Annotated in this window: 48 protein-coding genes, 1 tRNA gene and 3 pseudogenes (2 of these 52 cut by a window edge); 33 read left to right on the top strand and 19 right to left on the bottom strand. The window is 64.1% G+C overall.

Annotation, left to right across the window (positions count from 1 at the left end; all coding sequences use genetic code 11):
- From GKC70_RS02295 to GKC70_RS02275, 5 genes are all read right to left on the bottom strand, one after another.
- A protein-coding gene (locus GKC70_RS02295; RefSeq protein WP_039581125.1) for an ABC transporter permease crosses the window boundary here: on the bottom strand, window positions 1-628 show its 5' portion. Its footprint begins 620 nt before the window's first position; 628 of the gene's 1,248 nt are visible here — the first part of the coding sequence; the start codon lies at window positions 626-628; its stop codon lies beyond the left edge, outside the window.
- A gap of 66 nt (window positions 629-694) precedes the next feature.
- The gene (locus GKC70_RS02290) at window positions 695-1,729 is read right to left on the bottom strand and encodes an ABC transporter substrate-binding protein (protein ID WP_029615072.1); all 1,035 of its coding nucleotides are present in this window, start codon (window positions 1,727-1,729) and stop codon (window positions 695-697) included.
- A 40-nt stretch (window positions 1,730-1,769) separates the two neighbouring features.
- Window positions 1,770-2,882 (bottom strand): ABC transporter ATP-binding protein, encoded by a 1,113-nt coding sequence (locus GKC70_RS02285; RefSeq protein WP_342650335.1) that lies wholly within the window; start codon window positions 2,880-2,882, stop codon window positions 1,770-1,772.
- Between the two features lie 260 nt (window positions 2,883-3,142).
- Entirely contained in the window at window positions 3,143-3,772 is a 630-nt protein-coding gene (locus GKC70_RS02280) for a response regulator transcription factor (RefSeq protein WP_039581131.1), read from the bottom strand.
- A 13-nt stretch (window positions 3,773-3,785) separates the two neighbouring features.
- A complete protein-coding gene (locus tag GKC70_RS02275; protein ID WP_342650334.1) occupies window positions 3,786-6,170 on the bottom strand; it encodes a transporter substrate-binding domain-containing protein in 2,385 nt (794 codons plus the stop codon).
- Window positions 6,171-6,262: 92 nt separating this feature from the next.
- Between GKC70_RS02275 and GKC70_RS02270 the strand changes: the two genes are divergently transcribed.
- Window positions 6,263-7,270 carry an alpha/beta hydrolase family protein gene (locus GKC70_RS02270; RefSeq protein ID WP_342650333.1) on the top strand — a complete coding sequence of 336 codons (1,008 nt, stop codon included), beginning with the start codon at window positions 6,263-6,265 and terminating at the stop codon, window positions 7,268-7,270.
- A gap of 28 nt (window positions 7,271-7,298) precedes the next feature.
- On the opposite strand, the gene GKC70_RS02265 is transcribed toward GKC70_RS02270, so the two are convergent.
- The 3 genes from GKC70_RS02265 to GKC70_RS02255 are packed head-to-tail and all read right to left on the bottom strand — an operon-like array spanning window position 7,299 to window position 9,752.
- The gene (locus GKC70_RS02265) at window positions 7,299-8,063 is read right to left on the bottom strand and encodes a TerB family tellurite resistance protein (protein WP_342651580.1); all 765 of its coding nucleotides are present in this window, start codon (window positions 8,061-8,063) and stop codon (window positions 7,299-7,301) included.
- A 1-nt stretch (window position 8,064) separates the two neighbouring features.
- The gene (gene murU / locus GKC70_RS02260; protein ID WP_342650332.1) at window positions 8,065-8,736 is read right to left on the bottom strand and encodes an N-acetylmuramate alpha-1-phosphate uridylyltransferase MurU; all 672 of its coding nucleotides are present in this window, start codon (window positions 8,734-8,736) and stop codon (window positions 8,065-8,067) included.
- Entirely contained in the window at window positions 8,733-9,752 is a 1,020-nt protein-coding gene (locus GKC70_RS02255) for a phosphotransferase (RefSeq protein ID WP_342650331.1), read from the bottom strand. Before GKC70_RS02255 ends, murU begins: the two co-directional genes overlap by 4 nt.
- Window positions 9,753-9,884: 132 nt before the next feature.
- On the opposite strand from GKC70_RS02255, the gene GKC70_RS02250 reads away from it, so the two are divergent.
- From GKC70_RS02250 to GKC70_RS02200, 11 genes and pseudogenes are all read left to right on the top strand, one after another.
- Window positions 9,885-12,698, top strand: a complete 2,814-nt coding sequence (locus GKC70_RS02250; protein WP_342650330.1) for an LPS-assembly protein LptD — start codon at window positions 9,885-9,887, stop codon at window positions 12,696-12,698.
- Window positions 12,679-13,998, top strand: coding sequence for a peptidylprolyl isomerase SurA (gene surA, locus GKC70_RS02245; protein ID WP_039581146.1), 1,320 nt, complete (start codon window positions 12,679-12,681; stop codon window positions 13,996-13,998). The genes GKC70_RS02250 and surA overlap by 20 nt, the downstream gene beginning before the upstream one ends.
- Window positions 13,995-14,984, top strand: coding sequence for a 4-hydroxythreonine-4-phosphate dehydrogenase PdxA (gene pdxA, locus GKC70_RS02240; RefSeq protein ID WP_342650329.1), 990 nt, complete (start codon window positions 13,995-13,997; stop codon window positions 14,982-14,984). Before surA ends, pdxA begins: the two co-directional genes overlap by 4 nt.
- A complete protein-coding gene (rsmA, locus tag GKC70_RS02235) occupies window positions 14,981-15,781 on the top strand; it encodes a 16S rRNA (adenine(1518)-N(6)/adenine(1519)-N(6))-dimethyltransferase RsmA (RefSeq protein ID WP_342650328.1) in 801 nt (266 codons plus the stop codon). The genes pdxA and rsmA overlap by 4 nt, the downstream gene beginning before the upstream one ends.
- A gap of 142 nt (window positions 15,782-15,923) precedes the next feature.
- Complete coding sequence (gene apaG, locus GKC70_RS02230) at window positions 15,924-16,304, top strand: Co2+/Mg2+ efflux protein ApaG (RefSeq protein WP_029614044.1); 381 nt, start codon at window positions 15,924-15,926, stop codon at window positions 16,302-16,304.
- A pseudogene (locus GKC70_RS02225) lies at window positions 16,304-17,169 on the top strand (symmetrical bis(5'-nucleosyl)-tetraphosphatase). Before apaG ends, GKC70_RS02225 begins: the two are co-directional and overlap by 1 nt.
- Window positions 17,170-17,242: 73 nt before the next feature.
- The gene (glpE, locus tag GKC70_RS02220; RefSeq protein ID WP_342650327.1) at window positions 17,243-17,512 is read left to right on the top strand and encodes a thiosulfate sulfurtransferase GlpE; all 270 of its coding nucleotides are present in this window, start codon (window positions 17,243-17,245) and stop codon (window positions 17,510-17,512) included.
- A 283-nt stretch (window positions 17,513-17,795) separates the two neighbouring features.
- A complete protein-coding gene (locus GKC70_RS02215; protein WP_039581151.1) occupies window positions 17,796-19,718 on the top strand; it encodes a PrkA family serine protein kinase in 1,923 nt (640 codons plus the stop codon).
- A gap of 136 nt (window positions 19,719-19,854) precedes the next feature.
- Window positions 19,855-21,126 carry a YeaH/YhbH family protein gene (locus tag GKC70_RS02210; protein ID WP_116889510.1) on the top strand — a complete coding sequence of 424 codons (1,272 nt, stop codon included), beginning with the start codon at window positions 19,855-19,857 and terminating at the stop codon, window positions 21,124-21,126.
- Entirely contained in the window at window positions 21,123-22,691 is a 1,569-nt protein-coding gene (locus GKC70_RS02205) for a SpoVR family protein (RefSeq protein WP_342650326.1), read from the top strand. Before GKC70_RS02210 ends, GKC70_RS02205 begins: the two co-directional genes overlap by 4 nt.
- A 51-nt stretch (window positions 22,692-22,742) precedes the next feature.
- Window positions 22,743-23,864, top strand: a complete 1,122-nt coding sequence (locus GKC70_RS02200; RefSeq protein ID WP_342650325.1) for a multifunctional CCA addition/repair protein — start codon at window positions 22,743-22,745, stop codon at window positions 23,862-23,864.
- Between the two features lie 3 nt (window positions 23,865-23,867).
- Here the strand turns inward: GKC70_RS02200 and folK are convergent, their stop codons facing one another.
- Window positions 23,868-24,383, bottom strand: coding sequence for a 2-amino-4-hydroxy-6-hydroxymethyldihydropteridine diphosphokinase (gene folK / locus GKC70_RS02195; protein ID WP_029614038.1), 516 nt, complete (start codon window positions 24,381-24,383; stop codon window positions 23,868-23,870).
- Window positions 24,374-24,730, bottom strand: a complete 357-nt coding sequence (gene folB, locus GKC70_RS02190) for a dihydroneopterin aldolase (protein ID WP_317871014.1) — start codon at window positions 24,728-24,730, stop codon at window positions 24,374-24,376. Before folB ends, folK begins: the two co-directional genes overlap by 10 nt.
- A 74-nt stretch (window positions 24,731-24,804) precedes the next feature.
- On the opposite strand from folB, the gene plsY reads away from it, so the two are divergent.
- Complete coding sequence (gene plsY, locus GKC70_RS02185) at window positions 24,805-25,374, top strand: glycerol-3-phosphate 1-O-acyltransferase PlsY (protein ID WP_039581162.1); 570 nt, start codon at window positions 24,805-24,807, stop codon at window positions 25,372-25,374.
- A gap of 9 nt (window positions 25,375-25,383) precedes the next feature.
- Here plsY and tsaD read toward each other — a convergent pair whose 3' ends face one another.
- A complete protein-coding gene (gene tsaD, locus GKC70_RS02180; RefSeq protein WP_039581164.1) occupies window positions 25,384-26,409 on the bottom strand; it encodes a tRNA (adenosine(37)-N6)-threonylcarbamoyltransferase complex transferase subunit TsaD in 1,026 nt (341 codons plus the stop codon).
- 204 nt (window positions 26,410-26,613) lie between these two features.
- Between tsaD and rpsU the strand changes: the two genes are divergently transcribed.
- The 15 genes and pseudogenes from rpsU (at window position 26,614) to GKC70_RS02105 (ending at window position 44,855) form a co-directional block, all read left to right on the top strand.
- Window positions 26,614-26,829 carry a 30S ribosomal protein S21 gene (gene rpsU / locus GKC70_RS02175; protein WP_003255575.1) on the top strand — a complete coding sequence of 72 codons (216 nt, stop codon included), beginning with the start codon at window positions 26,614-26,616 and terminating at the stop codon, window positions 26,827-26,829.
- Between the two features lie 229 nt (window positions 26,830-27,058).
- Window positions 27,059-29,041: a DNA primase gene (gene dnaG / locus GKC70_RS02170; RefSeq protein WP_342650324.1), complete on the top strand. Its 1,983-nt coding sequence runs from the start codon at window positions 27,059-27,061 to the stop codon at window positions 29,039-29,041.
- A 67-nt stretch (window positions 29,042-29,108) separates the two neighbouring features.
- Window positions 29,109-30,959, top strand: coding sequence for an RNA polymerase sigma factor RpoD (gene rpoD / locus GKC70_RS02165; protein WP_342650323.1), 1,851 nt, complete (start codon window positions 29,109-29,111; stop codon window positions 30,957-30,959).
- Between the two features lie 334 nt (window positions 30,960-31,293).
- Window positions 31,294-33,876 (top strand): annotated as a pseudogene (locus GKC70_RS02160) (EAL domain-containing protein); the annotation flags it as partial.
- Window positions 33,877-33,890: 14 nt separating this feature from the next.
- Window positions 33,891-33,967: transfer RNA gene (locus tag GKC70_RS02155), tRNA-Ile, on the top strand.
- Window positions 33,968-34,222: 255 nt separating this feature from the next.
- Window positions 34,223-34,660 (top strand): Lrp/AsnC family transcriptional regulator, encoded by a 438-nt coding sequence (locus GKC70_RS02150; RefSeq protein ID WP_342651579.1) that lies wholly within the window; start codon window positions 34,223-34,225, stop codon window positions 34,658-34,660.
- Window positions 34,661-34,825: 165 nt separating this feature from the next.
- Complete coding sequence (locus tag GKC70_RS02145) at window positions 34,826-36,508, top strand: NAD(P)/FAD-dependent oxidoreductase (protein ID WP_304485363.1); 1,683 nt, start codon at window positions 34,826-34,828, stop codon at window positions 36,506-36,508.
- 18 nt (window positions 36,509-36,526) lie between these two features.
- Complete coding sequence (locus GKC70_RS02140; protein ID WP_342650322.1) at window positions 36,527-37,321, top strand: carbon-nitrogen hydrolase family protein; 795 nt, start codon at window positions 36,527-36,529, stop codon at window positions 37,319-37,321.
- A 33-nt stretch (window positions 37,322-37,354) separates the two neighbouring features.
- Window positions 37,355-39,673 carry a pyrroloquinoline quinone biosynthesis protein PqqF gene (gene pqqF, locus GKC70_RS02135; protein WP_342650321.1) on the top strand — a complete coding sequence of 773 codons (2,319 nt, stop codon included), beginning with the start codon at window positions 37,355-37,357 and terminating at the stop codon, window positions 39,671-39,673.
- A gap of 177 nt (window positions 39,674-39,850) precedes the next feature.
- Window positions 39,851-39,928, top strand: a complete 78-nt coding sequence (gene pqqA, locus GKC70_RS02130) for a pyrroloquinoline quinone precursor peptide PqqA (protein WP_080754815.1) — start codon at window positions 39,851-39,853, stop codon at window positions 39,926-39,928.
- Window positions 39,929-40,006: 78 nt separating this feature from the next.
- Window positions 40,007-40,918 carry a pyrroloquinoline quinone biosynthesis protein PqqB gene (pqqB, locus tag GKC70_RS02125; protein WP_029614026.1) on the top strand — a complete coding sequence of 304 codons (912 nt, stop codon included), beginning with the start codon at window positions 40,007-40,009 and terminating at the stop codon, window positions 40,916-40,918.
- Between the two features lie 9 nt (window positions 40,919-40,927).
- Complete coding sequence (gene pqqC / locus GKC70_RS02120; RefSeq protein ID WP_342650320.1) at window positions 40,928-41,683, top strand: pyrroloquinoline-quinone synthase PqqC; 756 nt, start codon at window positions 40,928-40,930, stop codon at window positions 41,681-41,683.
- The gene (gene pqqD, locus GKC70_RS02115; protein WP_029614024.1) at window positions 41,680-41,955 is read left to right on the top strand and encodes a pyrroloquinoline quinone biosynthesis peptide chaperone PqqD; all 276 of its coding nucleotides are present in this window, start codon (window positions 41,680-41,682) and stop codon (window positions 41,953-41,955) included. The genes pqqC and pqqD overlap by 4 nt, the downstream gene beginning before the upstream one ends.
- On the top strand, window positions 41,927-43,075 hold the full coding sequence (gene pqqE / locus GKC70_RS02110) for a pyrroloquinoline quinone biosynthesis protein PqqE (protein WP_295488324.1): 1,149 nt from the start codon (window positions 41,927-41,929) through the stop codon (window positions 43,073-43,075). Before pqqD ends, pqqE begins: the two co-directional genes overlap by 29 nt.
- Window positions 43,068-44,855, top strand: a complete 1,788-nt coding sequence (locus GKC70_RS02105; protein ID WP_342650319.1) for a S9 family peptidase — start codon at window positions 43,068-43,070, stop codon at window positions 44,853-44,855. Before pqqE ends, GKC70_RS02105 begins: the two co-directional genes overlap by 8 nt.
- Window positions 44,856-44,897: 42 nt before the next feature.
- Here GKC70_RS02105 and GKC70_RS02100 read toward each other — a convergent pair whose 3' ends face one another.
- The 8 genes from GKC70_RS02100 to bioB all read right to left on the bottom strand — a co-directional run bounded on the left by GKC70_RS02100 (window position 44,898) and on the right by bioB (window position 52,098).
- Complete coding sequence (locus GKC70_RS02100) at window positions 44,898-45,056, bottom strand: YqaE/Pmp3 family membrane protein (RefSeq protein ID WP_033727371.1); 159 nt, start codon at window positions 45,054-45,056, stop codon at window positions 44,898-44,900.
- A 150-nt stretch (window positions 45,057-45,206) separates the two neighbouring features.
- Window positions 45,207-47,012, bottom strand: coding sequence for a phenylacyl-CoA dehydrogenase (locus tag GKC70_RS02095; RefSeq protein ID WP_342650318.1), 1,806 nt, complete (start codon window positions 47,010-47,012; stop codon window positions 45,207-45,209).
- A 208-nt stretch (window positions 47,013-47,220) separates the two neighbouring features.
- Window positions 47,221-47,517, bottom strand: coding sequence for a pyrroloquinoline quinone biosynthesis protein PqqE (locus GKC70_RS02090; protein ID WP_116889589.1), 297 nt, complete (start codon window positions 47,515-47,517; stop codon window positions 47,221-47,223).
- A gap of 130 nt (window positions 47,518-47,647) precedes the next feature.
- Window positions 47,648-48,328: a dethiobiotin synthase gene (bioD, locus tag GKC70_RS02085; RefSeq protein WP_342650317.1), complete on the bottom strand. Its 681-nt coding sequence runs from the start codon at window positions 48,326-48,328 to the stop codon at window positions 47,648-47,650.
- A 1-nt stretch (window position 48,329) separates the two neighbouring features.
- Window positions 48,330-49,148, bottom strand: coding sequence for a malonyl-ACP O-methyltransferase BioC (gene bioC / locus GKC70_RS02080; RefSeq protein WP_342650316.1), 819 nt, complete (start codon window positions 49,146-49,148; stop codon window positions 48,330-48,332).
- Window positions 49,141-49,872, bottom strand: coding sequence for an alpha/beta fold hydrolase (locus GKC70_RS02075; RefSeq protein ID WP_342650315.1), 732 nt, complete (start codon window positions 49,870-49,872; stop codon window positions 49,141-49,143). The genes bioC and GKC70_RS02075 overlap by 8 nt, the downstream gene beginning before the upstream one ends.
- A complete protein-coding gene (bioF, locus tag GKC70_RS02070) occupies window positions 49,865-51,037 on the bottom strand; it encodes an 8-amino-7-oxononanoate synthase (RefSeq protein ID WP_342650314.1) in 1,173 nt (390 codons plus the stop codon). Before bioF ends, GKC70_RS02075 begins: the two co-directional genes overlap by 8 nt.
- A gap of 2 nt (window positions 51,038-51,039) precedes the next feature.
- Window positions 51,040-52,098: a biotin synthase BioB gene (gene bioB / locus GKC70_RS02065; protein ID WP_029614016.1), complete on the bottom strand. Its 1,059-nt coding sequence runs from the start codon at window positions 52,096-52,098 to the stop codon at window positions 51,040-51,042.
- 90 nt (window positions 52,099-52,188) lie between these two features.
- Between bioB and GKC70_RS02060 the strand changes: the two genes are divergently transcribed.
- The 5 genes and pseudogenes from GKC70_RS02060 to GKC70_RS02040 form a co-directional block, all read left to right on the top strand.
- Complete coding sequence (locus tag GKC70_RS02060; protein ID WP_342650313.1) at window positions 52,189-52,926, top strand: ComF family protein; 738 nt, start codon at window positions 52,189-52,191, stop codon at window positions 52,924-52,926.
- Window positions 52,927-52,983: 57 nt separating this feature from the next.
- Window positions 52,984-53,747 (top strand): annotated as a pseudogene (locus GKC70_RS02055) (TOBE domain-containing protein).
- A 72-nt stretch (window positions 53,748-53,819) separates the two neighbouring features.
- A complete protein-coding gene (locus GKC70_RS02050; protein WP_342650312.1) occupies window positions 53,820-54,794 on the top strand; it encodes a serine/threonine protein kinase in 975 nt (324 codons plus the stop codon).
- Between the two features lie 39 nt (window positions 54,795-54,833).
- The gene (gene rarD, locus GKC70_RS02045) at window positions 54,834-55,721 is read left to right on the top strand and encodes an EamA family transporter RarD (protein ID WP_342650311.1); all 888 of its coding nucleotides are present in this window, start codon (window positions 54,834-54,836) and stop codon (window positions 55,719-55,721) included.
- 360 nt (window positions 55,722-56,081) lie between these two features.
- A protein-coding gene (locus GKC70_RS02040; protein WP_342650310.1) for a malate synthase G crosses the window boundary here: on the top strand, window positions 56,082-57,671 show its 5' portion. It continues 588 nt past the right edge of the window; the window shows 1,590 of its 2,178 coding nt (coding positions 1-1,590); the start codon lies at window positions 56,082-56,084; the stop codon falls past the right edge of the window.

The following is a 57,671-nucleotide window of genomic DNA, read 5'->3' as shown; positions in this document are numbered from 1 at the left end:
TCGCGGTGATCACCACGCCCATCCACAGGGTGCGGGCGAAGATGTCCAGGTAGATGGCCTGGTCGGGCGTGGTCTTGGCCAACTCGCCCAGGTCGTCGATGCGGTGGTCCAGCGCGGCCAGCAGGTAGAACGGCGTCACCGAGCTGGTATTGCGGCGGATCGCTTGCCAGTAGGCCGGGTCACCCCAGCGCTCGTCGAGGCTCTGCAGCGCCTCTTTATAGGAAGCCGGCTCGGTCTTGAACGGCAAGGCGCGGGCCGTCTTCGACAGCAGGCTGCGGTAGCCGGCCAGTTCCATGTTCAGGCGCTTGGAGAGCTCGCCCAAGGTCTGGTTCTTGCGCGACTGCGCCAGGTCGTCGCTCAGGGCGCGGTACACCGCTTCGCCGGGCAGGCTCTTGCCATCCCACTGCGCCACCGCCTCGACGGTGCGCGGCAGGCCGGCCACCACTTCGGGGTTACCGACGCTCTTGAACAGCAACGCGGCGATCGGCACCAGAAATACCAGCAGCAGAAACGCCACCAGCGGTGCGATCAGCGCCTGCGCCTTCCAGCGGTTGACCCGCTCGGCACGCTTGAGGCGCTGCTTGAGACTTGGACCTGCGCCTTCATTGAGGGGCACTGCAGTGGCCATGACGAACTCCGCAAACAGGAAAACGGGGGAGCGCCGGCCAACGGCCCGGCGCTCCAGCGACACGCGTTACTTCTTCGCCGCCCAGGCGTTGAAGCGTTGCTCCAGTTGCTCGCTGTTGTCAGCCCAGAAGGCCACGTCGATCTGCACCTGGTTGGCGATGTTCTCCGGCGTGGTCGGCATGTTCTGCTTGACCTCGTCGCTGAGCAGGGCGACGGCCTTGGCGTTGGCCGGGCCGTAGGCGATGTTCTCGGAGTAGATCTTCTGCTGCTCAGGCTGGACGCTGTAGGCGATGAACTTCTTGGCCTCCTCGACGTTCTTCGCACCCCGCGGAATGGCCCAGGCATCGAAGTCGTAGATGCCGCCGTTCCACACCACCTTCAGGTTGCTCTCCTTCTGCACTGCCGCGATACGCCCGTTGTACGCCGAGCTCATGACCACGTCGCCGGAGGCCAGGTACTGCGGCGGCTGGGCGCCGGCTTCCCACCACTGGATGCTCGGCTTGAGCTCGTCGAGTTTCTTGAAGGCGCGGTCTACACCGGCCTTGGTGGACAGCACCGAGTAGACATCCTTGGGCGCCACGCCGTCGGCCATCAGGGCGAATTCCAGCGTGTACTTGGCGCCCTTGCGCAGGCCGCGTTTGCCGGGGAATTTCTTCGTGTCCCAGAAATCGGCCCAGCTGGTGGGGGCGGACTTGAGCTTGTCGGCGTTGTAGGCCAGCACCGTGGACCACACGAAGAAGCCCACGCCGCACGGCTGGATGGCGCCTTTGACGTAGTCGGACTCGTTGCCGAACAACGCGGGATCGAGCGGCTCGAACATATCCTCGTCACAGCCACGGGCCAACTCTGGGGACTCGACCTCCACCAGATCCCAGGACACGCTCTTGGTGTCGACCATGGCCTTCACCTTGGCCATTTCACCGTTGTATTCCCCGGCGACGATCTTGCCCTTGCCTGCCTGTTCCCACGGCTCATAGAACGCCTTGACCTGGGCGGCCTTGTTGGCACCACCGAAGGACACCACGGTGAGGTCCGCGGCCAGCACCTGGCCGGCGGTGAACAACCCCAGGGCCAGGGCGGTCAGTTTCAACTGCTTGCGCATTATTATTCTCTCCACAGTACAGGGTTGGTGAAACGAACCATCAGTGGGCTTCGACGACCGGGTCGAGCGCGCGTGCGTGCTCCACCGCCCAGCCCAGCGGCACTACGTCGCCCACGGCCAGCGCCGGGTCGAGCTCGGCAATCGGCTGCTTGACGAAGAAATCGCTCTTGCCGCACACCTCCAGGCGAACCCGTACGTGGTCGCCCAGGTAGATAAACTCGGCCACCCGGCCGGAAAACCGATTGGCGCAATGTGCGCTGTGGCCGTTGAGGCGCACCCGCTCGGGGCGCACCGACAAGGTCACCGGCTCGCCGGGCGCACCGACGTTCACCGCCAGCGCCTCGACCTGCTCGCCACGCGCCAGTTGCACCTGGCAGCGCTCACCCTGACGCGACAGCAGGGTGCCATTGAGGCGGTTGTTCTCGCCGATGAAGTTGGCCACGAAGGTGTTGGCCGGGGCTTCGTAGAGCGTGCGCGGATCGGCGATCTGCTGGATCTGCCCCTGGTGGAACACGGCCACGCGATCGGACATGGTCAGCGCTTCGCCCTGGTCGTGGGTCACGTACACCACGGTCACGCCCAGGCGCTGGTGAATGTGCTTGATCTCCATCTGCATGTGCTCGCGCAACTGCTTGTCGAGTGCACCGAGCGGCTCGTCCATCAGCACCAGTTGCGGCTCGAACACCAGGGCGCGGGCCAGCGCCACGCGCTGCTGCTGGCCCCCGGAGAGCTGGCCGGGGTAGCGCTTGGCGAAGCTGTCGAGCTGGACCATGTTGAGCACGCGCTTGACCCGTTCGCTGATGTCGGTCTTGCTCAGGTTGCGTACGGTCAGGGGGAAGGCCAGGTTCTCGGCCACGGTCATGTGCGGGAACAGGGCGTAGTTCTGGAACACCATGCCGATGTCGCGCTTGTGCGGCGGCACATTGTTGATCGAGCGGCCTGCCAGTTGGATCTCGCCAGCGGTGGGGGTCTCGAAGCCGGCCAGCATCATCAGGCTGGTGGTCTTGCCGGAGCCCGAGGGGCCGAGCAGGGTCAGAAACTCGCCTTTGCGGATGTCCAGGTTGAGGTCTTTGACGATCAGCGATTCGCCGTCATAGCTCTTCTGCACGCCCCGAAAGCTGACCAGCGTCTCGTTCGATTTCGCCTCGCTCATGCCCTGCACCTTCTTGTTGGAATGACTGCGTGGGCGAAAGACTAGAAGAACGGTTACCTCGCCGAAATCGGCGGTGCTGAGAGAATGCCATCATCCAGATGGAAGATTCGTTGTAGGGATCCCCCTACATGAATGACGCAAATGGAATGCTCATTCACTCGGGGCATCGGCCGCTACTCGCACGCTTGCAGGGCGAGCCTTGTGCCGCGATGGCCCCGGTGCAGGACGAGAAACCGCAGTCAGGCCGATAGCTGTCGCAATCAGATCAGCTTGTGCGCCATGGCGTACTTCACCAGCTCAGCCAGCGAGTGGACTTGGAGCTTCTGCATCAGCCGCGCCTTGTGCGTGCTGATGGTCTTGCTCGACAGCGCCAGTTGCTGGGCGATGTCGTTGACGTTGGCGCCCTGGGCCAGGCGCTCGAACACGGAAAACTCCCGCTCGGACAACAGCGTGTGCAACGGCCGGGTTTCGGTCAGCCCCACTTCGAAGACCATGCGGTCGGCCAGCGCCGGGTCGATATAACGACCGCCACCGGCCACCCGGCGAATGGCGGTGAGCAGCAGCGCCGGGTCGCTGTCCTTGGTGGCATAGCCCGCCGCTCCAGCCTTGAGCGCGCGTGCGGCCATCTGCGCTTCGTCGTGCATCGACAGCACCAGGATCGCCGGTGCGTTGGCCAGTGCACGGATACGCGGGATCGCTTCCAGACCGCTGATACCCGGCATCGAGATGTCCACCAGCACCACGTCGCAGGGCGTGTGGCGCAAGGCATCGAGCAACTGCTCGCCATTGCCCGCCTCGCCCACCACCTGCAGGTCCTTGGCCAGGCCGATCAATTGCTTGATGCCTTCGCGCACGATGGTGTGGTCTTCGGCTACCAGCACTCGGATCACGCTGCTTCTCCTGTCATGAAAGGGGGACGGCCACGCTCAGGCTGGTGCCCTCACCCGGCTCACTGTCCACGGTCACGCTGCCGCCGAGTATCAACACCCGCTCGCGCAGACCGACCAGACCGAACGAGGTAGGACGCGACTGTTCGGGCTCGAAACCGACGCCATCGTCGATCACCGTCATGCGCAGCAAGTCGCCGTCGCGCCTGAGCTCGATCTGCACGGTGTGCGCCTGGGCATGGCGCATGACGTTGGTCAGGGCTTCCTGAAGGATACGGAACAGGCCGGTGGCCTTGGCATCGCTCAAGGGTGGCAGATTATCCGGCACCTGCACCAGACAGGGAATCTGCGTACGTGCCTCGAAGCGTCGGGCCTGCCACTCGACGGCCGAGGCGATGCCAGCATCGAGAATGGGCGGGCGCAACGCCGTGGCCACATCGCGCACCAGTTGGAACAGCTGGGCGATCGAGCGCTTCATGCTGGCCAGACGCTCGTGCAGGGCCGGATCGAGATCGGCGAAGGCCAACTCGCACATCGACACTTCGAGCTTGAGCACGGTGAGCATCTGCCCCAGCTCGTCGTGGACCTCACGGGCGATGCGCGCTTTCTCTTCCTCGCGCACGCTCTCCAGGTGCGCCGCCAATTCACGCAGTTGCTCCTGGGAACTGGCCAGTGCCAGCTCGGCGCGCTTGCTCTGGGTGATGTCCCAGACGATACCGTCCCACACCACCCGTCCGTCGGCCTGGCGCCGGGCGCGGGCCTTGATGTCGGCCCAGCGCTCGGCGCCCTGGCGGGTGACCATGCGACCCTGCCAGGACCAGTCACGGTCGCTGGCCAATGCCAGGTTTTGCACGCGGTGATAGTCGGCGCGGTCATCGGGATGCACCAGCGAACGCAGCCCCATGTCCGGCTGCTGGATTTCGACCGGCGCGTAGCCGACCAGCGCCTGGCTGCCTTCGCTGATATAGGGAAACTCCGGCTCACCCTCGGCGGGATCGCGCTCCAGACGAAATACCAGTCCCGGCACGTTGCCGGCGATGCCCTTGAGCCGCGCCTCGCGCTCGCGCAGCTCGGCCAGGGCGCGACGGCGATCGGTGATGTCGGTGAGGAACACCACCAGGTACTCGGCGTCGCGAAAGCGCAGAAAGCTCAACGACAACTCGACCGGCAGCAGGCGGCCATCGGCGCAACGGCACAGGCTCTCGAACGCCTGGGCGCCGCTGTCGCCGGTGCGCACGCGGTTCCACAGCACGCGCCAGCGGTCCATATCGAGGCTCGGTTCGATGTCGCCCAATGGCCGCTCCAGCAACTGCCCTTCATCATGCCCAAGCATGTGTTCGGCCGCATGGTTGGCGTAGCGCACGTGGCTGTCCCAATGCACCCAGAGAATGCCCACGGTGCTCTGATCGATGGAGAACTGGCTCAGGCGCAGCGCCTCCTCACGGCCTTGGCGCTCCACCAGCGCCTCGCGCGCGGCCAGCAGTCCGCGCTCCAGACGTCGTTGCTGACGCCGTTGCAGGGCCAACGTCGCCAAGGCGCCCAGCAACAGCAAGCCCAACAGCAGCGCCAGGTTCTGCCAGAGACCTGCCGACTCGCCACCGCGTGGATACTGCGGCTGCAGCCAGCGCTGATGCAGTTGCTCCAGGGTCTTGGCCGGCAGCGCCTGCAGGCCGCGTTGCAACACCTCGGCCAGCAGTGGCCAGTCACGCCGCGAGCCGATGCGCAGCAACTGCGGCAGGCCGATATCGGCCACCACGGCCAGGTCGCTGAACTCGCTTTCGCGCGACAACCGGCTCAGTTGCGCTTCGTCCAGCACGGCAAAGCGCGCCTGGCCGCTGAGCACCCGTTGCAGCGCCTCGCGGTCGTTGGCCGCACCTTGCAGGTCGAGCCGCGGGTAAGTGCTGCGCAGGTAATCGGCCAGCACACCGGGCAAGCGCACCGCAACGCCGTCAGCGGCCCCGAGCTTCTCCAGGTCAACCGCCCGCGTGCTGCCGCGCAGGCCCACCACAAGCTGCGGCACCCGCATGTAGGGATCACTGAACAACCACAGGCGCAGGCTCGCCGGGGTCTGGGTGAGGCCAGGCGCGAAGTCGATCTCGCCGATTTGCAGCGCATGCTCCAGGCCGGCCTGGTCCGGGTAGTTGCGCCAGGTGAGGTCCAGGTCCAGGGCACGTGCCAGCTCGCTGACCAACTCGACGTTGGCCCCGTACAGTTGCTGCAATCGACGGTCGAACTGCGCGTAGGGCGCCTGCAACACCAGGCCTACGCGCAGGTTGCGATGGCCATCGAGCCACTGCTGCTGTGCCGGCTCCAGTTGCGCCAGCGGCGTCGCCTCCTTGGCCAGCGCGATCAAGGGCAGGCACAACCAGCCGATAACCAACAGGCAACGCAATCGCTTCATCGGGGGCTCGTCCTGGCAATGATGGCCAACTGCGTGGCCGTCGCGGGCATTTACTATTAGGCTGCCGGTATATTCTGGCCTTGGGTTGATCCATGTTCACACTTTATCGCACGTCGCTGGCCCTGTTCTGCCTGGCCGCAGCCCTTCCCCTGAGCGCCCACGCCGCTGAGGCCGAGACTCCGGCCGCCCCCGCCGAGGCCGCTGCGGTGCGTGCGCCGCTGCTCGAGCGCAGCCAGGAAGATGCCCTGGCGCTGGAGCGCTTGGTGCCCAAGGCGCAGCAGCAGACCTTGCAGGCCGATGGCGAGAGCTTCCTGGCCCTGTGGAAACCCGCCAATGACAGCAACCCCAAAGGCGCGGTGATCATCGTGCCGGGTGCCGGCGAAAGCGCCGACTGGCCTGTCACCGTCGCCCCGCTGCGCAATCGCTTTCCCGATGTCGGCTGGCACAGCCTGAGCGTCAGCCTGCCCGACCTGCTGGCCGACAGCCCGCAGCCGCGCGCGGCTGATACCCCCGCACCCACGGCCAAGGACAAGGGCGAAGGCACCAGCGCCCCCGCCAAGGACACCCCGGACGACGCCAACGCCAATGTGGCCCAGGCGACCGCGCCGGATCCGGATACCGCCCAGGGCACCGACGCGGCGCAGGCCAGCGAACACAACGACCAGGCCGATGCCGCGCGCATCTTCGCCCGCCTGGACGCTGCCGTGGCGTTCGCTCAACAGCAGAATGCCCACAGCATCGTGCTGATCGGTCACGGCAGCGGCGCGTACTGGGCGGCGCGCTATGTCAGCGAAAAGCAGCCACCGCAGGTGCAGAAGCTGGCGCTGATTTCCGCGCAGACACCGGCGCGGGTCGAGCACGACCTGGAAAGCCTGGTGCCAACGCTCAAGGTGCCGACTGCCGATATCTATTTCGTCACCCGTACCCGCGACCAGAACGCCGCCCAATTGCGCTTGCAGGCCAGCAAGCGCGAGAAGGACAGCCAGTACCGGCAACTCTCGCTGATCGCCATGCCGGGCGACCGCTCGGCCGAGCAGGAGCAATTGTTCCGTCGGGTGCGGGGCTGGATGATGCCGCAAGATCCGCTAGAGGCACCTTGAGACGCCACGGCGGCCGGGGACCGATCGCTCAGATCCCCCGCCGCGTGCGAATCAGCGCATAGGCCTGGTGCAGTTCGCGGGTCCGCTCGGTGGCTTCGCGCACCCGCGCCTCGCTCGCGCCGCTGCCCACCAGCTTGTCCGGGTGATGACGACTGACCAACCGTCGATAGGCCTGCTTGACCTGGTCCGCGTCGGTGTCGGGCTCGACCCCCAGTACGCGCAGGGCGGCGGCATAGGTCATCGCCCCGCTCGCCACCGCCGCACGGCTCGGCTCGTACTCCTGCGACAGCGCCTGCACCTGGGTGCGGGTCATGCCCAACTGCCGGCCCCAGTTGAGCAGCAGTTCGCGCTCATGATGCCCTGCCTTGCCATCGGCCCAGACCATGCGCCAGCAGGCGCGCAGTGCGCCTTCCGCACCGTGCGGCTGATGACCGATGCGGCGCAGGTAACGGTCAAGACGACCCTTGCCCGCCTTGCCACGATTGAAGGCCGAAATGGCCCGCAGGCGGGCGGGTTCGCCAAGGTCCAGACGGGTCATTTCCTGCCGCGCCTGGTGAATGTGCCCCTCGGCGACGCGCCCATCGCTCTTGGCCAACCGTCCCAGCAGCAGGAACAGCAACTCCTCGTCGCGCAGCGCCGGACGTCCACCCAAACGCTCGCGCGCATCCTCCCACCCTTGTATACGCAGACGCCGATCCATGGCCTGGCCCAGCAAGGCGCCCAACAGCGCACCCGGAATACTGGCCACGACAAAACCGGCCCCGGCACCGATCACTGTGCTCGGCCACCACATCTCAGGCACGCTCGCCGATCAGGCGCTCGACCTCGGCCAGGCGCTCGAGCGTACCGACATCCACCCACTGCCCCCGATAGTGCTCACCGGTCACCTGCCCGTCCGCCATCGCCCGACGCAGCAGCGGTGCTAGCTTGAAGGCGCCGGGCTGGCAGCCGTCGAACAGGTGCGGGTGCAGCAGCGACAGCCCGCTGAAGGTCAGGGTGCCGGGGCTGTCATCACCGTCGAGCACATGCACGCCGTCGAGGCGGAAGTCGCCACGACCGTGATGCGCGGGGTTATCCACCAGCACCAGGTGTGCCAGGCCCTGCAGCGGTTGGCGCAGGCGGGTGAAGTCGTAGTCGGTCCAGACATCGCCGTTGACCAGCAGGAACGGCGCCTCGCCCAGCAGCGGCAACGCCTTGAAGATACCGCCACCGGTCTCCAGCGGCTCGCCTTCGGGGGAGTAATGGATGTGCAGGCCGAAGCGGCTGCCATCCCCCAAATGATCTTCGATCTGCTGGCCCAGCCAGGCGTGATTGATCACCACCTCGGTGATGCCCGCGCTGGCCAGGGCCTGGAGGTGATACTCGATCAGCGGTTTGCCGGCGGCCGGCACCAGGGGCTTGGGGGTATGCAGGGTCAGCGGGCGCATGCGCTCGCCTTTGCCGGCCGCCAGGATCATCGCCTTCATGGGCGCGCTCCGCTGTCGAGTTCGGCCAGCAGTTCACCCAACTCCGCCAGCTCCGGACGGCGAGCGATCACCTCGTGCAGGTAGGCGAAGAACCGTGGCACGTCGGCGAGGTAGCGCGGTTTGCCATCGCGGTGGCAGATGCGGGCGAAGATGCCGATCACTTTCAGGTGACGCTGAACGCCCATCAGATCGCTGGCGCGCTGGAAGTCAGCGAAGTCTGCCTGTACCGGGATGCCGGCCGCACGCGCCTGGTCCCAGTAGCGGCGCAACCAGGCGTCGACGCGGGCCTGGGGCCAACTGAGGAAAGCGTCCTTGAACAGGCAGGTGATGTCGTAGGTCACCGGGCCGTAGACCGCATCCTGGAAGTCCAGCACGCCGGGATTGGGGGTGCTGAGCATCAGGTTGCGCGGCATGTAGTCGCGGTGCACCAGCACCTTGGGCTGCGCCAGGGCACTGTCGATCAGCAATTGGCTGATGCGTTGCCAGCGGGCCTGCTGAGCGTCATCGAAGGCAGTGTTCAGCGCGTGGCCGACGTACCACTCGGGGAACAACGCCAGCTCGCGGCGCAGCAGCGTCGTGTCATAGCTGGGAAGCGGTGCCTGCATCGGCAGGCGCTGCAAGGCCAGCAGCGTCTCGATGGCCGCCTCGAACAGCGCATCCGCGTTGTCGCCGTCGATCACCTCCAGATACGTCTGACGTCCCAGGTCGCTCAGCAGCAGGAAACCCCGTTCCAGGTCCTGGGCATGGATGACCGGCACGTTGACCTGGGCGCTGGCCAGCAAGTGATCGATGGCGACGAACGGTGCGCAATTTTCCTGGGGCGGCGGCGCATCCATGATCACCAGACTGCGGCCGCCACCTTCCCAGCGGAAGTAGCGGCGAAAGCTCGCGTCGCTGCTGGCGGCGGTCAGGCTGCCGGTCGGCACCTCGCCCCAGGCGTTGTCGCGAAAAAGATTCTGTAACTGTCGTTCGAGCCACACAGTCAGCTGTTGCAGGCGTACATCATGATCGGGCATTACAAGGGTCTCCGACGGCCCCTAGCCGTCAAGCGGGTCATGCTTTATTATCCAGCATCTTTTTCAGACCATCGAGAGGCGTGCGGCCCCCACACGCGGGCAGATGGCACGCAGGAAGCCCGGACTAATAAGATGGCATTGAAATCCCCCGCGTTTCGTAGAAAGTTTCCGTTGCTGGTCACTGGCGGTCTGCTGGCCCTGCAACCTCTGGCCACCTCGTACGTGGTGGCTGCCGAGCAGTTCGACTGCCAAGTGTCCGCCGCCGGTGGTTGGGACTGCAAGCCCAAGACTGCAGCCAACACGTTGCCGCCGCGCCCTGTGCACGATGGTGCCGCGCTCAGTGGCGGCACCGAGGCCCAGACCGCCGAGGCGGCTGGCAGTAGTGCCGAAGCCAAGCCGGTGCTGGTCACCGAGAGTAAAGGCCGTGGCCTGAAGTCGCGCAGCGAAGACTACAGTCACTTGGACTGGGTGCCGCGTGACAAGCTCACGGCCGCCCAGTTGGCCGAGACTGGCCCCTATTGCGGCGGTGCCTACATCGAGCCGATCCGTCCTGGCATGAACGACTCCACGCCCAAGGATGAATCGCCTACCTACCTCAACGCCAAGGTCTCCAAGTACCAGCAGGAGCAGCAGGTCGCGACCCTGGCCGGTGACGTGGTCATGCGCCAGGGCAGCATGCAGGCCCAGGCCGACGAGGCCAATCTGTACCAGGCCGAGAACCGAGGCGAGCTCAAGGGTAACGTGCGCATCCGCGACAACGGCACCCTGGTCGTCGGCGATCAGGCCGAGGTCCAGCTCGACACCGGCGCAGCCAAGATCGACAACGCCGAATACGTGATGCACAAGTCGCACATCCGCGGCAATGCGCTCTACGCCAAACGTGCCGAGAACGCCATCATCCGCCTCAAGGACGGTACCTACACCACCTGTGAGCCGGGCAGCAACGCATGGCAGCTCAAGGGCAACAACATCACGCTCAACCCGGCCACCGGCTTTGGTACCGCGACCAACGCGACGCTGCGGATCAAGGACATTCCGGTCTTCTACACGCCGTACATCTATTTCCCGATCGACGACCGTCGCCAGTCCGGCTTCCTGCCGCCGTCGTTCAGCACCAGCAGCGACACTGGCTTCATGCTGGTCACGCCGTACTACTTCAACCTGGCGCCTAACTACGACGCCACCTTGTACCCGCGCTACATGGCCAAGCGCGGCTTGCTGATGGAAGGCGAGTTCCGCTACCTCACCAAGTCCAGCGAAGGCCAGTTCGGCGGCGCCTACCTCAACGACGAGGACGACGACCGCAAGCTGCAGACGGACTACAAGAAAGAACGCTGGATGGTCAACTGGCAGCACAAAGGTGGTCTCGACGATCGCATCATGACCGAGGTGGACTACACCGACATCAGTGATCCGTTCTACTTCCAGGACCTGGAGTCGGATCAGATCGGTGTCGAAAAGCGCGACTTCGTCAATCAGCAGGGCGCTATCAACTACCGCGGCGACAGCTATACCGCACGGTTGAACGTGCAAGCCTACGAGATGGCGACCATCTCGCAGATCACGCCGTACGACCGCCTGCCGCAGATCACCGTGAACGGCATGCTGCCGTATCATCCGGCCGGGATGGACTTCACTTACGATACCGAGGCTGTTCGGTTTGATCGTGATTTGAAGAATGACTTCGTGCGAAACAAGGATGGTTTTCCGGACATCAGCACCGGTATTGCAGGCCGGCGCCTGGACGAGAGCGTCTCCGGCATCGCCCGCGCCAACGGCACTCGCTTGAACCTCGCGCCCGCGATAAGCCTGCCGATGGAAGCCAGTTATGGCTACGTCACGCCGAAACTCAAATATGTCTACACCAGCTATGACCTGGATCTGGACGGTCAGGGCAAGGCACAAGCCCTCGCCCAGTCGAGCAACCCTGCCTACGGCAGCTACAGCAGCTCGATCAACCGCGATATCCCGGTCTTCAGCGTCGACAGCGGCCTGTACTTTGATCGTAATACCTCGATGTTCGGCACCAACTTCCGCCAGACCCTCGAGCCGCGTCTGTTCTATCTGTATGTTCCGAACAAGGACCAGAAGGACATCCCGCTGTTCGACACGAGCGAAAATCTCTTCAGCTATGACTCACTGTTCCGCGACAACCGCTTCAGCGGCACGGACCGGATCGGTGACGAGAACAAGCTGTCGCTGGGTGTGACCACCCGCTGGATCGAAGACAATGGCTTCGAGCGTCAGCGCTTCAGCATCGGCCAGGCTTATTACTTCGAGGACCGTCGGGTCCAGTTGCCAGGCATCAACTATCGCGATCGCGACGACGCCAAGTCGACTGTCTCGCCCTACGCGCTGGTTTATCAGTATGCCTTCAACCGCGACTGGCGCTTCAATTCGGACTTCAACTGGGACCCGGACAGCCGCAGCACCCGCTCGGGTAGCGCGATGTTCCACTACCAGCCGGAAGACAACCCGAACAAGATCGTCAACCTCGGCTATCGCTACCGTAACGACACCATTGCCTACGATTCGCTCACTGGCACCTGGAAAGTCGGCGGTGGTGACTATGGCACGCCAGGCCAGGCGAACTACATCAAGGACTACTACAAGATCCAGCAGCACGACTTCTCGGTCATCTGGCCTCTTGTTCCGCAGTGGAGCGTCATCGCTCGCTGGCAGCACGACTACAACCGCAACCGCACCCTCGAAGCGATGGGTGGTTTCGAGTACGACAGTTGCTGCTGGAAAGTGCGTCTGATCAACCGTTACTGGCTCGACACCGACGACTTCAGCCAAGCCACGCCGCAGAACGAAAAAGGCGACCATGGCGTATTCCTGCAGATCGTCCTCAAAGGCCTCGGCGGCGTCGTCGGCAACAAGGTCGAATCGTTCCTGGACCAAGGCATTCAAGGTTACCGTACCCGTGAAGAGCAAGCTTATTGATCGTCTGCGCCCACTGATGCTGGGCGCTGTAATGCTGAGCGGTGCGGTGTATGCCGCACCCCAGCCACTGGACCGTGTGGTGGCCATCGTCGACAACGACGTGGTCATGCAGAGCCAACTGGACCAGCGCGTCCACGAAGTGCAGCAGACCATCGCCAAACGCGGCGGTGGTGTGCCACCGGCGAGCGCGCTGCAGCAGCAGGTGCTCGAGCGCCTGATCGTCGAAAACCTGCAACTGCAGATCGGCGAACGCTCCGGCATTCGTATCACCGACGAGGAACTCAACCAGGCCATCGGCACCATCGCCCAGCGCAATGGCATGTCGCTGGATCAATTCCGTGCAGCCCTGGCCCACGACGGTCTGTCGTTCGATGACGCCCGCGAGCAGGTCAAGCGCGAGATGATCATCAGCCGCGTTCGCCAGCGCCGCGTGGCCGAGCGCATCCAGGTTTCCGAGCAGGAAGTGAAGAACTTCCTCAACTCCGACCTGGGCAAGATGCAGATGTCGGAAGAGTACCGCTTGGCCAACATCCTCATTCCAACCCCGGAAAGCGCCAACTCCGACGCGATCCAGGCCGCTGCGCGCCAGGCTGGCGACGTTTACCAGCAACTGCGCAAGGGCGCGGACTTCGGCCAGTTGGCCATCGCCCGCTCGGCCAGCGAGAACGCCCTGGAAGGCGGCGAAATGGGCTGGCGTAAAGCCGGTCAATTGCCACCTGACTTCGCCAAGATGCTCAGCAGCATGTCGATTGGCGACATCACCCAGCCGATTCGTATCCCCAATGGCTTCATCATCCTCAAGCTCGAGGAAAAGCGTGGCGGTAGCGAAAGCGTGCTGCGTGACGAAGTCCATGTGCGCCATATCCTGATCAAGCCGAGCGAAATCCGTAGCGACGCCGCGACCGAGCAACTGGCTCAGCGCATCTATGATCGCATCCAGAATGGCGAAGACTTCGCCGAGCTGGCGAAGAGCTTCTCGGAAGATCCGGGCTCCGCGCTCAATGGCGGTGACCTCAACTGGGTCGATCCGAACAGCCTGGTGCCGGAATTCCGCGAGCAGATGGCCAATGCCCAGCAAGGTGTGGTCACCAAGCCGTTCAAGACCCAGTACGGCTGGCACGTGCTGGAAGTGCTGGGCCGCCGCGCCACAGACAGCACCGAGCAGGCACGTGAGCAGCAAGCGCTGAGCGTGCTGCGCAACCGCAAGTATGACGAAGAGCTGCAAAGCTGGTTGCGTCAGATCCGCGACGAAGCCTACGTTGAGATCAAGCTGCCTGGCGCCGAACAGGCCGCGCAGTGAAACCCCTACGTTTCGCCGTCACGCCTGGCGAGCCCGCAGGCATAGGTCCCGACCTCTGCCTGCTGCTCGCCGCAGAGCAGCAACCCCACCCCCTGATCGCCATCACCAGCCGTGACCTGCTCCTGACGCGGGCCGCGCAACTGGGGCTGGCGATCAGTTTGCTTGAGGTCTCCCCACACACCTGGCCTGACGAGCCCGCTCCTGCAGGTAGCCTGTACGTCTGGGATACGCCGTTGGCGGCGCCCGTGCAATCCGGCCAGCTCGATGCGCGCAACGCTGCCTTCGTGCTGCATACCCTGACCCGCGCCGGTCAAGGCTGCCTGGACGGCGATTTCGCCGGCATGATCACCGCCCCCGTGCATAAGGGCGTGATTAATGAAAGCGGCATTGCATTCTCCGGACACACCGAATTCCTTGCCGAACTCACCCACACCGCCCAGGTCGTGATGATGCTGGCTACCCACGGCCTGCGCGTGGCCCTGGTGACCACGCACTTGCCGCTGCGTGACGTCGCCGAGGCCATCACGGCCGAGCGCCTGGAGCGTGTCACACGCATCCTGCACGCCGATCTGCGGGACAAGTTCGGCATCGCCACGCCCCGCATTCTGGTCTGCGGCCTCAATCCGCATGCCGGCGAAGGCGGCCACCTCGGCCGCGAAGAAATCGACATCATCGAGCCCACCCTCGAGCGCCTGCGCGCCGAGGGCATGGACCTGCGCGGTCCATTGCCGGCCGACACCCTCTTTACCCCCAAATATCTGGAGCATTGCGACGCAGTGCTGGCGATGTACCACGACCAGGGCCTGCCCGTGCTCAAGTACAAAGGCTTCGGCGCCGCCGTCAATGTCACCCTGGGGCTGCCGATCATCCGCACCTCGGTGGACCACGGCACCGCCCTGGACCTGGCCGGCAGCGGCAAGGTCGACACCGGCAGCTTGCGCGTCGCCCTGCATACCGCCTACCAGATGGCCGAGAACCGACCATGAACGAGCATTACCAACACCGGGCGCGCAAGCGCTTCGGTCAGAACTTCCTGCACGACGCCGGCATCATCGACCGCATCCTGCGCGCCATTCACGCCAAGGCCGGCGAGCACCTGCTGGAAATCGGTCCAGGCCAAGGCGCACTCACCGAAGGATTGCTGGGCAGCGGCGCGCAACTCGACGTCGTCGAGTTGGACAAAGACCTGGTGCCCATCCTGCAACACAAGTTCGCTGGCCGTGACAACTTCCGCCTGCACCAGGGCGACGCGCTGAAGTTCGACTTCAATACCCTGGGCGTTCCACCGCGCAGCCTCAAGGTGGTCGGCAACCTGCCGTACAACATCTCCACCCCACTGATTTTCCACCTGCTGGCGCACGCCGGTCTGATCCGCGACATGCACTTCATGCTGCAGAAGGAAGTGGTCGAGCGCATGGCGGCCGGTCCCGGTGGCGGTGATTGGGGTCGTCTGTCGATCATGGTCCAGTACCACTGCCGCGTTGAGCACTTGTTCAATGTCGGCCCCGGCGCATTCAACCCACCGCCGAAGGTGGACTCGGCAATCGTGCGTCTGGTCCCACACGAAGTGCTGCCGCATCCGGCCAAGGATCCAGCACTGCTCGAACGCGTAGTCCGCGAAGCGTTCAACCAGCGCCGCAAAACCCTGCGCAATACCCTCAAAGGTCTGCTCGACAGCCAAGCCATCGAAGCGGCAAGCGTCGACGGCAGCCTGCGCCCTGAACAGCTCGACCTGGCAGCCTTCGTCCGCCTGGCCGATCAATTGGCGGCGCAGCAAGGCTGATCGCCTTGCTCGTGGCGCGTGCCTGATCGCGCCTAGAACACGCCCATGATAGGCACGGCCAGCCCGCACCGCTGGCCCTCTGCCCTCGCAATGGCCTAGACTGCGACAATCGCGTTAATGCTCCGTTCGCCAAGGCCCTTGCATGTCCGACCCCCGCTATCAGATCGACGTCAGCGTCGTCACCCGCTTCCTCAAAGACCAGTCAGACCCCGAAAACAACCGGTTCGCCTTCGCCTATACCATCACGGTGGCGAACAACGGCACCCTCAAGGCCAAGCTGACCGCACGCCATTGGTTGATCACCAACGGTGACGGCGAAGTCGAAGAAGTGCGCGGCGACGGCGTGGTCGGCCAGCAGCCGGTCATCGCGCCTGGGCAGAGCCACACTTATAGCAGCGGCGCGGTCATCAAAACCCGTGTCGGCACCATGCAGGGCAGCTACCAGATGTTCGCCGAAGATGGCACACGCTTCGACGCACCCATCGCGCCCTTCCGTCTGGCGGTGCCCGGGGCCCTGCACTGATGGCTACTTATGCCGTCGGCGATCTTCAAGGCTGCCTGAAACCGCTCAAGTGCCTGCTCGAACAGGTGCATTTCAATCCAGCGAGCGACCGCCTGTGGTTGGTGGGTGACCTGGTCAACCGTGGCCCGGAATCGCTCGAGACCCTGCGCTACCTCTATTCGATGCGGGATTCGTTGGTCTGTGTGCTGGGCAATCACGACCTGCACCTGCTCGCCGCCTGGCACAACCCCGAGCGCTTGAAGAAGAGCGACACGCTGCGCGAAATCGTCGAGGCACCCGATGCCGATGCGCTGCTCGGCTGGCTGCGCCGGCAGAAGTTGCTGCATTACGACGAAGCACGCGGTATCGCCATGGCCCACGCCGGCATCCCGCCCCAATGGACCTTGGGCAAGGCGCTGGAGTTGGCAGCAGAGGTCGAGCAGGTGCTGCGCGACGACAACCGGCTCCAGCCTTACCTGGACGGGATGTACGGCAACGAGCCGAACAAGTGGAGCAAGGACCTGACCGGCATCGAACGGTTGCGGGTGATCACCAACTACTTCACCCGCATGCGTTTCTGCACGGCCTCCGGCAAGCTCGATCTCAAGAGCAAGGAAGGTCTGGACAGCGCACCGAAGGGCTACAAAGCCTGGTATGCACACAAGAACCGTCGCTCGCGGCATGTGAAGATCATCTTCGGGCACTGGGCAGCCCTCGAAGGGCGGGTGGACACACCCGACATCATCGCGCTGGACACCGGCTGCGTCTGGGGCGGCGCCATGACCCTGTACGACCTCGACAGCGGGGCGTATCACCGCTGCGCCTGCACCGACGAAGGGGACGTCCGCGCCCCCGCGAACCGACTAGAATCGACGATCGAACCTGAAGGAAAGCGTACCCATGAGCGAATTCAAGCGCATCCCCCGGAGCAGGCCCTGGCCCTGCGCGAGCAAGGGGCTGTGGTGGTCGACATTCGTGACGCCGCCGCCTATGCCGCCGGCCATGTCACCGGTGCCCGCCACCTGGACAACCACTCGGTGGCCGACTTCATCCGCCGAGCGGACCTGGATGCGCCGACGCTGGTGGTCTGCTATCACGGCAACTCCAGCCAGAGCGCGGCCGCCTACCTGGTGGGCCAAGGGTTTTCCGACGTCTACAGCGTCGACGGCGGCTTCGAGTTGTGGCGCGCCACCTTCCCAGGTGAAACCGAGCAAAGCCAACCCGAATAATTTTTTCATCTGCTCTGCAGCCCGCGCGCTCTGCGGGCTTGCGCCCCACCTGACGAACGGTCGCAGGCAACTTCTTGCCACCACGACCTTGACCTTGCCGATTACCAACTATCCTTAAGCCCAGGCCATCCAAATCAGGGGAGAGCCGGTACACCGGCGTGCGGGTCATCGGTAGCGTTTCAGGGTGTTCTGGGGGGTACAAGGCATTCGGCGAAAGCCGCTTGCATGCCAGCATCAGCTGACTGATCCGGCGTCGTCTCCACGTATCGAGCGAGGTGACGTCATGAGCATTTTTAGCCACTTCCAACAACGTTTCGAGTCCACCCGCCAGGAAGAACTTTCGCTGCAGGAGTACCTCGAGCTGTGCAAAGAGGATCGCAGTGCCTACGCCTCGGCGGCTGAACGGCTGTTGCTGGCCATCGGCGAACCGGAGCTGATCGACACCTCCACCAACTCCAGGCTGTCGCGGATCTTTTCCAACAAAGTGATCCGCCGCTACCCGGCCTTTGCCGACTTCCATGGCATGGAAGAGTGCATCGACCAGATCGTTTCCTACTTCCGCCATGCGGCCCAAGGCCTGGAAGAGAAGAAGCAGATTCTCTACTTGCTGGGCCCGGTCGGTGGCGGTAAATCGTCCCTGGCCGAAAAACTCAAGCAGTTGATCGAGAAAGTCCCTTTCTATGCCATCAAGGGGTCACCGGTCTTCGAAACACCGCTGGGCTTGTTCAATGCCAACGAAGATGGCGACATCCTCCAGGAAGAATTCGGCATTCCAAAGCGTTACCTGAACACCATCATGTCGCCGTGGGCAACAAAGCGCCTGCAGGAGTTCGGCGGCGACATCAGCAAGTTCAAGGTGGTCAAGCTGTATCCCTCGATCCTCAACCAGATCGCCGTCGCCAAGACCGAGCCGGGTGACGAGAACAACCAGGACATCTCGGCCCTGGTGGGTAAAGTGGATATCCGCAAACTCGAAGAATTCCCGCAGAACGACGCCGATGCCTACAGCTATTCGGGCGCGTTGTGCCGCGCCAACCAGGGCCTGATGGAATTCGTCGAGATGTTCAAGGCGCCGATCAAGGTCTTGCACCCTTTGCTGACCGCCACCCAGGAAGGCAACTACAATAGCACCGAAGGTCTGGGCGCGATCCCCTACTCCGGCATCTTGTTGGCCCACTCCAACGAATCGGAGTGGCACACCTTCCGCAACAACAAGAACAACGAAGCCTTCATCGACCGGATTTACATCGTCAAGGTGCCCTACTGCCTGCGCGTCAGCGACGAGATCCGCATCTACGACAAGCTGCTGGTCAACAGCTCGCTGGCCAAAGCCCATTGCGCGCCGGACACGCTCAAGATGCTGGCCCAGTTCACCGTGCTGTCGCGCTTGAAAGAGCCGGAAAACTCCAACATCTATTCGAAGATGCGTGTCTACGACGGTGAGAATCTGAAGGACACTGACCCCAAGGCCAAGTCGATTCAGGAGTACCGTGACAGCGCGGGCGTCGACGAAGGCATGAATGGCCTCTCCACGCGCTTCGCGTTCAAGATCCTGTCGAAAGTGTTCAACTTCGATCCCCATGAAGTGGCCGCCAACCCGGTGCACCTGCTGTATGTCCTCGAACAACAGATCGAGCAGGAACAGTTCCCGGCAGAAGTTCGCGAGCGCTACCTGCGCTACCTGAAAGAGTACCTGGCGCCGCGCTACATCGAGTTCATCGGCAAGGAAATCCAGACGGCCTACCTGGAGTCTTACAGCGAGTACGGCCAGAACATCTTCGATCGCTATGTGCTGTACGCCGACTTCTGGATTCAGGACCAAGAGTACCGCGACCCGGAAACCGGCGAGATCCTCAACCGCATCGCGCTCAACGAAGAACTGGAGAAGATCGAGAAACCGGCGGGCATCAGCAACCCGAAAGATTTCCGCAACGAGATCGTCAACTTCGTGCTGCGTGCGCGTGCCAACAACAACGGCAAGAACCCGAGCTGGCTGAGCTACGAAAAACTGCGGGTGGTGATCGAGAAGAAAATGTTCTCCAACACCGAGGATCTGCTGCCAGTCATCAGTTTCAACGCCAAGGCCAGCAAGGAAGACCAGAAGAAGCACAACGACTTCGTCACCCGGATGGTGGAACGTGGCTACACCGACAAGCAGGTTCGCCTGTTGTCGGAATGGTACCTGCGGGTCAGGAAATCGCAATAAAGCGACCAGTCGTCTGCCGTAAGCTGCGAGCGGTCGCGTAGCCCCTCAGGGGCTGCGCGTCGGCTTGCGGTGATGGTGGCTGCGTTGTCTAGCAGCTTGACGCTCGAAGCTTGCAGCTGCGCTTAGCGGAGGCCCCATGAGCTACGTGATCGACCGACGCCTGAACGGCAAGAACAAGAGCACGGTGAACCGGCAGCGCTTTCTGCGCCGCTACCGTGAGCACATCAAGAAGGCGGTCGAAGAGGCCGTGAGCCGCCGCTCCATCACGGACATGGAGCATGGCGAGCAGATCAGTATTCCCGGTCGCGACATCGACGAACCGGTGCTGCATCACGGTCGCGGCGGCAAACAGACCGTCGTCCATCCAGGCAACAAGGAATTCACCGCTGGTGAACACATCGCCCGCCCCCAGGGCGGCGGCGGTGGAGGCGGCAAAGGCAAGGCCGGCAACTCCGGCGAAGGCATGGATGAATTCGTCTTCCAGATCACCCAGGAAGAGTTTCTCGAGTTCATGTTCGAGGACCTCGAATTGCCAAATCTGGTGAAACGTCACCTGACCGGCGCCGACACCTTCAAGACCGTGCGTGCAGGCATCGCCAGCGAAGGCAATCCGTCACGCATCAACATCGTACGTACCCTGCGTTCGGCCCATGCCCGCCGCATCGCCCTGACCGGCAGCAGCCGCGCGCTGTTGCGGGCGGCGCAAAAAGAGCTGGAGCGGTTGAGGGTCGAAGAGCCTGCCAACTTCACCGACATTCAGGAAGTGGAAGCCGAGATCGTCCGGCTCAAGGCACGCATCAACCGACTGCCCTTCCTCGACACCTTCGACTTGAAGTACAACCTGCTGGTCAAACAGCCCAACCCCAGTTCCAAGGCGGTGATGTTCTGCCTGATGGACGTCTCCGGCTCCATGACTCAGGCGACCAAGGACATCGCCAAGCGCTTCTTCATCCTTTTGTACCTGTTCCTCAAGCGCAACTACGACCGCATCGAAGTGGTGTTCATCCGCCATCACACCAGCGCCCGCGAGGTGGACGAAGAGGAGTTCTTCTATTCCCGCGAAACCGGCGGCACCATCGTGTCCAGTGCATTGAAACTGATGCAGGAAATCATGGCCGAGCGTTATCCGGCCAGCGACTGGAACATCTACGCGGCCCAGGCGTCCGACGGCGATAACTGGAACGACGACTCCCCCATCTGCCGCGACATTCTCACCCGCCAGATCATGCCGCATGTGCAGTACTACACTTACGTCGAGATCACCCCTCGCGAGCACCAGGCGTTGTGGTACGAGTACGAGCGCATCGGCGACGCCTTCCCGGACACCTTCGCCCAGCAACAGTTGGTTTCGGCCGGTGACATCTATCCGGTCTTCCGTGAACTCTTTCAGCGCAGGTTAGCCACATGACCGCCAGAGCACAGAGACGCCAACCCATTTCCACCGGCTCGGAGTGGACCTTCGAGCTGATCCAGACCTACGACCGGGAGATCGGTCGGCTGGCCGAGCGCTATGCGCTGGACACTTATCCCAACCAGATCGAAGTGATCACGGCCGAGCAGATGATGGACGCCTATGCCTCGGTCGGCATGCCCCTGGGCTATCACCATTGGTCCTACGGCAAGCAGTTCCTGAGCACTGAAAAATCCTATAGCCGTGGTCAGATGGGTCTGGCTTACGAAATCGTGATCAACTCCGACCCTTGCATCGCCTATCTGATGGAAGAGAACACCATCTGCATGCAGGCGCTGGTAATAGCCCACGCCTGCTACGGACACAACAGCTTCTTCAAGGGCAACTACCTGTTCCGCACCTGGACAGACGCCAGTTCGATCATCGACTACCTGGTCTTCGCCAAGCAGTACATCGCCCAGTGTGAGGAGCGTCACGGCATCGATGCCGTGGAAGACTTGATCGACTCTTGTCATGCACTGATGAATTACGGCGTGGACCGCTACAAGCGCCCCTACCCCATCTCGGCGGAGGAAGAGCGCCGTCGCCAGAAAGAGCGTGAAGAGCACCTGCAGCGGCAGATCAACGACCTGTGGCGCACGATTCCCAAAAGCGCGGATAAAACCGGGGATCGTGACGATGCCCGCTTCCCGGCCGAACCCCAGGAGAACATCCTCTATTTCATCGAAAAACACGCACCCCTGCTCGAGCCCTGGCAACGCGAAGTGGTGCGAATCGTGCGCAAGATCGCCCAGTACTTCTACCCACAACGCCAGACCCAGGTGATGAACGAAGGCTGGGCGACTTTCTGGCACTACACCTTGATGAACGACCTGTACGACGAAGGCCTGGTCACCGACGGCTTCATGATGGAATTCCTACAGTCGCATACCAGTGTGGTGTTCCAGCCCGGCTACGACAGCCCCTATTACAACGGCATCAATCCCTATGCCCTGGGCTTTGCCATGTACACCGACATCCGGCGCATGTGCGAGCACCCCACCGAAGAAGACCGCCGCTGGTTCCCGGACATCGCGGGCAGCGACTGGCTGTCGACCCTCAAATTCGCCATGACCAGCTTCAAGGACGAGAGCTTCATCCTGCAGTACCTCTCGCCCAAGGTGATCCGCGATCTCAAGCTGTTCAGCATTCTCGACGACGATCAACGCGATGACTTACTGGTGCCGGCCATCCACGACGAGGCCGGATACCGCCTGATCCGCGAACAACTGGCCGCGCAGTACAACCTTGGCAACCGTGAGCCCAACGTGCAAATCTGGAGCATCGATCGGCGCGGCGATCGCTCGCTGACCCTGCGCCATCAACAGCACAATCGCAAACCTTTGGGTGAATCCACCGACGAGGTGCTCAAGCACCTGCACCGTCTGTGGGGTTTCGACATCCACCTGGAGACCGTACAGGGCGACAAAGTGGTCAAAACCCACCATATGCCGCCTCGCGGCGAGCATGGCGAGACGGGCGACTACAGTCGTTCGGACATGTCGGTGATTCATCACCTCTAGCCTCGCACGACTGCCGACAGGGTATGCTGTCGGCTGTCATGGAGGCTGTATATGCACATCTACAAAGTTGGCGGCGCCGTACGCGACCGCCTGCTCGGGCGCCCGGTCAGCGATGTTGACTGGCTGGTGGTCGGCGCCACGGTCGAGGACATGCACGCCCAGGGCTTCCGCCCGGTCGGCGCCGATTTCCCCGTGTTCATCCACCCGAAAACCGGCGAGGAATACGCCCTGGCGCGCACCGAGCGCAAGAGCGGTCGTGGCTACGGCGGCTTCACCTTTCACGCCAGCCCAGAGGTGACGCTCGAAGAAGACCTCATCCGTCGCGACCTGACCATCAATGCCATGGCCGAAGACGCGCAGGGCAACCTGCTGGATCCATACAACGGAAAGGCGGATCTGGAAAACCGCATTCTTCGTCACGTTTCACCGGCGTTCGCCGAAGATCCCCTGCGCGTACTGCGCGTCGCCCGGTTCGCTGCCCGCTATGCGCCGCTGGGCTTCAACGTCGCTGACGACACGCTGGCGCTGATGCGGCAGCTCAGCGTCAGCGGGGAACTACAGGCACTGACAGCCGAGCGGGCGTGGAAAGAAATCGAACGGGCGCTGATGGAAAGCCAACCTCAGGTGTTCATCGAAGTGCTGCGCGATTGCGGCGCGCTGCATGAGTTGATGCCAGAGCTCGATGGCTCCAGCCAGGCGCTCGCTCCGTTGCGTCAAGCGGCCGAGCACGACCAGTCGCTGCCGGTGCGCTGGGCCTGCCTGATGCTGGCCATCCACGACACCACGCAGATCAATGCCGTGAACCAGCGTTTCAAGGCACCACGCGACTGCCAGGAATTGGCGTGGTTGGTAGGTGACTGCCTGCCGCTGGCGGACCGCGCGCGCGAACTCGAACCTTCAGCGCTGCTGGCGTTGCTGCAGAAATTCGATGTGTACCGCCGGCCGCAGCGCTTCGAGGAGTTCATCGCGGCGTGCCAGATGGCAGCCTTCGCCCATGGCGCGCGCAGCTATGCACAAGCCGACTATCTGCGCGGCGCGGCATCGAAGGCACGGGGCGTGGATGTGAAACCGCTGGTGGCCAGAGGGCTGACCGGGCAGGCATTGGGTGAGGCGCTCAAGGCGGAGCGGCTGCACGTGCTGGCCCAGCACAAAGCCACTGCGCCTTGCGTATAGCCGCTAGGCGCCGCTTGGCGTCAACTGCAACCCGCGCCACTCGAACGGCACCGGCGCCAGCACCTGCTGAATGTCAGCCTCACGCCAAAGTTGCGCCATGACCTTGCCCTGCCCCGGATGCACCAGATCAGGCGCCAGCAGCGACAGCGGCCAGAGCACGAACGCATTCTTCAGGATCTCGGCGCGTGGCAGTACCAGGCCATCGAAGGTGCCGTTCAGGTCATCGAACATCAGCACGTCGATATCCAACGGCAAGCCTTTTCGGTCCGGCGCATAGCGGCCGTTGTCGGCTTCGATGAACTTGAGTCGGCGGTCCAGTTCCAGCAATGGCATGTCGGTCTGACCGCTGACCACCAGATTGAAAAACGGCCCGCTCTTGATGCCCACGGCTTGGCTTTCGAACACCGCCGAGCAGCGCATATCACTCAGGATGCCGGCCAGCGCATCGAGTCCCGCGCACAGATGGCGCTCGCGCTCGGTGTTGCTGCCCAGGCCCAGATAAACGGTGCTCAGAGACATCCGCGCTCGATCTCCACACCTACACCACCCCGTGCCGCCGGTACGGCTCCGGGCTTGGTCAGCTTCAGTCGCATCCAGGGGATGTCGAACTCGGCCATCAGCGTTGCCACCAGGCGCTCGGCAAAGGTTTCCACCAACTCGAAGCGCGACTGCTCGGCGAACGCCTGGATACGCGCCGAGACACTGGCGTAGTCGAGCGCCAGGCTGAGGTCGTCACCGGCTGCGGCGGGACGGTTGTCCCAGGCAAAACTCAGGTCCAGGCGCAGGCACTGGCGAATGTCGCGCTCCCAGTCGTAGGCGCCGATGACCGTATCGACCTCCAGCCCTTCGATGAACACTCTGTCCAAGCACTTCTCTCCACAGCACGACAAGGGCGACGGGCGCCGTTAGAATCAGGGCGTCCCCGCCCGGAATAGTTAGCATGTTTTGGTTACTGGCGCTGCTCGCCTACCTGCTCGGCTCGCTGTCCTTCGCCATCGTCCTGAGCCGCCTCGGCGGCCACCCGGACCCGCGTTTCAGCGGATCAGGCAACGCCGGTGCGACCAACATGCTGCGCCTGGCAGGGCGCAAGCTGGCCATCCTCACCCTGCTCGGCGACCTGTGCAAGGGTTTGCTGCCCGTGCTGTTGGCCGACTTTGTCGGCCTGAGCCTGCAAGACCAAGCCTGGATCGGCCTGTGCGCGGTGCTCGGCCACCTGTTTCCGCTGTACTTCCGTTTCAAGGGCGGCAAGGGCGTAGCCACTGCCGCCGGCATGCTCATGGGCTTGTATTTTCCCGCGGCGCTACTGGCGGTGGCAGCCTGGCTGCTGACCTTCTACCTGACCCGTACCAGCTCGCTGGCCGCGCTGATCGCCACACCCTTGACCCTGCCCCTGCTGGCCTGGCGCGAGCCTGCGGCGCTGCTGCCGATGAGCGTGCTCACCGTGCTGATCGTCTGGCGCCACCGCAACAACCTGCGCGACCTGTTCGCCGGGCGCGAACGCCACTTCTGAGCCCCGCCGTCAAAGCGGCGGCAGTTGCTCCATCGGCCAGCGCGCCTGCACGCTGATCGCCAGATCCTGCTGCTGGCCCGCCAATAGCCGCTGGCACCCAGCGTAGGCAATCATCGCGCCGTTATCGGTGCAGAACTTCGCACGTGCGTAGTACACATTGCCGCCCATGCTGGCCAACATGCCTTCGAGCGAGGTGCGCAACGCCTTGTTCGCACTCACGCCGCCAGCGATGACCAGGCGCTTGAGGCCAGTCTGCTTGAGCGCACGCTTGCACTTGATGGTCAGAGTCTCCACCACCGCCTGCTGGAACGCCAGCGACAGGTCGCAACGGGTTTGCTCGCTGTCGTCCCCGGCATTGCGGCACTGCTGCCAGGTATTGAGGGCGAAGGTCTTGAGGCCGCTGAAACTGAATTCCAGGCCCGGGCGATCGGTCATGGGCCGAGGGAACACGAAACGTCCGGGGGTGCCCTGCTCAGCCAGGCGGGCGATTTCGGGACCACCCGGATAATTCAGGCCGATCAACTTGGCGGTCTTGTCGAACGCTTCGCCGGCAGCGTCATCCAGGCTTTCACCCAAGAGCGCGTACTGGCCAATGCCATCGACCTGCACCAACTGCGTGTGACCGCCGGACACCAACAAGGCGACGAACGGAAACTGCGGCGGCTGCTCTTCGAGCATGGGCGCCAGCAGGTGACCTTCCATGTGATGGACACCGATGGCCGGAATGTCCCAGGCGAACGCCAGCGCCTGCGCACAGGACGCGCCCACCAGCAGCGCACCGACCAGGCCGGGGCCGGCGGTGTAGGCGATGGCGTCGATATCCTGGGCAACCTTGCCGGCCTCATCGAGCACTTCACGAATCAGCGGCAGCATGCGCTTGACGTGGTCGCGCGAGGCGAGCTCGGGCACCACGCCGCCGTAGACGCGGTGCAGGTCGATCTGGCTGAACAGCGCATCGGCCAACAGGCCGCGTTCGCTGTCGTATAATGCGACGCCAGTTTCGTCGCAGGATGTTTCCAATCCCAGTACTAGCATGGGTCCGTGCCTTGTGGAGGCTGAATGCGAAGCCGCGCATTCTAGTCGCCGTACCCAGTGCCGACCAGCGGTTTTCGATCAGAGGCTTTGCATTCCGCCACACTAAGGGTTAACATCCGCAACCCTTGAAAACTGACGTTCTCCAGCACACCTTTGTTTTGCCAGGAGCACGTCCACCCCGGTAATGAATTAAGGTAGCCCTGGATGCCAGCCGTCAAAGTTAAAGAGAACGAACCCTTCGACGTAGCTCTGCGTCGTTTCAAGCGCTCCTGCGAAAAAGCCGGTGTATTGGCTGAAGTTCGCAGCCGCGAGTTTTATGAAAAGCCGACTGCCGAGCGTAAGCGCAAAGCCGCTGCTGCCGTGAAGCGTCACGCCAAGAAAGTCCAGCGCGAACAGCGCCGCGCCGTTCGTCTGTACTAATACAGACGTTCTACGCAAGGCTTCTGCCCAGCCCGGCCCCGTGCCGGGCTAATGGCAGTTGTAGCTGCAAATCCCAAGCCCTGTGCTTCGGGCGCCCAGACTCCGGTCATCGGGCATCTATTCAGCGCTTCACCTTCGAATGCCCGATGCGGCAGGTGAACCGCGCACTCGCATCTCCTTTGCTGCACTTCTGCGATTAGACTTGCCGTAGCCAGATAACGAGACTGCCATGGCCGGGCTGATTCCCCAGAGCTTCATCGATGATCTTCTCAACCGCACCGACATCGTCGATGTGGTGAGTTCGCGCATCCAGCTGAAGAAGACCGGCAAGAATCATTCGGCCTGCTGTCCGTTCCACAAGGAAAAGACCCCGTCCTTCACCGTCAGCCCCGACAAGCAGTTCTACTACTGCTTCGGCTGCGGCGCCGGGGGCAACGCCTTGGGCTTCATCATGGACCACGACAACCTGGAGTTTCCCCAGGCGGTCGAGGAACTGGCCCGCGCCGCGGGCATGGAAGTCCCCCGCGAGGAAGGCCGACGCGGGCAGAAGCCGCGCCAGCCCACCGACTCGCCTCTTTATCCGCTGCTCGAAGCCGCGGCCGAGTTCTATCGCCAGGCCTTGCGCAATCATCCAACGCGCAAAGCGGCAGTCGAATACCTCAAAGGCCGAGGCCTGTCCGGGGAAATCGCCCGTGATTTCGGCCTGGGCTTCGCGCCGCCGGGCTGGGATAACCTGTTCAAGCACCTGGGCGCGGACACCCTGCAGCAAAAAGTCATGATCGACGCCGGCTTGCTCATCGAGAACGCCGAAAGTGGCAAGCGCTACGACCGCTTCCGTGACCGGGTGATGTTCCCCATCCGCGACAGCCGCGGCCGCGTGATCGCCTTCGGCGGTCGGGTGCTGGGCGACGACAAGCCCAAGTACCTGAACTCACCGGAAACCCCGGTGTTCCACAAGGGCCAGGAACTCTACGGGCTGTACGAGGCGCGCAAGCACAACCGCAATCTCGACGAAATCATCGTGGTCGAGGGGTATATGGACGTCATCGCCCTGGCACAGCAAGGCTTGCGCAATGCCGTAGCGACCCTCGGCACCGCCACCAGCGAGGAGCACCTCAAGCGCCTGTTTCGCGTGGTGCCCAACGTACTGTTCTGCTTCGACGGCGACCAGGCCGGACGAAAAGCCGCCTGGCGCGCCTTGGAAGCCACACTGCCAACACTTCAGGACGGCCGCCGCGCGCGCTTCCTGTTCCTGCCCGAGGGCGAAGACCCGGACACCCTGGTACGCGCCGAAGGCACCGATGCCTTCCAGGCGCGAATCCACCAGCATGCGCAACCGCTCGCCGACTATTTCTTCGAGCAACTGAGCAACGAAGCCGACCCGCGGTCACTGGAAGGCAAGGCGCACATGGCGACCTTGGCTGCACCGTTGATCGAAAAAATTCCGGGCGCCAATTTGCGTCAGTTGATGCGCAACAGGCTGAAGGAAATTACCGGCCTGGACATGCAGCAAATGGAGCAACTGGCCCAGCAGCCGGCAGCCCCCAACGTACCGGACTACGATCCAGGCTATGACTACGACGCCATGGCCAGCTATACCCCGGACTTTTCCGAACAGCACTACGACTATGGCCAGGCGCAGCCCGAACAGCGGCCCTGGACGCCCCCCAAGGGGGGCTCGAAAAAGCCCTGGGAGGGCAAAGGCAAGCCCTGGGACAAGCAGCGCAAAGGCGGCAGAGGCTGGCAGCGCGATGAGGCTCCGCCACGCACCCCAGCCCCCGTGGAACCCCCGGCTCTCGCGGCCTTGCGCACTTTACTGCACTACCCGCTGCTGGCCGGCAAGGTGGAAGATGCCAGCCATTTCGCTGCCGAGGAACATCTCTATAGCCAGCTGTTGGTGGCCTTGATCGAAGCTGTGCAGAAAAATCCTGGTCTAAGCTCGATGCAGTTGATCGCTCGCTGGCACGGCACCGACCAAGGCCGCCTGCTGCGGGCACTGGCGGAGAAGGAATGGCTCATCGATGCCGATAACCTTGAACAACAGTTTTTCGACACCATTACTAGCTTGTCTGCTCGCCAGCGCGAGCGAAGCCTGGAACATCTGCTCAGGAAAGCACGTCAAAGTGAGCTGAGCGGCGAGGAAAAATCGCAGCTTCTCGCCCTTTTGAGCAGGAATGTTCCCGCACAAACCCCGACCTCATCTGGCGCGTGAGGTCCATGCTCGGGTATAATCCTCGGCTTGTTTTTTGCCCGCCAAGACCTTCAGTGGATAGGGTGTTATGTCCGGAAAAGCGCAACAGCAATCTCGTATCAAAGAGTTGATCACCCGCGGTCGTGAGCAGGGCTACCTGACTTACGCGGAGGTCAACGACCACCTGCCTGAGGATATTTCAGATCCGGAACAGGTGGAAGACATCATCCGCATGATCAACGACATGGGGATCAACGTATTCGAGAGTGCTCCGGATGCGGATGCCCTGCTGTTGGCGGAAGCCGACACCGACGAAGCCGCGGCCGAGGAAGCCGCCGCTGCGTTGGCAGCAGTCGAAACCGATATCGGCCGCACGACCGACCCGGTGCGCATGTACATGCGTGAAATGGGTACCGTCGAGCTGCTGACCCGCGAAGGCGAGATCGAAATCGCCAAGCGCATCGAGGAAGGCATCCGTGAAGTCATGGGCGCCATCGCCCACTTCCCGGGCACCGTCGATCACATTCTCGGCGAGTACGACCGCGTCACCACCGAAGGCGGCCGCCTGTCGGATGTGCTCAGCGGCTACATCGACCCTGACGACAACATCGCCGCACCGACCGAAGAAGTGCCGGTCATCGGTGCCAAGGCGCCCGCCGCCAAGGAAGAGTCCGACGAGGAAGAAGAAGAGAGCGCCGACGGCGACGAAGAGGAAGAGACCGAGAGCGGTCCGGACCCTGTCGTTGCCGCACAGCGTTTCGGTGCGGTCTCCGACCAGCTGCAGGCCACCAACAAGGTGTTGAAGAAGCATGGTCGCGGCGCCAAGGAAAGCGTCCAGGCGCTGCAAGCCCTGGCCGACCTGTTCATGCCGATCAAGCTGGTACCCAAGCAGTTCGACGCGCTCGTCGAGCGTGTGCGCGGTGCCCTCGACCGCCTGCGTCAACAGGAACGCGCCATCATGCAGCTGTGCGTGCGCGATGCCCGCATGCCTCGCGCCGACTTCCTGCGCCTGTTCCCCAGCAACGAAACCGACCAGACCTGGAGCGGTGATCTGGCCAAGCGCAGCACCAAGTGGGCCGCCGCGCTGGGCGAGAAAGACGCGGCCATCGTCGCGTGCCAGCAGAAGTTGATCGACCTCGAAACCGAAAGCGGTCTGACCGTTGCCGAAATCAAGGAAATCAACCGCCGCATGTCCATCGGCGAGGCGAAAGCCCGTCGCGCCAAGAAAGAAATGGTCGAGGCGAACCTGCGTCTGGTGATTTCCATCGCCAAGAAGTACACCAACCGTGGCCTGCAATTCCTCGACCTGATCCAGGAAGGCAACATTGGCTTGATGAAGGCGGTGGACAAGTTCGAATACCGTCGTGGCTACAAGTTCTCGACCTACGCCACCTGGTGGATTCGCCAGGCGATCACCCGCTCGATCGCCGACCAGGCGCGCACCATCCGTATTCCGGTGCACATGATCGAGACGATCAACAAGCTCAACCGTATTTCCCGGCAGATGCTGCAGGAAATGGGTCGCGAACCGACGCCGGAAGAGCTGGGCGAGCGTATGGAAATGCCTGAGGACAAGATCCGCAAGGTATTGAAGATCGCCAAAGAGCCGATCTCCATGGAAACCCCGATCGGCGACGACGAAGACTCGCACCTGGGCGACTTCATCGAGGACTCCACCATGCAGTCCCCGATCGATGTCGCCACGGTCGAAAGCCTCAAGGAAGCCACGCGCGACGTACTCTCGGGCCTTACCGCCCGTGAAGCGAAAGTGCTGCGCATGCGCTTCGGCATCGATATGAACACCGACCACACCCTCGAAGAGGTCGGCAAGCAGTTCGACGTGACCCGCGAGCGGATCCGTCAGATCGAAGCCAAGGCGCTGCGCAAACTGCGTCATCCGACGCGCAGCGAGCACCTACGCTCCTTCCTCGACGAGTGATGACGAACCCCGGCCCAGGCCGGGGTTTTTCTTGGGCGAAAAAAACCTCCAGGCCGTTGGCCGCATTCCTCGGCACCGTTCATCCCGGCACGTCTACACTCGAATCAACCCCTTTGATCGAGAGTTCGCCATGCCCTTGCTGCCGGCACTTGTGCTGTTGCTCCTGCTGATCTGGAACACAACTGCCAGCGCTTTGACCGACCAGAACACTGCTGCCGCCCCACCCCCTGCGTCCGAATCGTCTTCGCAGATTCGGCCTACCAACGCCAGCCTCACCGTGGATGCCCGCAGTCATGCGCCAATGCAGGTCGTCGATCGTCAGCAAGTAGTCCTGTGGCACAACCTATTGCTGCTCGGCTTGCCAGCGCTTGCCGCCGTGGTGGCGATTCTCATCGCCATGTTGCGGATCAATCGCCGCCTGACTTCGGAAATTTCCCGGCGAATCGCCCTTGAGCAGGAGTTGCGCAGCAGCGAATACCATTATCGAGGCCTGATCGAGAGCCTGTCGGCAGTGGCCTGGGAAGCCGATGCCAACGATTTCACCTACAGCTACGTCTCCCCCCACGCCGAGGATCTGCTCGGTTATCCACAGCGCGAGTGGCTCAAGCCTGGTTTCTGGCGCGGCATTCTGCACCCCGACGACGCCCTCCGTGTGCAGCACTACTGCGACAGCGAAACGGCAGCGGGCCGCGACCACAGCCTGGACTACCGTGTGGTACGTGCCGACGGCCAGACACTGTGGGTGCGCAACATCGTCAGCATGATCGGCCACGGCCATAAACCGCTGATTCGCGGCCTGATGATCGACATCAGCGAAACCAAGCGCACCGAAGAGGCGCTGCGTCTTTCCGAACAGAAGTTCGCCAAGGCCTTCCATGCCTCGCCCGACGGCCTGCTGCTGTCACGCCAGCGCGACGGCTTACTGCTGGAGGTCAACGAGGGCTTCTGCCGCCTGACCGGCTACGACATCGTCCCCAACCGCGATCAGAACAGCCTGGACCTGGGCATCTGGGCCGACCTCGACGAGCGCGCGCGCCTGGTCGAACGCTTGCGCCGCGACGGCTTCGTGCGCGATTTCAGCTGCCATATCCGCCGCAGCGATGGTCAGATTCGGCTGTGCGAAGTGTCTGCGCGACCGCTGCCCATCGGCGACACCGACTGCATGCTGACCATTACCCGCGATATCACCGAACGCCACCTGATGCAGGAAAAGCTGCAACTGGCCGCCACGGTATTCGAGAACACGGCCGAAGGCGTGCTCATCACCGATCCCGAGCAGCACATCAGTGCGGTCAACCGTGCCTTCAGCGAGATCACCGGCTACAGCGAACACGAAGCCCTCGGCCAGACGCCACGCCTGCTCGCCTCGGGTCAGCACGACAGCGCTTTTTACGCCGCCCTCTGGCATCAGCTCTGCGCAGAAGGCCACTGGCAGGGCGAAATCTGCAATCGACGCAAGAACGGTGAACTCTATCCCAGTTGGCTGACCATCAGCGCCGTGCGTAACCGCGAGGGAGAGATCAGCCACTTCGTCGCGGTCTTCGCCGACATCTCCAGCCTCAAGCACGCCCAGGCGGAACTGGACTACCAGGCTCACCACGACCCGTTGACCGGCCTGCCCAACCGCACCCTGTTCGAGAACCGCCTGCAAGCCACCCTCAACTGCGCCCAGGCCCCCAACCGCCAGGGCGCCGTGCTGTTTCTCGACCTCGACCGCTTCAAGCACATCAACGACAGCCTCGGTCATCCCGTCGGCGACCTGCTGCTCAAAGGCATTGCCCAGCGCCTCAGGGAGCAGGTGCGTGATGTCGACACCGTGGCACGCTTGGGCGGCGACGAGTTCATCATTCTCCTGCCCGGCCTGCACCGTCCCAGCGATGCCAGTGCCATCGCCAACAAGCTGCTGGCCTGCTTCCACGCCCCGGTGCAGGCGGGCGAGCACGAGTTCTTCACCAGCGCCAGCATCGGCATCAGCCTTTACCCGCAAGACGGCACCGACGTCGCCACCCTGATCCGCAACGCCGACGCCGCCATGTACCGCTCCAAGGCCAAAGGCCGCAACCGCGTGGAAAGCTACACCCTGGACCTCACCACCCAGGCCAACGAACGGATCTTCCTCGAACACGAACTGCGCCGGGCCATCGAGCGCGACGAGCTGAGCCTGTACTACCAACCCAAGTTCAGCCTCAAGACCCAGGCCCTGGTCGGCGCCGAAGCACTGGTACGCTGGACGCACCCCACTTTCGGCGAAGTGCCACCGGAACAGTTCATCCACCTGGCCGAAGAGAACGGCAGCATCCTGCAATTAGGTGATTGGGTGATGGAGCAGGCCTGCCGGCAGATGCACCAGTGGAAGCACACGTATGCACCGTTCGGCCCGTTGTCGATCAACCTGGCCGGCGCGCAGTTGCGCCAGCCGAGCCTGGCGCGGCGCATCGAACACCTACTCGGCACCTTCCAGCTCCAGGCCGGCGACCTGCAGTTGGAGATCACCGAGAACTTCATCATGAGCCAGGCCGAAGAGGCCCTGGCCATCCTGCACCAACTCAAGGGCCTGGGCGTGCAACTGGCGATCGACGACTTCGGCACGGGTTACTCGTCGCTCAGCTACCTCAAGCGCCTACCGCTGGACATCCTCAAGATCGACCAGTCATTCATCCGCGGCCTGCCGGACGATCCCCACGACGCCGCCATCGCCCGCGCCATCATCGCCCTGGGCCGCAGCATGCAACTGACGATCATTGCCGAAGGCGTGGAAACCCCGGCCCAGCAACGCTTCCTGGCGGCCGAAGGGTGTGAGCAGATTCAGGGCTACATCGTCAGCCTGCCGCTGCCGGCCGAGCAGTTCGCCGCGCGCTTTCTTCGCATAGGACCAACGGATCTTTCAGATGGCACCCATGGCCAACCCTCGTTATAATCGCGCCGACCTCTGGGCCTATAGCTCAGTTGGTTAGAGCAGAGGACTCATAATCCTTTGGTCCACGGTTCGAGTCCGTGTGGGCCCACCATGTTAGAAGCCGCGCATTGCGCGGCTTTGTCGTTTCTGGCGGCGGCCGTTTTCATGTGGCACTAGAACTCACTGACCACAAACAGTCCACACCAGCACATTAGACAGTGAGCCGGGTAGCGCATCGTATTCGGCTCCCGGATCTGTCAGTTGACGAGCTCCGCTTTGTCTAGTTTCCCAAGCGGCTCCCCGCAAACCCCCGTACCATCGCCTGAGTCCACCGCACCAAGAGCCCCGCCATGTCAGACATCCTCCCCTGGACCACACCGACCGCCAGCTCATCGCCCTGCTGCAAATCAACGCCCGCGAAAGCGTGGCGACGCTGGCGCGTCAATTGAGTATCGCCCGCACCACGGTCACCTCGCGCCTGGCGCGGCTGGAAAAGCACAAGGTGATCACCGGCTATGGCGTGCGCCTGGGTCAGCGTCTGGCCGGCGGCGGTCTGCAAGCCTACGTCGGGATCAAGGTTCAGCCACGTGCCGGACGCGAGGTGGTGCGCCGGCTCTCGGCCATGGGCCAGGTGCAGCAACTGTGCGCGGTGAGTGGGGAGTTCGACTATGTGGCCTGGTTGCGCAGCGACTCCCCCGAACAGCTCGACCAGTTGCTCGACCAGATCGGCAGCCTTGAAGGGGTCGAGAAAACCACCACGTCGATCATCCTCAGCCACAAGGTAGATCGTGGCCAGGCGGTGTGAACGCTCGTCATAACGTTCGACGCTCAAGTCGTTATGACGAAAAAACAGGCATTTCGACGCCACTCTTGCTCTTAATAACGACCATCCCTAGCCCTAAAATGATCGCCAGGCATTTCCTATACTCAGGCTCCGCCCTCTGCGCAGCCGCTCTGGCAAGGTCATCAGATGAACAAGAAAAACCGCCATCCCGCCGACGGCAAGCCCCCGGTGACCATCTTCGGCCCCGACTTTCCTTTCGCATTCGATGACTGGCTGGAGCATCCTGCCGGGCTCGGCAGTATCCCCGTCGAGCGGCAGGGTGAGGAAGTCGCCATCGTCGGCGCCGGGATCGCCGGTCTGGTGGCGGCCTACGAGCTGATGAAGCTGGGCCTCAAGCCGGTGGTGTACGAGGCGTCGAAACTCGGGGGGCGGTTGCGCTCGCAGGCCTTCAACGGCACCGACGCCATCGTCGCCGAACTGGGTGGCATGCGCTTTCCAGTGTCCTCCACCGCCTTCTACCACTATGTCGACAAGCTGGGGCTGGAAACCCGCCCCTTCCCCAACCCGCTGACCCCGGCCTCACCCAGCACGGTGATCGACCTGGAGGGCCAGACCTATTACGCGGAAAACCCTGGCGACCTGCCACCGATCTTCCGCGAAGTGGCGGACGCCTGGGCCGACGCGCTGGAAGACCGCGCGTCCTTCGGCGAGATCCAGCAGGCGATCCGCGAGCGTGACGTGCCGCGTCTGAAAGCGCTGTGGAATACGCTGGTTCCGCTGTGGGACGACCGCACCTTCTATGACTTCGTCGCTACCTCCAAGGCTTTCGCCCAGTTGAGCTTCCAGCACCGCGAAGTGTTTGGCCAAGTAGGCTTCGGCACCGGCGGCTGGGATTCGGACTTCCCCAATTCGATGCTGGAAATCTTCCGCGTGGTGATGACCAATTGCGACGATCACCAGCACCTGGTGGTCGGCGGCGTCGAGCAGGTGCCGCAGGGCATCTGGAGGCACGCCCCGGCGCAGGCGGCGCACTGGCCGGCCGGTACCAGCCTCAAGTCGCTGCACGGCGGTGCACCGCGCGCGGGGGTCAAGCGCATCGCGCGGGCCAGTGACGGGCGTCTGGCGGTCACCGACAACTACGGCGACTGCCGCCACTACGCGGCAGTGCTGACCACCTGCCAGAGCTGGCTGCTGACCACGCAGATCGACTGCGAGGAAGCGCTGTTCTCGCAGAAGATGTGGATGGCCCTGGACCGCACGCGCTACATGCAGTCGTCGAAGACCTTCGTCATGGTCGATCGGCCGTTCTGGAAAGACAAAGACCCGGAAACCGGCCGCGACCTGCTGAGCATGACCCTCACCGACCGCCTCACGCGCGGCACCTACCTGTTCGACAACGGCGACGACAAGCCGGGGGTGATTTGCCTGTCCTATGCATGGATGAGCGATGCCCTGAAGATGCTGCCGCACCCCACCGAGAAACGTGTGCAACTGGCCCTGGATTCGCTGAAGAAGATCTATCCGAAGACCGACATCGCCGGGCACATCATCGGCGACCCAATCACCATTTCCTGGGAAGCCGATCCTTACTTCCTCGGCGCCTTCAAAGGCGCATTGCCGGGCCATTACCGCTACAACCAGCGCATGTACGCGCACTTCATGCAGCAGGATCTGCCGGCCGAGCAGCGCGGCATCTTCATCGCCGGCGACGATGTGTCCTGGACGCCGGCTTGGGTGGAAGGCGCGGTGCAGACTTCGCTCAATGCGGTGTGGGGTATCATGAACCACTTTGGCGGCCGCACACATCCGGACAATCCAGGTCCTGGCGACGTGTTCGCCGACATCGGCCCCATCGCCCTGCCCGACTGAAAACCGCGAGGAAACGCCATGCGCATTGCCCTGTTCCAAGGCGCGCCCAGGCCACTGGACGTCTCTGGCAACCTAGACCGATTGCGCGAACGGGCACAGCAGGCGGCGTCGCAAGGTGCGCAGTTGCTGGTGTGCCCGGAAATGTTCCTGAGCGGCTACAACATCGGCGCCCAGGCCGTGCAGCGCCTGGCCGAGCCCGTCGATGGCCCATCGGCCCAGGCTGTGGGCGAGCTTGCACAGGCGCAGAACATTGCCATCGTCTATGGCTATCCGGAGCAGGGCGAAGACGGCGCGGTCTACAACAGCGTGCAGTTGATCGACGCTCACGGCCGCCGACTGTGCAACTACCGTAAGACGCACCTGTTCGGTGAGCTGGACCGCACGATGTTCAGCCCCGGCGAGGAGCATTTCCCGGTGGTGGCGTTGAATGGCTGGAAGCTGGGGCTGCTGATCTGCTACGACATCGAGTTCCCCGAGAACGCCCGGCGCCTGGCGTTGAACGGTGCCGAGCTGATCCTGGTGCCGACCGCCAACATGGCGCCCTACGATTTCGTCTGCCAGGTGACCGTGCGTTCGCGGGCGCAGGAGAACCAGTGCTACCTGGTGTACGCCAACTACTGCGGCTCGGAAGGTGAGATCCAGTATTGCGGGCAGAGCAGCATCGTCGCGCCGGACGGCAGCCAACTGAGCCTGGCCGGAAATGAGGAAAGCCTGCTGCTGGCAGACCTGTCACATGAAACGCTGAAGCAAGGACGCGAGGCCTTCCCGTATCTGGCCGACCTGCGGCACGACCTGCATCGCGTCCGCCGCTGAGTTGCGGCGGCGCAAATACGCTAGCATGCGCCCATGACCGACCCGATCCGCACGTTGACCCTGGCCAACGGCCTGCACCTGACCTTGCGCCACGCGCCACGCCTCAAACGCGCTGCCGCCGCCCTGCGGGTGCACGCCGGTAGCCACGATGCCCCGCCTAGATGGCCCGGACTCGCGCATTTTCTCGAACACCTGTTCTTCCTCGGCACCGCCCGCTTTCCTTTGCAGGACGGCCTGATGCGTCATGTGCAGGGGGTCGGAGGTCAGGTGAATGCCAGCACCCGCGAGCGCATCACCGATTTTTTCTTCGAAGTGCCTGTCAGCGCCCTAGGCTCGGCACTGGAGCGCCTGTGCCAGATGCTGGCCGAGCCGGATCTGAGCGTCGAGCCCCAGCGCCGCGAGCGTGAGGTGATCCACGCCGAGTTCATCGCCTGGTCGCGCGACGACCAGGCGCAGCGCCAGTTCGCGCTGTTGCAGCGTGTGTCGCCGCGCCATCCGTTGAGCCGGTTTCATGCAGGCAATCGATACAGCCTGGCCGTCCAGGATCCTGCCTTCCAACGGGCGCTGCTCGACTTCCACGCCCGCTTCTACCGGGGTAGCCACATTCACTTGAGCCTGTGCGGCCCGCAATCGCTGGACGCACTCGAAGCGTTGGCCCGACCGTTCGCCAACCTGTTCGCCGAGGGTCCAACGCAGGCACAGCAACCGCCTCCAGCCCTGCTCGACGCGCCCTGGGTCGAACACCCGGCCACGGCGGGCTGTCTGGATCTGCTCTTCGCCCACGACGCTCTGCCGCCGGGCGCCGCACAGGCGTTGGAACTGCTGCTGTCCTGCCTGCACGACAGCCGCCCCGGTAGCTGGCTCGACGCCTTGCGTCAACGGGGCTGGCTGCTGGACGTCCACAGCGAGACGTTGTACGCCTTCGCCGGACAGGTGCTCTGGCACATTCGCTTGCATCTGAGCGATGACGCTCCTCCAGCAGAAGTCCACAACCTGCTGCACGGCTGGCTCGCCAGCTTGCGTCAGTCGAGCGTGACGCGACTCAACGACGAATTCGGGCGCTTGCAACAGCGCCGCGAGCAAGCCGCCAGCGCCCTGGAGCTGGCGCGTCGAGACAGCGCCGACACCCCGTTCGCGGCATTGGATGCACAAGCGCTCGAGGCCTTCCAAGCACTGCTCACAGACCTTCCCGCCAGCGCCCACGGCCACTGGCCGCCACCTGAGGATGAGCCGCTGCTGCGGGCTGACCTGCCGCGCGCACGTGCCGCCCTGCCCGACGACGTGGCGATCAGCGCGTTACTGCCACCTGAGCGTGGCCTGGCGACGCTCTACCTGCAGTGGTTTATCGCCTCGCCGCTGCGCGAGCGCTTCCATCACGTCCTGTCGCAAACCCTGCGACCCTTGCTCGAACGTGCCCATCGCGCCTCGCTGCAACTGGACTTCAGTCGGGAGGGCGAGCACTGGCAACTGCGCTGTGCGGGCAGTCCGAGCGCAGTGATTCGCACCGTCTCCCTGGCACTGGAGGCTCTGCGCCAGCCGAGCGCTGAACTGTTACGCACTCCAGCGCCCAGCAAAGCGCCGCAAATGCCGATCCGAGCGCTGCTGAGCGCGCTGCCCGATCATCTGCACGGCAGGGCCGCGCCGCCTCAACCGGCGAGCCTGCTGGATCAGTCGATGCTCGACCGGCTCTGGGCCAGCGCCCCTCGGCAAGGCCTCGCCATCGGCTTCGACCTCACCGCGCAAGCCGCGCTCGGCGCTGTGCTCAAGCACGCGCCTGGAAAGCCTGGCATGCGGCCCTCAGCCCCGACACGCTCGCCGGGCCGGCGTTGGGTGCGGCACGCCACAGGCGGCAGCGAGCATGCCCTTGTGCTGTTCTGCCCGCTGCCCAGCGCCGCCGAGGGCCCTGGTCGGCTGCTGGCGCAAGCGCTGCAAGGGCCGGTGTACCAGCGTCTGCGGGTGGAGTTGCAATTGGGCTATGCGGTGTTCAGTGCCTTTCGTCAGATCCAGGGCCAAGGCGGCTTGCTGTTCGGCGTGCAATCGCCGCAGGCGAGCCCCGCGCAGATTCTCGATCATCTCTTCACAGTGCTGAACGAAGGAGTAACGCTCGACACGGCCGCCCAGGCAGCCCTGGCGGCGCAGTTCGACGAACCGGCGATGCCCAATGCCGAGGTCGCGCACTGGGCTTGGCAGACATATCTGGCTACAGAGCCGACAGACCTTTCCCAACTCCAGCGGTCTATTCTCAACACCACTCAGCCTTTACTGGATGAACTGCTGAAAAGCCTGCTGGACGCCGATCATGGTTGGCTTTGCCTGGCTAACGGCGAGGCCCCGAATGAACACTGGGAGTAACCCAACCCACGCCGGGATTGTTACCTCAAACGCAACGGCGCTTTTCCAAGAATTAACCATTGCGTACAACGTTTTCTTGTAAGATAGCGCAATCTCAGCCAATGGAACCTCCTGCTCCAGGCGGCGCCCAAGTAGATAGCTGACACCACCCCAACCCTATCCGGAAGGAGCACCACCATGACCACCTGGACCAAACCTGCCTACACCGACCTGCGCATCGGCTTCGAAGTCACCATGTACTTCGCCAACCGTTAAGCAGCGCTGCAGTGCAACGCCTCGGCCCGCCGGGGCGTTTTCGTTTCATGGACAGGGTCGTTCGGCAAGAGAGTAGCCATGTATATCCAGATTCTCGGTTCCGCCGCCGGCGGCGGCTTCCCCCAGTGGAATTGCAACTGCGTCAACTGCAAGGGTTTTCGTGACGGCAGCCTGCGCGCCACCGCCCGCACCCAGTCGTCCATCGCCCTGTCCGACGACGGCGAACACTGGATCCTGTGCAACGCCTCGCCGGACATCCGCGCCCAGCTCCAGGCCTTCGCGCCGATGCAACCGGCGCGCGCCCTGCGCGACACCGGCATCGACGCCATCGTGCTGCTCGACAGCCAGATCGACCACACCACCGGGTTGCTCAGCCTCCGCGAGGGCTGCCCGCACCAGGTCTGGTGCACCGACATGGTCCACCAGGATCTGAGCACCGGCTTCCCGCTGTTCACCATGCTCAGCCACTGGAACGGCGGGTTGCAGTGGAACCGCATCGAACTGCAGGGCAGCTTCGTCATTCCGGCCTGCCCGAACCTCAGGTTCACCCCCTTCCCGCTGCGTAGCGCCGCACCGCCCTACTCGCCGCACCGCTTCGACCCGCACCCAGGCGACAACCTCGGCCTGCTGGTCGAGGACACCCGCACCGGCGGCAAGCTGTTCTATGCCCCAGGGCTGGGCCAGGTCGATGCCGCGCTGCTGGAGATGATGCACGGCGCCGACTGCCTGCTGGTGGACGGCACCCTGTGGGAAGACGATGAAATGCAACGTCGTGGCGTCGGCACCCGCACCGGCCGCGAGATGGGCCATCTGGCGCAGAACGGTCCTGGCGGCATGCTCGAAGTGCTCGACGGCTTCGCGCGCCAGCGCAAGGTGCTTATCCACATCAACAACACCAACCCGATCCTCGACGAGGCGTCGCCCGAGCGCGCCGAAGTCCTGCGCCGCGGCGTGGAAGTGGCCTACGATGGCATGAGCATCGAGTTGTAAGGAGCCCCGATGAGCGACGCATTGCCGATGTCCCCTGCCGAGTTCGAGCAGGCCCTGCGCGCCAAGGGCGCCTACTACCATATTCATCACCCGTATCACGTGGCCATGTACGAAGGCCGCGCCACCCGCGAGCAGATTCAGGGCTGGGTGGCCAACCGCTTCTATTACCAAGTGAACATCCCGATGAAGGATGCTGCGATCCTGGCCAACTGCCCGGACCGTGAGGTCCGCCGCGAGTGGATTCAACGCCTGCTCGACCACGACGGCGCACCCGGCGAGGACGGTGGCATCGAAGCCTGGCTGCGCCTGGGCCAGGCAGTGGGCCTCGATCCAGACCAACTGCGGTCCCAGGAACTGGTACTGCCCGGCGTGCGCTTCGCCGTCGATGCCTACGTCAACTTCGCCCGCCGCGCCAGTTGGCAGGAAGCGGCCAGCAGTTCGCTGACCGAACTGTTCGCGCCGCAGATTCACCAGTCGCGCCTGGACAGTTGGCCGCAGCACTACCCGTGGATCGACCCGGCTGGCTACGAGTACTTCCGCACGCGCCTGGGCCAGGCCCGCCGTGATGTGGAGCACGGCCTGTCGATTACCCTGCAGCACTACACCAGCGCCGAGGGCCAGGCGCGCATGCTGGAAATTCTGCAGTTCAAGCTGGATATTCTCTGGAGCATGCTCGATGCCATGAGCATGGCCTACGAACTGAACCGCCCGCCGTATCACAGCGTCACAAGCGAACGTGTCTGGCACAAGGGGATCGCACCATGAGTCTCGACCGCAACCAAGTGCCGAACTGGCGCCCGGGCTACCGTTTCCAGTACGAGCCCGCCCAGCAAGGCCATGTGCTGCTGTACCCCGAGGGCATGATCAAGCTCAACGACAGCGCCGGGCTCATCGGCGGGTTGATCGATGGCCAGCGCTCTGTCGCCGCGATCATCGCCGAGCTGGAACAGCAGTTCCCCGGCATTCCCCAGGTGGCCGAGGACATCGAGCAGTTCATGGAGGTGGCCCGTGCCGAACACTGGATCGTCCTCGCCTGAAGTGCCGGTGGGCCTGCCGCTCTGGCTGCTGGCGGAACTGACCTACCGCTGCCCGCTGCAATGCCCCTATTGCTCGAACCCGCTCGACTTCGCCGAACAGGGCAAGGAACTGAGTACCGAACAGTGGTTCAAGGTGATGGCCGAAGCCCGCGAAATGGGCGCAGCGCAGATCGGTTTCTCCGGCGGTGAGCCGCTGGTGCGCCAGGACCTTGCCGAGCTGATCGGCGAAGCTCGGCGCCTGGGCTACTACACCAACCTGATCACCTCCGGCATCGGTTTGACCGAACAGAAGATCGCCGCCTTCCGCCAGGCTGGGCTGGACCACATCCAGATCAGCTTCCAGGCTAGCGACGAGCAAGTGAACAACCTGCTGGCCGGCTCGAAAAAGGCGTTTGCGCAGAAGCTGGAGATGGCGCGGGCGGTGAAGGCCCATGGGTATCCGATGGTGCTCAACTTCGTCACCCACCGTCACAACATCGACCGCATCGACCGCATCATCGAGCTGTGCCTGGCCCTGGAGGCCGACTTCGTCGAGCTCGCCACCTGCCAGTTCTATGGCTGGGCGCACCTCAATCGCCTCGGCCTGCTGCCGACCCGCGAACAGCTCGAACGCGCCGAACGGATCACCAACGAGTACCGCGAGCGGCTAAAGGCCGAAGGTCATCCGTGCAAGCTGATCTTCGTCACCCCGGATTACTACGAAGAGCGCCCCAAGGCCTGCATGAACGGCTGGGGCAGCCTGTTTCTCACCGTCACCCCGGATGGCACCGCGCTGCCCTGCCACGGCGCGCGGCAATTGCCGGTGCAGTTTCCCAACGTGCGCGAGCATGACCTGCGCCACATCTGGTATGACTCCTTCGGTTTCAACCGCTTCCGCGGCTACGACTGGATGCCCGAGCCTTGCCGTTCGTGCGACGAAAAAGAAAAGGACTTCGGCGGCTGTCGCTGCCAGGCCTTCATGCTCACGGGTGATGCCAGCAAGGCCGATCCGGTGTGCGCCAAGTCGCCGGACCACGGCATCATCCTCAAGGCGCGCGAAGAGGCGCAGACCGCGCAAATGGAGATCGAGCAGATGACCTTCCGCAACGAGCGCAACTCCCGGGTCATCGCCCGTGGCTGAGTTCAGCGCCGCCCAGGCCGTGGCCGCTGGCACCGACTTCGCCGAGCTCAAGGTGAGCGCGCAGGGGCTGTTCTGGAACGAGTTTCGGCCGGCGGACGGCGCCTGCCGGATCTGGCGCTGGCACCAGGACCAGGCCCAGTGCCTCACGCCGGACGGGTTCAGCGTGCGCAGCCGGGTGTACGAATATGGCGGCGGCAGTTTCTGCCTGGCGCATGACGCAGTGTTTTTCGTCAATGAACAGGACCAGCAAGTCTACCGACAGGCGCTCGACGGCGCAGCGCCGCAGGCACTCACCTCCATGGCGGACTGCCGCTACGGCGACCTGCTGTGGCACGACGGTCAACTCCTGGCAGTTGAGGAACGGCATGCCGAGCGCGTCGAGCATCGGCTGGTGGCGTTGACGGTCGAGGGCCGCGAGGTGCTGGCCGAAGGCGCAGATTTCTACGCCTCGCCGACGCTGAGCGCCGACGGTAAGCGCCTGGCCTGGATCGAATGGGACCGCCCCGCGCAGCCTTGGACCGTGACGCGGCTGATGTGCCGCGAACGGCAAGAAGCCGGACATTGGGGCACGTCACGCTGTGTCGCTGGCCTGGACGAATCCTTGCAGCAACCGCGCTTCGACGCCGAAGGTCGCTTGTACTGCCTGTCGGACCGCCACGGCTTCTGGCAGCCCTCGGGCGAAATCGATGGCCGCTGGCAAGCCCTGCCAGCGCTCGCCGCCGACCACGCCGCAGCGCCCTGGCAACTGGGAGCCTCGACTTGGCTGGTGCTCGGCGCGCAGCAGTACGTGGCCACCTGGTTCGAGAACGGTTTCGGCGTGCTGGGCCTGCGCGAGGGCGACGATGTCCGTACCTTCGCCCAGCACTACACCCGTTTTCGCAGCCTGGCGCTGGATGCGCAGCACGTCTACGCGATTGCCGCCTCACCCACGCGGCCTCCAGCGGTGCTCGCCATCGCCCGCGACGGCTCCGACTGCCAGGTACTGGCCGGCGGCAGCCAGATACTGCCCGATGTGCAGATCAGCCAGCCGCAACCGATCAGCTATCCCAGTGGGAACGACCAGGCCCACGGTTTCTTCTACCCCGCCCAGGGCGGCGACACCCTGCCGCCGCTGGTGGTCTTCATACACGGCGGCCCAACCTCGGCCTGCTACCCGGTACTCGACCCCCGTATCCAGTACTGGACCCAACGCGGTTTCGCCGTCGCCGACCTCAACTATCGCGGCAGCAGCGGCTATGGCCGTGCCTATCGCCAGGCCCTGCACCTGCGCTGGGGCGAAAGCGACGTGCAGGATGCCTGCGCCGTGGTCGACTATCTCGCCGGCCGTGGATTGATCGATCCGCACAAGGCCTTCATCCGCGGCGGCAGCGCCGGTGGCTACACCACCCTGTGCGCATTGGCCTTCACCGACGTGTTCCGCGCAGGCGCGAGCCTCTATGGGGTCAGCGATCCCATCGCCCTGGGCAAGGCCACGCACAAGTTCGAAGGGGATTATCTGGACTGGCTGATCGGTGACCCACAGACCGACGCCGACCGTTACCGCGCACGCACGCCGCTGCTGCATGCAAGGCGAATCAAGGCGCCGGTGATTTTCTTCCAGGGTGAACTGGATGCGGTGGTGGTGCCGGAACAGACCCGCAGCATGCTTGAGGCCTTGCAGGCCAACGGCGTGGAAGCGGTCGGGCATTTTTACCCTGGGGAGCGTCATGGCTTTCGCCAGGCAGGCAACCTGGCCCATGCGCTGGAGCAGGAATGGGCGTTCTATCGCCGGGTGCTGTAACCCTGAAAACACGCCGGGGCCGCGAGACGGCCCCGGCTTCGTTCAGCGCTTGGCGATGATGTACACCGCATGCACGATGCCCGGGATGTAACCGAGCAAGGTCAGCAGGATGTTCAGCCAGAACGCACCAGCGAAACCGACCTGCAGGAAAACACCCAGTGGCGGCAGAAGAATAGCGATGATGATGCGAATGAAGTCCATGGGAATCTCTCCTAATAGTCTTCAACACAGACTAGCCCGGCGCCCCGGAGGTTCAACCGCTGAAAGCGAAGCGGGTTGAAGACCTGAAATAAAAAAGACCGCCTGCCGATCAACGGCAGGCGGTCTTTTCGTTTCAGGCCGATTCGGCTATCAGCACGACAGGCCGAAGTCTTCCTCTTTCATCGCCATCAGGTTGTCGGCACCGGACAGGATCGCCGCCATGTGGGCACGAGTGCGCGGCAGGATGCGCTGGAAGTAGAAGCGCGCGGTCTGCAGCTTGGCGGTGTAGAAGGCCGCTTCGCCGGTGCCGGCGGCGAGCTTCTCGGCGGCCACACGGGCAATGTCGGCCCAGAAATAGGCCAGGCAGGCGTAACCGGAGTACATCAGGTAATCCACCGACGCCGCCCCCACTTCCTCGCGGTCCTTCATGGCCGCCATGCCGATCTTCATGGTCAGCTCGCCCCATTCCTTGTTCAGCGCCGCCAGCGGCTCGACGAACTCTCTGGTGGCGTCGTTGCCTTCCTGGCCCTGGCAGAACTTGTGCACGATCTTGGTGAAGCCCTTGAGCGCCTCGCCCTGGGTCATCAGCACCTTGCGCCCGAGCAGGTCGAGGGCCTGGATGCCGGTGGTGCCTTCGTACAGCATGGAGATGCGGCTGTCGCGCACGTTCTGCTCCATGCCCCATTCGGCGATGAAGCCGTGGCCGCCGTAGATCTGCACGCCGTGGTTGGCGGCCTCGAAGCCGACTTCGGTCATGAACGCTTTAGCGATCGGGGTCAGGAAAGCCAGCAGGGCGTCGGCCTTCTTGCGCGCCTCTTCGTCCTGGCTGTACTTGACGATATCCACCTGCTGGGCGGTGAAGTACACCATCGCCCGGTTACCCTCGGCGAAGGCCTTCATGGTCAGCAGCATGCGCCGCACGTCGGGGTGCACGATGATCGGGTCTGCGGCTTTTTCCGGGGCCTTGGGGCCGGTCAGCGAACGCATCTGCAGACGCTCGCGGGCATACTTCAGGCCACCCTGGAAGGCCACTTCGGCGTGGGCCAGGCCTTGCAGCGCGGTGCCCAGGCGTGCGGTGTTCATGAAGGTGAACATGCAGTTCAGGCCCTTGTTGGCAGGGCCGATCAGGTAGCCGGTGGCCGCGTCGAAGTTCATCACGCAGGTGGCGTTGCCGTGGATGCCCATCTTGTGTTCCAGCGAGCCACAGCTCACACCGTTGCGCTCGCCCACGCCGCCCTCGGCGTTGGGCAGGAACTTCGGCACGATGAACAGCGAAATGCCTTTGGTGCCGGCCGGCGCATCGGGCAGGCGAGCCAGGACGATGTGCACGATGTTGTCGGCCATGTCGTGTTCACCGGCCGAAATGAAGATCTTGGTGCCGGACACTTTGTAGCTGCCGTCAGCCTGAGGCTCGGCCTTGGTGCGCAGCATGCCCAGGTCGGTGCCGCAATGCGGCTCGGTCAGGCACATGGTGCCAGTCCACTCGCCAGACACCAGCTTGGTCAGGTAAACCTGCTGCTGCTCGGGCGTGCCGTGCTCGGAAATGGTGTTCATCGCGCCGTGGGACAGGCCTGGGTACATGCCCCAGGACCAGTTGGACTCGCCGACCATCTCGCTGAGGGTTAAGCCCAGCGATTCAGGCAGGCCCTGGCCGCCGTGCTCGACATCGTGGGCCAGGCTCGGCCAGCCACCTTCGACGAACTGCTTGTAGGCTTCCTTGAAGCCGGTCGGCGTCTTCACGCCCGACTCGCTCCAGGTGCAGCCTTCCAGATCGCCGACGCGGTTCAGCGGCGACAGGACCTGCTCGCAGAACTTCGCGCCTTCTTCAAGGATGGCATCGACCATGTCCGGGGTGGCGTCCTGGCAACCCGGCAGGCTCTGATAGTGCGCTTCATACCCGAGCAGCTCGTCACGGACGAAGCGAATATCACGCAAGGGGGCTTTGTATTCGGGCATGGCGATGAACCTCTGGCTAGTTCGTTGGGGACCGCAGGCACCGACCAGCTCTTGGCGGCTTTCGGTCAAACAGTTGTTTGAAACTTACGTTTAGCCCGGAACAATGTCAAGGAGGGACCATAGTGCCAATTCGGTCGCGCAAGAAGGCGTTTCGGTCATGGCAAGGCGGCAGCAACGCCCGAAGAGCGGGCGCGCTGGGAAGGAGGGATCAGGCGTAGGTATCGATGAACTTGCCGAGCATTTCGTCGGATGCCTTGGCGACTTTCACGCCCAGCTCGACCTCGTGCTTGCCCAGGGCGAGCTGCACGGTGCTGGTGGCCAGGTCTTGCTGCTGGCTGCGGTCCACGCCACGCAGGCGCTCGGCCTGGAAATCGGTGGACTGGTTGCTGGTCGCGCGTTCTACACCGTTGCTGGCGATCTGGCTGGCGGCTTGGTCGAGGCGGTTCTGACCGTTCTGGATGGCGCCCAGACCTGCGTAGAAAGCAGAGCTGCCGTTGATTTCCATGTCAGGACTCCACATGACGGATTGAGAAACGTGCCCTGATTAAACCAGCCTGGCGGCAAAAAGGCCCGTTTAAATCCCTAATAGCCCAGTGCCACCCGATAGAGAGAGGGCATCTGCCCGCCCGCGACCGCTATTGCAGCACGTCCAGATGCAGGTACTCGGCCACCGTCTGCGCCTGGGCCGTTTTCAGCCAGGGCACGCGTCCCAGACACGGCGCGGGCAAGCGCTCAGCGAGGCTGGCGAGGTTGTCTTCCAGCCGTGCCGTTCGCGGATCCACCACATTGGCCACCCAGCCGGCCAATTGCAGACCGTCGCGGGCGATAGCCTCGGCGCTGAGCAGGGCATGGTTGATACAGCCCAGACGCACACCCACCACCAGGATCACCGGCAACTTCAGCGCAACCGCCAGATCGGACAGGTTGGCCTGGTCGGACAACGGCACCCGCCAGCCACCGGCGCCTTCGATCAGGGTGAAGTCGGCGCCCTGTGCCAGCACCTGTCGCATGGCGTCGCGCAGGGCTGGCACGGCCAGCGCCACACCCGCCTCGCGGGCGGCCACGTGCGGCGCGATGGCGGGCTCGAAGGCACAGGGATTGACCTGCTCGTACGGCAGCTTGATCGAGCTCTGTTCGATCAATGCCAGCGCATCGCTGTTACGCAGGCCCTGGGCGCCGAGCACGCAACCGGAGGCCACCGGTTTGCCGGCCAGGGTGCTCCAGCCCTTTCGTTGCGCGGCATTGAGCAGGCCGGCGGCGATGGTTGTCTTGCCGACGTCGGTGTCGGTGCCGGCGATGAAGTAGGCGTGGTTCATGTCAGTGCTCTTGATCGTTGCGCAGGACGCCATAGACCACTTGGTACGTGGCGGGCAGCCCTTGGGCGTCGCGGAACTGTTCGTAGGCCTGGAGCATGCCCTGCACCCGCGCCCGCCCTGTCAGGCCCGAAGGGCGTCCGGGATTGAGGTTGTGCGCACCGAGGGCCTTGAGTTCGTGGGTCAGGCTGCGCACGTCCGGGTAATGCAGCACCTGGGCGCGACGCTCCAGGCCAAGCACGGTCAGGCCACTGTCGGCGCACAGGTGTTGGTAGTCGTCGAAACGGCGGAAGCGGTTGACGTGCACCTGCCCGTCCACCGTCTGCCAACTGGCGCGCAGCTCCTCCAGCGTGCCGACGCACAGGCTGCTGAACGCCAGCACCCCGCCCGGGCGCAACGCCCGCCGCGCCTCGGCCAGCACGCTGGCAAAGGCGTCGCACCATTGCACTGCCAGGCTACTGAAAATCAGGTCGAAGACCTGGTCGCGCACCGGCAGGCGCTCGGCATCGCCCGCCGCATGATGATGCGCCCCGCCATGCTGACGCGCGTGCGCCAGCATGCCTTCGGCGATGTCCAGCGCCAGGCCGTGGGCGCCCGTGAAGCGTGTGGCCAGGGCTCGGCTGAAATGGCCGGTGCCGCTGCCCAGGTCGAGCCAGCGCGCGGGGGCCAGCGATGCCGGCAGGCGTTCGAGCAGCGCCTCGCCCACTGCGCGTTGCAGCGCAGCGACGCTGTCGTAGCTGGCCGCTGCGCGGGAAAACGAGGCCGCCACCTGGCGCTTGTCGGGCAAGGCGCCGGGCAACGGCGGATGGGAAAGGTCAGTCATCGCCACTCTCATGCAGGAAACTCTTGATGCCCGACGCCAGCTCCTGCGGGTATTCCAGCAGAAACGCGTGGGAACTGTCTTCGACCAGGCCCACTTCGACGTCTGGCAGCAATTCGCTGAGGGCCTTGGCCGTATCGGCCGGCACCAGCGCGTCGCTGCCGGCGTACAGGTGCAACTGCGGCCCGGCGTAGTGCTCCAGGGCCGGTCGGATGTCCAGTTGCGCCAGCACCTCCAGGCCATTGGCCAGGTACAGCGGGTCGGTGTCCGGCACGCCCACGCCGAGTTGACGCAGCAGCGTACGCGGCTGCTGTGCACCCTCGCTGCACAGGCTGCGAAAGCGCTTGAGGGTCACCTGCGGATGGCTGCGACAGCCGTCGAGGAAGGTGCCGAAGGTGTCCTCGGCCATGCCATGGGGCCAGTCGGGGCGCGCCACGAAACTGGGGTTGCTGGCCAGGGTCAGCAGGCCGCAGCAATGATCGCCGCGTTTATGCGCCAGGGCGCTGGCGAGCATGCCGCCCAGCGACCAGCCGCCCAGCCAGACATCGGTGGGCAGCTTGCGGTCCAGGTAGTCGATCCAGACCTGCGCACTGGCCTCGGCCAGCTCAGGCAAGGGCGCCAGTTCGACGTGCAGGCGCGGGTCCTGGGCGCGCAAGCTGGCGGCCAGGGGTTGCAGTGAAGCGGTGCCCAGCCCCCAGCCGGGCAGGAGGATCAGTCGATTACGCATGGGCGGACTCCAGCTGTGCATGACACTCGGCCAATGCATTCAACAATAGCTGGACCTGCGCCTCGCTGTGCGCCGCACTGAGGGTCACGCGCAGGCGAGCGCCGCCAGCCGGAACCGTGGGCGGACGAATCGCGGTCACCAGTAGCCCGCGCTGGCGCAGCATCGCCGACAACTTCAACGCCCGCGCCGCATCGCCCACCAGGATCGGCTGGATGGCCGTGGGACTGTCCATCAACACCAGGCCGATCTGCTGCGCGCCCGCGCGGAACTGGCCTATCAGCGCCGCCAACCTCTCCCGCCGCCAGGTTTCGTCGCGCAGCAGTTGCAGGCTTTTCAAGGTGGCGCAGGCCAGCGCCGGGGGCTGGCTGGTGGTGTAGATGTAGGGCCTGGCGAACTGCACCAGCGCCTCGATCAGGTCGTCGCTGCCGGCCACAAAGGCGCCTGCCGTGCCGCAGGCCTTGCCCAAGGTGCCGATCAGCACCGGCACCTCGTCCACGCCCAGGCCGAAGTGCTCGACGATGCCGCCGCCCCGGGCGCCCAGCGTGCCGAAGCCATGGGCGTCGTCGACCATCAGCCAGGCGCCCTTGGGCTTGGCCACGGCCGACAGCGCGGGCAGGTCGGCCAGATCGCCGTCCATGCTGAACACGCCGTCGGTGATCACCAGCGTGTCGCCACTGGCCTTGCCCAAGCGGTTCGCCAGGCTGGCCGCATCGTTATGCAGGTAACGGCTGAAACGCGCGCCGCTGAGCAGCCCGCCATCGAGCAGTGAGGCGTGGTTGAGGCGGTCCTGTAGCACCGTGTCGCCCTGGCCCACCAGCGCCGTGATGGCGCCCAGGTTGGCCATGTAGCCGGTGCTGAACAGCAGCGCACGCGGGCGTCCGGTGAGTTCGGCCAGGGCTTCTTCGACCTCATGGTGCGGCGTGCTGTGACCGATCACCAAATGCGAGGCTCCGCCGCCGACGCCCCAGCGCTCGGCGCCGTCGCGCCAAGCCGCGATCACGTCGGGGTGATTGGCCAGGCCCAGGTAATCGTTGCTGCAGAAAGCCAGCAGGCGCTGGCCATCGACGATGACCTCCGGGCCTTGCGGGCTTTGCAGCAGCGGCCGTTGCCGGTACAGGTCCGCGGCGCGGCGTTCGGCCAGACGCGCCGCCAGATCGAACGCCATGTTCAGGCCGATGCGGCGTCGTAGAACAGTTCGCTGCTGCGCTGCTCGACCAGTGCCTGCTCGATGGCCGCCTGGTGCACCTCATCGGCGTGCTCTTCGCGCGCTTCGGGCTTGATGCCCAGACGGGCGAACAGTTGCATGTCCTTGTCGGCCTGCGGGTTGGCGGTAGTCAGCAGTTTCTCGCCGTAGAAGATGGAATTGGCCCCGGCCATGAACGCCAGCGCCTGCATCTGCTCATTCATCTGCTCGCGACCGGCGGACAGGCGCACGTGCGACTTGGGCATGAGGATGCGCGCCACGGCCAGCATGCGGATGAAGTCGAACGGATCGACATCGGCCTCGTCGGCCAGCGGCGTGCCGGCGACCTTGACCAGCATGTTGATCGGCACCGACTCCGGGTGCTCGGGCAGGTTGGCCAACTGGATCAGCAGACCGGCGCGGTCGTCCAGCGACTCACCCATGCCGAGGATGCCACCGGAGCAGATCTTCATGCCGGCGTCACGCACATAGGCCAGGGTCTGCAGGCGCTCGCTGTAGGTGCGGGTGGTGATGATGCTGCCGTAGAACTCCGGCGAGGTGTCCAGGTTGTGGTTGTAGTAGTCCAGGCCGGCCTGGGCCAGCGCCTGGGTCTGCTCCTGGTCGAGCTTGCCGAGGGTCATGCAGGTTTCCAGACCCATGGCCTTGACGCCTTTGACCATTTCCAGCACGTAGGGCATGTCTTTGGCCGAGGGGTGTTTCCAGGCAGCGCCCATACAGAAACGGGTCGAGCCGATGGCTTTGGCCCGCGCGGCTTCCTCCAGCACTTTCTGCACTTCCATCAGCTTCTGCTTTTCCAACCCAGTGTTGTAGTGACCGGACTGCGGGCAATACTTGCAATCTTCCGGGCAGGCGCCGGTCTTGATCGACAGCAGCGTGGAGACCTGCACGCGGTTGGGGTCGAAGTGCGCGCGGTGGACGATCTGGGCTTGGAACAACAGGTCATTGAAGGGTTGCTGGAACAGCGCTTTGACCTCGTCCAGGGACCAGTCGTGACGTGTTGTTGCAGTTGCGCTGGCGCTCATCGGCGTTTCCTTATCTAGGCTCTGACAGGCGCCGGGACAGGTAGAGCCCGCCAGCGCATCACGGATAGCGCGCATAGTCAGGGAAGGCCCATGCACTGTCAACCACGCTTAAAACAACTGGTCAACAACTGGTTAAATAGTAACCATATCTGTTTGCTGTGCGACGCGCGGGCCGAACAGCCTTATCCATTGTGTCCGGCCTGCGAGCACGACCTGCCCTGGCTCGATGAGCAGTGCTCGCGCTGCGCCCTGCAACTGCCGATGCGCGGCCTCACCTGTGGCCCGTGCAAACGCCGGCCGCCGCCGTTCGAGCAGGTGGTGGCGCCATGGCACTACGGTTTCCCGCTGGATACCGCCATCAGTCGCTTCAAGCACCGTGCGCAGTGGCCGCTGGGGCGGCTGCTGGCGCAGTTGCTGGGACACGCCTTGCAGCACCGCTATGACCAGGACCTGCCCCGACCCGACCTCCTGCTGCCGGTGCCCCTGTCCAGGCGACGGCTGCGCCAGCGCGGTTTCAACCAGGCCGGCATGCTCGCGCGCTGGTTGTCCGGCCCGTTGCAGATCCCCTGCGAAGAGCGCTGGCTGCTGAGACCACGCGACACCGTGGCGCAACAGAGCCTCGACGCCAAGGCGCGCTGGCAGAACTTGCGCCAGGCCTTTGCGATTGCCCCACAGGCGGTGCTGCAAGGGCGACATGTCGCGCTGGTGGACGACGTGCTGACCACCGGTGCCACGGCCCGCGCGCTGGCCAGCCTGCTGCGCCAAGGCGGCGCGTGCCGCGTCGATGTCTACTGCCTGGCCCGCACGGCCAGGCCTGGGCAGGCTTGACGTGCCCGGCCGGCAGAGGCAAGTTTCTGCCCCATCGCCTTCCTGGTCATCGCACCCATGTCACTGCCCGCCCTGCTCGCTCAACACATCCTGCGCCGCCCCCAGCGCATCGGCCTGCTGCAGCACATCGCCGAACAAGGCTCGATCACCGCGGCCGCCAAGGCGGCGGGCATCAGCTACAAGAGCGCCTGGGACGCCATCGACGAGCTCAACAACCTGGCCGCGCAGCCGCTGGTCGAGCGCAACGCCGGTGGCCGGGGCGGTGGCGGTGCGCGGCTGTCGGCAGAAGGCGAGCGCGTCCTGCGCCTGTATCAGCGGTTGCAGGCCCTGCACAGCGAAATCCTCGAGTCCAGCGATGAGCCAGGCGACTTGGACCTGCTGGGCGGTTGATGCTGCGTACCAGTGCTCGCAACCAGTTGCGTGGACAGGTCGGCCGGCTAGTGCGCGACGGGCGCCATGACCGCGTGACCCTGACCCTCGGCGGCGGCCTGGAAATCGATGCGCTGATCACCCCGGACAGCACCGAGCGCCTGGAGCTGGCGCCGGGCAGCACGGTGGTGGCGCTGCTCAAGGCAGGCTGGGTCACGCTGCTCGGCGCCACGGCGCAGGCCGACCCGCACAGCAACTGCGTACAGGTGCGAGTCGAAGAGATCCTCGCCGATCAGTCCGACACCCGCGAACTGCGCCTGGCCCTGGGTAACGGCCAGACCCTCTGCGCGTTCGCCGAAGCCGCTTGGCTACAACAGGAAGGGCTGGCGGCGGGCAGCACCGTGCGGGCGCAGTTTCACCCCTCTTTCGTGCTGCTGGGCGTGCCGGTCTGAGCACAGGCGCCAGGGTTGGCCGCAGCGCAATGGGTTACCATGATCGGCCTGCCTTCCCTTGCCGGAGCTTTCATGTCCCACCCCTTCGACACCCTCACCCCCGACCTGGTCCTGGACGCCGTCGAAAGCCTGGGCTTTCTCAGCGACGCGCGGGTACTGGCGCTCAACAGCTACGAGAACCGTGTCTATCAGGTGGGCATCGAAGGCCAGCAGCCACTGATCGCCAAGTTCTATCGCCCGGACCGCTGGAGCGATGCGGCGATCCTCGAGGAGCATGCGTTCAGCTTCGAGCTGGCCGAGCACGAAGTGCCGATCGTCGCGCCCTTGCAACATGAGGGGCGCAGCCTGTTCGCCCACCAGGGTTTTCGCTTCGCCCTGTTCCCGCGCCGCGGCGGACATGCGCCGGAGCCTGGCAACCTCGATCAGTTGTACCGCCTGGGTCAATTGCTCGGGCGCTTGCATACCGTGGGGGCGACGCGACCGTTCGAGCACCGCGAGACCCTGGCGGTGGACAACTTCGGCCATGCCTCGCTCAAGACCCTGCTCGACGGCCACTTCGTGCCCCGCGAACTGCTACCGGCCTTCGAGTCCGTCGCGCGCGATCTGCTGGCGCGGGTCGAGGCGATCTACGCACGCACCCCGTGCCAGGCCATCCGCCTGCACGGCGACTGCCATGCCGGTAACCTGATGCACCGTGACGACGTCTACCATGTCGTCGACCTGGACGACTGCCGCATGGGCCCAGCGGTCCAGGACCTGTGGATGATGCTCGCCGGCAGCCGCGAAGAACGATTGGGGCAACTGGCCGAACTGGTGGACGGCTACAACGAGTTCCATGACTTCGACCCGCGCCAGTTGGCCCTGATCGAGCCGCTGCGCGCCCTGCGCCAACTGCACCACAGCGCCTGGCTGGCGCGGCGCTGGGACGATCCGGCGTTCCCGCGCAGCTTCCCCTGGTTCGGCCAGCCCCGTTACTGGGGCGATCAGATCCTGGCGCTGCGCGAACAGATCGCCGCGCTGGACGAAGCGCCACTTAAAGTGTTCTGACCCCAAAGTCCCACCCAGTCGTTCAAGCAAGGACTCTGCATGCAAGCCCCCAACCCGCAACGCGGGTACATCCTGGGCCTGAGCGCCTACATCATCTGGGGCCTGTTCCCCCTGTATTTCAAAGCCATCCAGAGCGTGCCGGCGGTGGAGATCATCGTCCACCGGGTGCTGTGGTCGGCACTGTTCGGCGCGCTGCTGCTGGCGGTCTGGAAGCATCCGCAGTGGTGGCGCGAACTGCGTGACAACCCGCGCCGCCTGGGCATCCTGGCGCTGAGCGGGACGCTGATCGCCGCCAACTGGCTGACCTACGTGTGGGCGGTGAACAACGGACGCATGCTGGAGGCCAGCCTGGGCTACTACATCAACCCGCTGATCAACGTGCTGTTGGGCCTGCTGCTGCTCGGCGAGCGCCTGCGCCGCCTGCAATGGCTGGCGGTGGGGCTGGCGGCTGCCGGGGTGGCGCAGCAGGTCTGGCAGGTCGGCGGCTTACCGTGGGTCTCGCTGGGCCTGGCCTTGTCGTTCGGCTTCTATGGCCTGATCCGCAAGCAGGCACCGGTGGCGGCGCTGCCGGGTCTGGTGGTGGAGACCTGGATGCTGGTGCCGTTGGCCCTGGGTTGGCTGCTGCTGCATCCAGAGGCCAATAGCGCGCACCTGGCATTCTTCGGCAGCAGCGAAGCGCTGTGGCTGATGGCCGCGGGCCCGGTGACCCTGGTGCCGCTGCTGTGCTTCAACGCGGCGGCGCGCCACCTGCCTTACACCACGCTGGGTTTTCTGCAGTACCTCGCACCGACGCTGGTGCTGCTGCAGGCGGTGCTGCTGTTCGACGAGCACCTGTCGGCGAGCACTCTGGTGGCCTTCTTCTTTATCTGGGCAGGGCTGGCGATCTATAGCGTCGATGCCTGGCTGACCCTGCGCAAGCGCAGATGATCGACGCGCCGCAGACAGGAACGCCCCAGCAAAACGAAACGGCCCGAAAATCGTGTACCGTTTTTAGATTTATCTGGAACAATCTGTCTGTTTTTTGCGAACATGCCTTTTCCTAGCGTGACCCCAAGCGACCGAGCGGTCGCGGGACGACGCTTTTAGTCTGATGTTCACGCGTCTGGCGCATCATGTAGTATTCGCCAGCGCAGACTACAAAACGTCGTCCGGGGGTCTGCCGAGGCGCCTGTGACACCATGCGACCCGTCCTCCAGCCCGCTGGCAGGCCGGACACTTCGCGTGTTGGGAGAAGCGCTACAGGCTCAATACAGAAGAGCGAAACAGCTGAGCAGAGTGAGGCAAGCAATGACTGGATACGTTCAAGTCGGTGGCCTTCAGGTCGCCAAGGTTCTCTACGACTTCGTCAACGACGAAGCCCTGGCGGGGACCGGCATCGTCGCCGAGCAGTTCTGGAGCGGTGCAGAGAAGATCATCAACGACCTCGCTCCAAAGAACAAAGCCCTGCTCGCCAAGCGCGACGCGCTGCAAGCCAAGATCGATGCCTGGCACCAGGCACGCCAGGGTCAGGCCCACGACGCCGCGGCCTACAAGGCATTCCTCGAGGAAATCGGTTATCTGCTCCCCGCAGCAGACGACTTCCAGGCCACCACGCAAAACGTCGACGAAGAGATCGCCCAGATGGCCGGTCCGCAGTTGGTGGTGCCGGTGATGAATGCCCGCTTCGCCCTGAACGCCGCCAACGCCCGCTGGGGCTCGCTGTATGACGCGCTGTACGGCACCGACGCCATCAGCGAAGACGGCGGCGCGGAAAAGGGCCAGGGCTACAACAAGGTGCGCGGCGACAAGGTCATCGCCTTCGGCCGCGCCTTCCTCGACGAGGCCGCGCCCCTGGCAGCCGGCTCGCACGTCGACGCCACCGCCTACCGCATCGACGCCGGCAAGCTGGTCGTGGCGCTGAAGGGCGGCAGCAACAGCGGCCTGCGCGACGACGCGCAACTGATCGGCTTCCAGGGCCAGGCCAGCGCGCCGACAGCCGTGCTGCTCAAGCACAACGGCCTGCACTTCGAGATCCAGGTCGACGCCAACACGCCGGTCGGCAGCACCGATGCCGCCGGGGTCAAGGACATCCTCATGGAGTCGGCGCTGACCACCATCATGGACTGCGAAGACTCGGTCGCGGCGGTGGACGCCGACGACAAGGTCATCGTCTACCGCAACTGGCTGGGCCTGATGAAGGGCGACCTGGCCGAAAGCGTGAGCAAAGGCGGCAAGACCTTCACCCGCACCATGAACCCTGACCGCGAATACAGCGCGCCGAACGGCGGCACGGTCACCCTGCACGGCCGCTCGCTGCTGTTCGTGCGTAACGTCGGTCACCTGATGACCAACCCGGCGATCCTCGACGCCCAAGGCCACGAGGTGCCCGAAGGTATCCAGGACGGCCTGTTCACCAACCTGATCGCCCTGCACAACCTCAACGGCAACACCAGCCGCCGCAACACCCGTTCGGGCAGTGTGTACATCGTCAAGCCGAAGATGCACGGCCCCGAAGAAGTGGCGTTCGCCGCTGAAATCTTCAGCCGCGTCGAAGACCTGCTGGGCATGCCGCGCAACACCGTGAAAGTCGGCATCATGGACGAGGAGCGCCGTACCACGGTCAACCTCAAGGCCTGTATCCAGGCTGCCGCCGAACGCGTGGCGTTCATCAACACCGGCTTCCTCGACCGCACCGGCGACGAGATCCACACCTCGATGGAGGCCGGCGCCATGGTGCGCAAAGGTGCCATGAAGAGCGAGAAATGGATCGGTGCCTACGAGAACAACAACGTCGACGTGGGCCTGGCCACCGGCCTGCAGGGCCGTGCGCAGATCGGCAAGGGCATGTGGGCCATGCCGGACCTGATGGCGGCGATGCTCGAACAGAAGATCGCGCAC

The sequence above is a fragment of the Pseudomonas sp. REB1044 genome (assembly GCF_038813925.1).
In the GTDB taxonomy this organism is placed as follows: domain Bacteria; phylum Pseudomonadota; class Gammaproteobacteria; order Pseudomonadales; family Pseudomonadaceae; genus Aquipseudomonas; species Aquipseudomonas boreofloridensis.
Note: the sequence above shows the minus strand (reverse complement) of the source record. Positions and strands in the feature narration are given on the sequence as shown.

Bases quoted from the DNA above. Each gene is read 5' to 3' on its own strand.
- GKC70_RS02290 (WP_029615072.1), bottom strand. From the start codon at position 1,729: ATGCGCAAGCAGTTGAAACTGACCGCCCTGGCCCTGGGGTTGTTCACC.
- GKC70_RS02285 (WP_342650335.1), bottom strand. From the start codon at position 2,882: ATGAGCGAGGCGAAATCGAACGAGACGCTGGTCAGCTTTCGGGGCGTG.
- GKC70_RS02275 (WP_342650334.1), bottom strand. From the start codon at position 6,170: ATGAAGCGATTGCGTTGCCTGTTGGTTATCGGCTGGTTGTGCCTGCCC.
- GKC70_RS02270 (WP_342650333.1), top strand. From the start codon at position 6,263: ATGTTCACACTTTATCGCACGTCGCTGGCCCTGTTCTGCCTGGCCGCA.
- GKC70_RS02265 (WP_342651580.1), bottom strand. From the start codon at position 8,063: ATGTGGTGGCCGAGCACAGTGATCGGTGCCGGGGCCGGTTTTGTCGTG.
- murU (WP_342650332.1), bottom strand. From the start codon at position 8,736: ATGAAGGCGATGATCCTGGCGGCCGGCAAAGGCGAGCGCATGCGCCCG.
- GKC70_RS02255 (WP_342650331.1), bottom strand. From the start codon at position 9,752: ATGCCCGATCATGATGTACGCCTGCAACAGCTGACTGTGTGGCTCGAA.
- GKC70_RS02250 (WP_342650330.1), top strand. From the start codon at position 9,885: ATGGCATTGAAATCCCCCGCGTTTCGTAGAAAGTTTCCGTTGCTGGTC.
- rsmA (WP_342650328.1), top strand. From the start codon at position 14,981: ATGAACGAGCATTACCAACACCGGGCGCGCAAGCGCTTCGGTCAGAAC.
- apaG (WP_029614044.1), top strand. From the start codon at position 15,924: ATGTCCGACCCCCGCTATCAGATCGACGTCAGCGTCGTCACCCGCTTC.
- GKC70_RS02215 (WP_039581151.1), top strand. From the start codon at position 17,796: ATGAGCATTTTTAGCCACTTCCAACAACGTTTCGAGTCCACCCGCCAG.
- GKC70_RS02210 (WP_116889510.1), top strand. From the start codon at position 19,855: ATGAGCTACGTGATCGACCGACGCCTGAACGGCAAGAACAAGAGCACG.
- GKC70_RS02205 (WP_342650326.1), top strand. From the start codon at position 21,123: ATGACCGCCAGAGCACAGAGACGCCAACCCATTTCCACCGGCTCGGAG.
- GKC70_RS02200 (WP_342650325.1), top strand. From the start codon at position 22,743: ATGCACATCTACAAAGTTGGCGGCGCCGTACGCGACCGCCTGCTCGGG.
- folK (WP_029614038.1), bottom strand. From the start codon at position 24,383: ATGTCTCTGAGCACCGTTTATCTGGGCCTGGGCAGCAACACCGAGCGC.
- plsY (WP_039581162.1), top strand. From the start codon at position 24,805: ATGTTTTGGTTACTGGCGCTGCTCGCCTACCTGCTCGGCTCGCTGTCC.
- tsaD (WP_039581164.1), bottom strand. From the start codon at position 26,409: ATGCTAGTACTGGGATTGGAAACATCCTGCGACGAAACTGGCGTCGCA.
- rpsU (WP_003255575.1), top strand. From the start codon at position 26,614: ATGCCAGCCGTCAAAGTTAAAGAGAACGAACCCTTCGACGTAGCTCTG.
- dnaG (WP_342650324.1), top strand. From the start codon at position 27,059: ATGGCCGGGCTGATTCCCCAGAGCTTCATCGATGATCTTCTCAACCGC.
- rpoD (WP_342650323.1), top strand. From the start codon at position 29,109: ATGTCCGGAAAAGCGCAACAGCAATCTCGTATCAAAGAGTTGATCACC.
- GKC70_RS02145 (WP_304485363.1), top strand. From the start codon at position 34,826: ATGAACAAGAAAAACCGCCATCCCGCCGACGGCAAGCCCCCGGTGACC.
- GKC70_RS02140 (WP_342650322.1), top strand. From the start codon at position 36,527: ATGCGCATTGCCCTGTTCCAAGGCGCGCCCAGGCCACTGGACGTCTCT.
- pqqF (WP_342650321.1), top strand. From the start codon at position 37,355: ATGACCGACCCGATCCGCACGTTGACCCTGGCCAACGGCCTGCACCTG.
- pqqA (WP_080754815.1), top strand. From the start codon at position 39,851: ATGACCACCTGGACCAAACCTGCCTACACCGACCTGCGCATCGGCTTC.
- pqqB (WP_029614026.1), top strand. From the start codon at position 40,007: ATGTATATCCAGATTCTCGGTTCCGCCGCCGGCGGCGGCTTCCCCCAG.
- pqqC (WP_342650320.1), top strand. From the start codon at position 40,928: ATGAGCGACGCATTGCCGATGTCCCCTGCCGAGTTCGAGCAGGCCCTG.
- pqqD (WP_029614024.1), top strand. From the start codon at position 41,680: ATGAGTCTCGACCGCAACCAAGTGCCGAACTGGCGCCCGGGCTACCGT.
- GKC70_RS02100 (WP_033727371.1), bottom strand. From the start codon at position 45,056: ATGGACTTCATTCGCATCATCATCGCTATTCTTCTGCCGCCACTGGGT.
- GKC70_RS02095 (WP_342650318.1), bottom strand. From the start codon at position 47,012: ATGCCCGAATACAAAGCCCCCTTGCGTGATATTCGCTTCGTCCGTGAC.
- GKC70_RS02090 (WP_116889589.1), bottom strand. From the start codon at position 47,517: ATGGAAATCAACGGCAGCTCTGCTTTCTACGCAGGTCTGGGCGCCATC.
- bioD (WP_342650317.1), bottom strand. From the start codon at position 48,328: ATGAACCACGCCTACTTCATCGCCGGCACCGACACCGACGTCGGCAAG.
- bioC (WP_342650316.1), bottom strand. From the start codon at position 49,148: ATGACTGACCTTTCCCATCCGCCGTTGCCCGGCGCCTTGCCCGACAAG.
- GKC70_RS02075 (WP_342650315.1), bottom strand. From the start codon at position 49,872: ATGCGTAATCGACTGATCCTCCTGCCCGGCTGGGGGCTGGGCACCGCT.
- bioF (WP_342650314.1), bottom strand. From the start codon at position 51,037: ATGGCGTTCGATCTGGCGGCGCGTCTGGCCGAACGCCGCGCCGCGGAC.
- bioB (WP_029614016.1), bottom strand. From the start codon at position 52,098: ATGAGCGCCAGCGCAACTGCAACAACACGTCACGACTGGTCCCTGGAC.
- GKC70_RS02060 (WP_342650313.1), top strand. From the start codon at position 52,189: ATGCACTGTCAACCACGCTTAAAACAACTGGTCAACAACTGGTTAAAT.
- GKC70_RS02050 (WP_342650312.1), top strand. From the start codon at position 53,820: ATGTCCCACCCCTTCGACACCCTCACCCCCGACCTGGTCCTGGACGCC.
- rarD (WP_342650311.1), top strand. From the start codon at position 54,834: ATGCAAGCCCCCAACCCGCAACGCGGGTACATCCTGGGCCTGAGCGCC.